This is a genomic window from Vallitalea maricola (assembly GCF_036985595.1).
Lineage (GTDB): Bacteria > Bacillota > Clostridia > Lachnospirales > Vallitaleaceae > Vallitalea > Vallitalea maricola.
The window spans coordinates 1-57,671 of the sequence record NZ_BTPU01000012.1; the positions used below are offsets into that span (position 1 = coordinate 1).

General features: G+C 29.1%; 54 protein-coding genes (1 of these 54 running past the window's edge). 42 read left to right on the forward strand and 12 right to left on the reverse strand.

The genetic code is table 11. From position 1 onward, the window contains the following. Positions 1–71: 71 nt before the first annotated feature. On the reverse strand, positions 72–1,019 hold the full coding sequence (locus tag AACQ14_RS04435) for a CAP domain-containing protein (RefSeq protein ID WP_339362368.1): 948 nt from the start codon (positions 1,017–1,019) through the stop codon (positions 72–74). 355 nt (positions 1,020–1,374) lie between these two features. Between AACQ14_RS04435 and AACQ14_RS04440 the strand changes: the two genes are divergently transcribed. The 16 genes from AACQ14_RS04440 (at position 1,375) to AACQ14_RS04515 (ending at position 18,226) form a co-directional block, all read left to right on the forward strand. Further along, complete coding sequence (locus AACQ14_RS04440; RefSeq protein WP_339362369.1) at positions 1,375–2,049, forward strand: FadR/GntR family transcriptional regulator; 675 nt, start codon at positions 1,375–1,377, stop codon at positions 2,047–2,049. A gap of 133 nt (positions 2,050–2,182) precedes the next feature. After that, complete coding sequence (locus AACQ14_RS04445; protein WP_339362370.1) at positions 2,183–3,154, forward strand: sugar kinase; 972 nt, start codon at positions 2,183–2,185, stop codon at positions 3,152–3,154. A 345-nt stretch (positions 3,155–3,499) separates the two neighbouring features. Continuing rightward, a complete protein-coding gene (locus AACQ14_RS04450; RefSeq protein ID WP_339362371.1) occupies positions 3,500–4,795 on the forward strand; it encodes a PQQ-binding-like beta-propeller repeat protein in 1,296 nt (431 codons plus the stop codon). A 99-nt stretch (positions 4,796–4,894) separates the two neighbouring features. Beyond that, complete coding sequence (locus AACQ14_RS04455; protein ID WP_339362372.1) at positions 4,895–5,260, forward strand: BlaI/MecI/CopY family transcriptional regulator; 366 nt, start codon at positions 4,895–4,897, stop codon at positions 5,258–5,260. Between the two features lie 12 nt (positions 5,261–5,272). Further along, the gene (locus AACQ14_RS04460; RefSeq protein ID WP_339362373.1) at positions 5,273–6,259 is read left to right on the forward strand and encodes a M56 family metallopeptidase; all 987 of its coding nucleotides are present in this window, start codon (positions 5,273–5,275) and stop codon (positions 6,257–6,259) included. A gap of 12 nt (positions 6,260–6,271) precedes the next feature. Next, positions 6,272–7,795 (forward strand): hypothetical protein, encoded by a 1,524-nt coding sequence (locus AACQ14_RS04465; protein ID WP_339362374.1) that lies wholly within the window; start codon positions 6,272–6,274, stop codon positions 7,793–7,795. 302 nt (positions 7,796–8,097) lie between these two features. Then, positions 8,098–8,682 (forward strand): RNA polymerase sigma factor, encoded by a 585-nt coding sequence (locus AACQ14_RS04470; RefSeq protein WP_339362375.1) that lies wholly within the window; start codon positions 8,098–8,100, stop codon positions 8,680–8,682. After that, complete coding sequence (locus AACQ14_RS04475) at positions 8,645–9,367, forward strand: DUF4367 domain-containing protein (protein WP_339362376.1); 723 nt, start codon at positions 8,645–8,647, stop codon at positions 9,365–9,367. The genes AACQ14_RS04470 and AACQ14_RS04475 overlap by 38 nt, the downstream gene beginning before the upstream one ends. 71 nt (positions 9,368–9,438) lie before the next feature. Further along, on the forward strand, positions 9,439–9,852 hold the full coding sequence (locus AACQ14_RS04480) for a hypothetical protein (protein WP_339362377.1): 414 nt from the start codon (positions 9,439–9,441) through the stop codon (positions 9,850–9,852). Positions 9,853–10,174: 322 nt separating this feature from the next. After that, positions 10,175–10,528 (forward strand): nuclear transport factor 2 family protein, encoded by a 354-nt coding sequence (locus AACQ14_RS04485; protein ID WP_339362378.1) that lies wholly within the window; start codon positions 10,175–10,177, stop codon positions 10,526–10,528. Positions 10,529–10,726: 198 nt separating this feature from the next. Next, positions 10,727–12,520, forward strand: a complete 1,794-nt coding sequence (locus AACQ14_RS04490; RefSeq protein WP_339362379.1) for a sensor histidine kinase — start codon at positions 10,727–10,729, stop codon at positions 12,518–12,520. Continuing rightward, positions 12,513–14,069, forward strand: a complete 1,557-nt coding sequence (locus AACQ14_RS04495) for a response regulator transcription factor (RefSeq protein WP_339362380.1) — start codon at positions 12,513–12,515, stop codon at positions 14,067–14,069. Before AACQ14_RS04490 ends, AACQ14_RS04495 begins: the two co-directional genes overlap by 8 nt. A gap of 261 nt (positions 14,070–14,330) precedes the next feature. Continuing rightward, positions 14,331–15,656 (forward strand): ABC transporter substrate-binding protein, encoded by a 1,326-nt coding sequence (locus AACQ14_RS04500; RefSeq protein ID WP_339362381.1) that lies wholly within the window; start codon positions 14,331–14,333, stop codon positions 15,654–15,656. Positions 15,657–15,740: 84 nt separating this feature from the next. After that, a complete protein-coding gene (locus AACQ14_RS04505) occupies positions 15,741–16,610 on the forward strand; it encodes a carbohydrate ABC transporter permease (RefSeq protein ID WP_113676034.1) in 870 nt (289 codons plus the stop codon). A gap of 13 nt (positions 16,611–16,623) precedes the next feature. Continuing rightward, the gene (locus AACQ14_RS04510) at positions 16,624–17,454 is read left to right on the forward strand and encodes a carbohydrate ABC transporter permease (RefSeq protein ID WP_339362382.1); all 831 of its coding nucleotides are present in this window, start codon (positions 16,624–16,626) and stop codon (positions 17,452–17,454) included. 235 nt (positions 17,455–17,689) lie between these two features. Further along, positions 17,690–18,226 (forward strand): hypothetical protein, encoded by a 537-nt coding sequence (locus AACQ14_RS04515; protein ID WP_339362383.1) that lies wholly within the window; start codon positions 17,690–17,692, stop codon positions 18,224–18,226. Between the two features lie 131 nt (positions 18,227–18,357). Here AACQ14_RS04515 and AACQ14_RS04520 read toward each other — a convergent pair whose 3' ends face one another. The 5 genes from AACQ14_RS04520 to AACQ14_RS04540 form a co-directional block, all read right to left on the reverse strand. After that, on the reverse strand, positions 18,358–18,726 hold the full coding sequence (locus AACQ14_RS04520; protein WP_339362384.1) for a hypothetical protein: 369 nt from the start codon (positions 18,724–18,726) through the stop codon (positions 18,358–18,360). Between the two features lie 11 nt (positions 18,727–18,737). Further along, a complete protein-coding gene (locus AACQ14_RS04525) occupies positions 18,738–20,096 on the reverse strand; it encodes a hypothetical protein (RefSeq protein ID WP_339362385.1) in 1,359 nt (452 codons plus the stop codon). A gap of 172 nt (positions 20,097–20,268) precedes the next feature. Continuing rightward, positions 20,269–20,997, reverse strand: a complete 729-nt coding sequence (locus tag AACQ14_RS04530) for a hypothetical protein (protein WP_339362386.1) — start codon at positions 20,995–20,997, stop codon at positions 20,269–20,271. 29 nt (positions 20,998–21,026) lie between these two features. Next, on the reverse strand, positions 21,027–22,175 hold the full coding sequence (locus AACQ14_RS04535; RefSeq protein ID WP_339362387.1) for a hypothetical protein: 1,149 nt from the start codon (positions 22,173–22,175) through the stop codon (positions 21,027–21,029). Between the two features lie 233 nt (positions 22,176–22,408). After that, complete coding sequence (locus AACQ14_RS04540; RefSeq protein ID WP_339362388.1) at positions 22,409–22,639, reverse strand: helix-turn-helix domain-containing protein; 231 nt, start codon at positions 22,637–22,639, stop codon at positions 22,409–22,411. A gap of 95 nt (positions 22,640–22,734) precedes the next feature. Here AACQ14_RS04540 and AACQ14_RS04545 point away from each other — a divergent pair, with 95 nt between their 5' ends. The 10 genes from AACQ14_RS04545 to AACQ14_RS04590 all read left to right on the forward strand — a co-directional run bounded on the left by AACQ14_RS04545 (position 22,735) and on the right by AACQ14_RS04590 (position 34,000). Further along, complete coding sequence (locus AACQ14_RS04545; RefSeq protein WP_339362389.1) at positions 22,735–23,025, forward strand: hypothetical protein; 291 nt, start codon at positions 22,735–22,737, stop codon at positions 23,023–23,025. A gap of 115 nt (positions 23,026–23,140) precedes the next feature. Continuing rightward, a complete protein-coding gene (locus AACQ14_RS04550; protein ID WP_339362390.1) occupies positions 23,141–23,818 on the forward strand; it encodes a DUF2284 domain-containing protein in 678 nt (225 codons plus the stop codon). Between the two features lie 337 nt (positions 23,819–24,155). Next, positions 24,156–25,847, forward strand: coding sequence for a hypothetical protein (locus AACQ14_RS04555; RefSeq protein WP_339362391.1), 1,692 nt, complete (start codon positions 24,156–24,158; stop codon positions 25,845–25,847). Further along, positions 25,840–26,580, forward strand: a complete 741-nt coding sequence (locus tag AACQ14_RS04560; protein ID WP_339362392.1) for an OmpA/MotB family protein — start codon at positions 25,840–25,842, stop codon at positions 26,578–26,580. The genes AACQ14_RS04555 and AACQ14_RS04560 overlap by 8 nt, the downstream gene beginning before the upstream one ends. Then, positions 26,570–27,754: a hypothetical protein gene (locus AACQ14_RS04565; protein WP_339362393.1), complete on the forward strand. Its 1,185-nt coding sequence runs from the start codon at positions 26,570–26,572 to the stop codon at positions 27,752–27,754. Before AACQ14_RS04560 ends, AACQ14_RS04565 begins: the two co-directional genes overlap by 11 nt. A gap of 2 nt (positions 27,755–27,756) precedes the next feature. After that, entirely contained in the window at positions 27,757–31,173 is a 3,417-nt protein-coding gene (locus AACQ14_RS04570) for a DEAD/DEAH box helicase (RefSeq protein WP_339362394.1), read from the forward strand. A gap of 262 nt (positions 31,174–31,435) precedes the next feature. Then, positions 31,436–31,732: a hypothetical protein gene (locus AACQ14_RS04575; protein ID WP_339362395.1), complete on the forward strand. Its 297-nt coding sequence runs from the start codon at positions 31,436–31,438 to the stop codon at positions 31,730–31,732. A 17-nt stretch (positions 31,733–31,749) separates the two neighbouring features. Beyond that, a complete protein-coding gene (locus AACQ14_RS04580; RefSeq protein ID WP_339362396.1) occupies positions 31,750–32,226 on the forward strand; it encodes a hypothetical protein in 477 nt (158 codons plus the stop codon). 424 nt (positions 32,227–32,650) lie between these two features. Next, positions 32,651–33,511 (forward strand): SagB/ThcOx family dehydrogenase, encoded by an 861-nt coding sequence (locus AACQ14_RS04585; RefSeq protein ID WP_339362397.1) that lies wholly within the window; start codon positions 32,651–32,653, stop codon positions 33,509–33,511. Positions 33,512–33,523: 12 nt separating this feature from the next. Beyond that, positions 33,524–34,000: a DUF2691 family protein gene (locus AACQ14_RS04590; RefSeq protein WP_339362398.1), complete on the forward strand. Its 477-nt coding sequence runs from the start codon at positions 33,524–33,526 to the stop codon at positions 33,998–34,000. An 80-nt stretch (positions 34,001–34,080) separates the two neighbouring features. Here AACQ14_RS04590 and AACQ14_RS04595 read toward each other — a convergent pair whose 3' ends face one another. Further along, positions 34,081–34,419: an arsenate reductase family protein gene (locus AACQ14_RS04595; RefSeq protein WP_339362399.1), complete on the reverse strand. Its 339-nt coding sequence runs from the start codon at positions 34,417–34,419 to the stop codon at positions 34,081–34,083. 242 nt (positions 34,420–34,661) lie between these two features. On the opposite strand from AACQ14_RS04595, the gene AACQ14_RS04600 reads away from it, so the two are divergent. Then, entirely contained in the window at positions 34,662–35,288 is a 627-nt protein-coding gene (locus AACQ14_RS04600) for a GNAT family N-acetyltransferase (RefSeq protein WP_339362400.1), read from the forward strand. A gap of 117 nt (positions 35,289–35,405) precedes the next feature. On the opposite strand, the gene AACQ14_RS04605 is transcribed toward AACQ14_RS04600, so the two are convergent. Continuing rightward, positions 35,406–35,771, reverse strand: a complete 366-nt coding sequence (locus AACQ14_RS04605) for a T9SS type A sorting domain-containing protein (protein ID WP_339362401.1) — start codon at positions 35,769–35,771, stop codon at positions 35,406–35,408. A 412-nt stretch (positions 35,772–36,183) separates the two neighbouring features. On the opposite strand from AACQ14_RS04605, the gene AACQ14_RS04610 reads away from it, so the two are divergent. From AACQ14_RS04610 to AACQ14_RS04620, 3 genes are read left to right on the forward strand one after another with little or no spacing between them, the layout of a single operon-like run. Then, a complete protein-coding gene (locus AACQ14_RS04610) occupies positions 36,184–36,861 on the forward strand; it encodes a Type 1 glutamine amidotransferase-like domain-containing protein (protein WP_339362402.1) in 678 nt (225 codons plus the stop codon). A gap of 11 nt (positions 36,862–36,872) precedes the next feature. Further along, entirely contained in the window at positions 36,873–37,790 is a 918-nt protein-coding gene (locus AACQ14_RS04615; protein WP_339362403.1) for a carbon-nitrogen hydrolase family protein, read from the forward strand. Positions 37,791–37,799: 9 nt separating this feature from the next. Then, positions 37,800–38,228 carry a hypothetical protein gene (locus AACQ14_RS04620; RefSeq protein WP_339362404.1) on the forward strand — a complete coding sequence of 143 codons (429 nt, stop codon included), beginning with the start codon at positions 37,800–37,802 and terminating at the stop codon, positions 38,226–38,228. 26 nt (positions 38,229–38,254) lie between these two features. On the opposite strand, the gene AACQ14_RS04625 is transcribed toward AACQ14_RS04620, so the two are convergent. Together AACQ14_RS04625 and AACQ14_RS04630 are read right to left on the reverse strand one after the other, a co-directional pair. After that, positions 38,255–39,499: a hypothetical protein gene (locus AACQ14_RS04625; protein ID WP_339362405.1), complete on the reverse strand. Its 1,245-nt coding sequence runs from the start codon at positions 39,497–39,499 to the stop codon at positions 38,255–38,257. 5 nt (positions 39,500–39,504) lie between these two features. After that, entirely contained in the window at positions 39,505–40,053 is a 549-nt protein-coding gene (locus tag AACQ14_RS04630) for a sigma-70 family RNA polymerase sigma factor (protein WP_339362406.1), read from the reverse strand. Positions 40,054–40,304: 251 nt separating this feature from the next. Here AACQ14_RS04630 and AACQ14_RS04635 point away from each other — a divergent pair, with 251 nt between their 5' ends. From AACQ14_RS04635 to AACQ14_RS04645, 3 genes are all read left to right on the forward strand, one after another. Next, a complete protein-coding gene (locus AACQ14_RS04635) occupies positions 40,305–42,668 on the forward strand; it encodes a hypothetical protein (protein ID WP_339362407.1) in 2,364 nt (787 codons plus the stop codon). A 2-nt stretch (positions 42,669–42,670) separates the two neighbouring features. Then, positions 42,671–43,654 carry a foldase protein PrsA gene (locus AACQ14_RS04640; protein WP_339362408.1) on the forward strand — a complete coding sequence of 328 codons (984 nt, stop codon included), beginning with the start codon at positions 42,671–42,673 and terminating at the stop codon, positions 43,652–43,654. 203 nt (positions 43,655–43,857) lie between these two features. After that, positions 43,858–44,631, forward strand: coding sequence for a hypothetical protein (locus AACQ14_RS04645; RefSeq protein WP_339362409.1), 774 nt, complete (start codon positions 43,858–43,860; stop codon positions 44,629–44,631). A gap of 127 nt (positions 44,632–44,758) precedes the next feature. On the opposite strand, the gene AACQ14_RS04650 is transcribed toward AACQ14_RS04645, so the two are convergent. Continuing rightward, positions 44,759–46,828, reverse strand: coding sequence for a hydantoinase/oxoprolinase family protein (locus AACQ14_RS04650; protein WP_339362410.1), 2,070 nt, complete (start codon positions 46,826–46,828; stop codon positions 44,759–44,761). A 316-nt stretch (positions 46,829–47,144) separates the two neighbouring features. On the opposite strand from AACQ14_RS04650, the gene AACQ14_RS04655 reads away from it, so the two are divergent. The 5 genes from AACQ14_RS04655 to AACQ14_RS04675 all read left to right on the forward strand — a co-directional run bounded on the left by AACQ14_RS04655 (position 47,145) and on the right by AACQ14_RS04675 (position 50,137). Then, positions 47,145–47,363 (forward strand): DUF3791 domain-containing protein, encoded by a 219-nt coding sequence (locus AACQ14_RS04655; RefSeq protein ID WP_212692032.1) that lies wholly within the window; start codon positions 47,145–47,147, stop codon positions 47,361–47,363. Further along, positions 47,360–47,839, forward strand: a complete 480-nt coding sequence (locus AACQ14_RS04660; RefSeq protein WP_339362411.1) for a DUF3990 domain-containing protein — start codon at positions 47,360–47,362, stop codon at positions 47,837–47,839. The genes AACQ14_RS04655 and AACQ14_RS04660 overlap by 4 nt, the downstream gene beginning before the upstream one ends. A 2-nt stretch (positions 47,840–47,841) precedes the next feature. After that, positions 47,842–48,084, forward strand: coding sequence for a hypothetical protein (locus tag AACQ14_RS04665; protein WP_339362412.1), 243 nt, complete (start codon positions 47,842–47,844; stop codon positions 48,082–48,084). 39 nt (positions 48,085–48,123) lie between these two features. Continuing rightward, entirely contained in the window at positions 48,124–48,990 is an 867-nt protein-coding gene (locus AACQ14_RS04670) for an NAD-dependent epimerase/dehydratase family protein (protein ID WP_339362413.1), read from the forward strand. 124 nt (positions 48,991–49,114) lie between these two features. Beyond that, positions 49,115–50,137: a DUF6709 family protein gene (locus tag AACQ14_RS04675; RefSeq protein ID WP_339362414.1), complete on the forward strand. Its 1,023-nt coding sequence runs from the start codon at positions 49,115–49,117 to the stop codon at positions 50,135–50,137. Here the strand turns inward: AACQ14_RS04675 and AACQ14_RS04680 are convergent. After that, positions 50,131–51,750 carry an extracellular solute-binding protein gene (locus AACQ14_RS04680; RefSeq protein ID WP_339362415.1) on the reverse strand — a complete coding sequence of 540 codons (1,620 nt, stop codon included), beginning with the start codon at positions 51,748–51,750 and terminating at the stop codon, positions 50,131–50,133. The genes AACQ14_RS04675 and AACQ14_RS04680 overlap by 7 nt on opposite strands. Positions 51,751–51,995: 245 nt before the next feature. Between AACQ14_RS04680 and AACQ14_RS04685 the strand changes: the two genes are divergently transcribed. The 4 genes from AACQ14_RS04685 to AACQ14_RS04700 all read left to right on the forward strand — a co-directional run. Next, a complete protein-coding gene (locus tag AACQ14_RS04685; RefSeq protein ID WP_339362416.1) occupies positions 51,996–53,762 on the forward strand; it encodes a sensor histidine kinase in 1,767 nt (588 codons plus the stop codon). Next, positions 53,762–55,183, forward strand: coding sequence for a response regulator transcription factor (locus tag AACQ14_RS04690; RefSeq protein ID WP_339362417.1), 1,422 nt, complete (start codon positions 53,762–53,764; stop codon positions 55,181–55,183). The genes AACQ14_RS04685 and AACQ14_RS04690 overlap by 1 nt, the downstream gene beginning before the upstream one ends. A gap of 229 nt (positions 55,184–55,412) precedes the next feature. Continuing rightward, positions 55,413–56,789: an ABC transporter substrate-binding protein gene (locus AACQ14_RS04695; protein WP_339362418.1), complete on the forward strand. Its 1,377-nt coding sequence runs from the start codon at positions 55,413–55,415 to the stop codon at positions 56,787–56,789. A gap of 77 nt (positions 56,790–56,866) precedes the next feature. Continuing rightward, positions 56,867–57,671: the 5' portion of a carbohydrate ABC transporter permease gene (locus AACQ14_RS04700; RefSeq protein WP_339362419.1), read on the forward strand. Its footprint extends 119 nt past the window's final position; 805 of the gene's 924 nt are visible here — the first part of the coding sequence; the start codon lies at positions 56,867–56,869; its stop codon lies off the right edge, out of view.

Here is a 57,671-nt window from a genome sequence, read left to right on the forward strand (position 1 = left end):
TTTACTAGCTTTGAGTAGGAAGGTGCTTGGTAAATTTTATTATCAATTATTGTAAATTAATTAGCGTAAAGTTATTTTTTGATAAATAATTCAGTAAACATATATCCGTATTTGCTTCCTTTTTGAATACCAACCCCAACATGTGTAAATTCAGGATTAAGAATATTTTTTCTATGTCCTGGTGAATTCATTAATGCTTCATGTGCTTCTTGAACTGACTTATTACCTGCAATGTTTTCTGCTGCACTTAGGTATTGAATACCAAAGTTCTTTAACATATCAAAAGGATTACCATAAGTAGGTGAGTTATGACTGAAATAATTGTTATCGATCATATCCTTTGATTTTATCCTTGCGATTTCTGATAGTTGATTGTCAGCTGTTAGGGCTTTCAGACCATTTTGTTTTCTGGATTCATTTATTAAGTTAATAAGTTGTTGTTCTTCATTAGAAATATTCTTATTGGTTGTTGTGTTTTCAACTTCTGCATTATCATCAGCTACAGTATTTTCATTATTACCTGTAGTATTTCCAGGTATTGGTTGGCGGTTGTTAATGCCTGTACCTGTTTGTGGGAGCTGCATTTGATTTGCTGCTCCAGGTGTTTGAGTTCCAGGAGTCTTTCCTGTAGTAGTACCTGGGGTAGGTGTTGTGCCAGTAGCTGGAATTTGACCAACGTTACCTTTGTTAATAGCGTTATTAGGTAATACAGGGGTACATTGTTGCTGAGGTACAAAACCTATTTGGTTATTAGGTAGTTTAACACAATACCAATCTTCGTTTACTTTATTAATTACATTAAGATTAGCATCTTTATTAACGGTTTGTAATACTTTTGAAGTGGCATCTACTCCCTGTGTTACATTACAATTATTAGCTGTTATCTTAACAGCTTTTACATCTCCTGTTTCATTAACTGAAGATTCTACACCTTTGACAGGTTCTTTATTAGTTGCACAAGATGTAAGAATCACAGTTGTCAACAATGTTAAAACTAATAGTGATTTTATTCTTTTCATAATATCCTCCTTATCTAAAATATTCTTTTATGAATTCTTAATGCTTATTATTCAGTTGTTAAAATAGAAAAATACATGAGTATATATTTAAAAAAACTTATACCATTATTATTGGAAATGACAGATTTTTTATTAAAATAAAAACAAGAAAATAAGTATTATTTTACCTATTTAGAATAAAATAGCCTATAATTTGTAAGGAGTTCAATATAATTACTGATTTTACATTTATTACCAAAAATAGTATTAGCTTTAAAAACATCAAAAAAAATTCATTTTATTTACTTTACCTAAAGATTTGCTTAACAACTTAAAATATGATAATCTATTAAAAAACAAAAGTAGAGGTAGTAAAATGTACGATAAAGGTATTCTTTCGGAAAAAGTTGCAAATACAATAAAAGAGATGATCATAAATAAGAAATTAAAACCAGGGGATAAGATAGCTAATGAAATAGAGTTGACAAGTGAGTTAAATGTTAGTCGTTCAACTGTCAGAGAGGCAATAAAAATCCTAGTTTCAACTAATGTAGTAGAAGTACGCAGGGGTAAAGGGACTTTTGTTTCAAGCAAACCTGGATTATCAAAGGATCCATTAGGGGTATGTTTTATGGATAAAAAAAATCTATTAAAAGACCTCTATGAGTCAAGATTAATAATTGAACCAGGCATATGTGCTCTAGCAGCTATAAGAGCAACTGAAGAAAATATAATTCAATTAGAAGCCAGTTTTGCCAAAATAGAAAAAGAAATTCTTAGTAACAAAGACCATACAGAAACTGATATACAGTTTCACAATATTATAGCAAAAAGCAGTCAGAACCCTATAATCAATCGTATATTACCTATTATCAATGAGGGTATTTCAGAAGGGTATAGGGAAACTAAAGATATATCAGAGAGTGGAGATACTGTATTGTATCATCATAAAAAAATCCTAGAAGCCATTAAAAAAGGGGATTCAGAATTAGCAAGAAAATGTATGACAGACCACCTAAGGTATGGAATGGAACAGATAATCAACAAATAGTATTAATAGTAAGTGAATGTAGTCAATGAACAATACTTAATTAGGTTAAATAACTTGCATTTGTACATGATTTTTAATATAATGTAATTAGAGACATCAGACATCGGACAATACAATTGAGGAGGTTATTAGAATGATAGATATGGTAGACAAAAAAATGGATGTAATTACTTTTGGTGAAAGTATGGTTTTATTTAATCCTGATGCAAAAGGTCCTCTTAGATATATACATACTTTTTCTAAGGCACTAGCTGGTGCTGAATCTAATGTTGCTATTGCTTTAGCTAGGTTAGAACATAATGTGGGTTGGTTTTCCAAATTAGGTGATGATGAATTTGGTAGATATATTGAGTGTTTTATCAGGGGTGAAGGAGTTGATATATCTAGAGTTATAAAAGATAATGCAAAAAGCACAGGTCTTCTTTTCAAAGAAAGATTTGCTCATGTTAATCCTAATGTTTATTACTATAGAAAAAATTCAGCAGCTAGTTATTTATCTTCTGATGACATAGATTATGAATATATTAAAAGTGCTAAGATACTTCACGTAACAGGTATAACTCCTGCTCTATCAGAAAGTGCAAAAGAGACTGTTATTAAGGTTGTGGATTATGCAAAAAAGAATGATGTGATTATATCTTTTGATCCTAATATCAGACTGAAACTATGGTCAATTGAAGAAGCGAAACCAGTAATACTGGAATTGTGTAAAAAAGCAGATATATTATTCCCTGGGATTGATGAGGCTGAGATGCTTTTAGGAATAAGTGAACCAAGAGAAATCATTAAGGCTTTTCATGAAATGGGAACTAAGATGGTGGCACTAAAATTAGGTAAAGAAGGATGCAGAGTATCTAACAAAAAAGAAGAATATTTTGTTAATGGATATACAGTTAAGACTATGGAAGACAGTGTTGGTGCCGGAGATGGATTTGCTGCAGGTTTTCTAAGTGGATTACTAAAAAATAGATCATTAAAAGAATGTGGAGAATATGCCAATGGAGTAGGGGCAATGGCTACTCTTGTAAAAGGAGATGTAGAAGGTTTACCAACATATGACCAACTTCTTACTTTTATTAATAAGAAAAAATATGTGGATAGATAACTTGTAATATTGTTTTTGGAATAAGTGAAATAGATGTTAGTTATGATAGGATTAAGGAAGCAGTGCCAGCAATTGCATCCTTAATCTTTTTTATTAATAATAGAACTAATCTAGCTCTAAATATATCTGTTAATATTATTGTAGTGAATAATAAGATATTATTGTATAAATATTGACAATTTAAGACTATTATTTTAGTATTAAAGAAAGTTGTTGAAATAGTCATCTGTAAGTTTATATTACAAGATTACTAGATAAAAATATATAACAATGTCGGGAAGGGTGTGTAAATAAAACTTGTTTATTTAAAGTAACAGTAAATTGTGTAGAAAGTAGGGGAATATAATGAAGAGACAAGGGATATTAATGATTCTGATTGTATTTATATTAACATCATGTAAATCTAAATCAGATGAATATGTCTATACGTATGTAAAATTAGAAGATATAAATTCAGAAGATATACAGGAGATAGAACTTGAATTTGAATTAGAAGGTAGTCCATTATTTATTGAAGAAATGTCAGACGGTTATATATGCGCAACCTATAAAAAATCCGAAAAACCTAATCAAGACCCTATAAAACTTAAACAGTATTATTATACACCTATAATACGAAAGCTAGATAAAAATTATAAAATAATATGGGAAAAGCAATTTGACGGTAAGGGACATGTAGAAGCTCTACAAGTTCGTGATGACGATAGCTTTATCTTGACCGTTGATTTACAGTGTAGAACTGTTATTGGATATGATAAAGATGGTAATAAGCTTTGGAGTAAGATATTTAATGATAAACCAGAGGTAATGCTTACTGATTCTGGAGATATAGCTGTTTGTGAAAATCGTTACGCATATAATGATACATTTATGACTAAGATAGATAAAAATGGTAATATTGTATATTCTAAGGCACTAGATGGTAGTGGTACTCATTGTATAGCAGAATACAATGGAGATATTGGCATTCTTGTACAAGGATACTCAAACTCTACAAAGAGTAATTTAGCAGGCGATAAAGGAGAAAATAATTTTTTTGTAGCATGTATTAATGAAAAAGATTTTGAAGTAAAATGGTTATATGATTCTAATAAAAGTTACGGAACAAAAAAATCAATATATATGTATGACGATAAAGTATATTTGACTTTACGTAAACAAGATAATTTTTTGAGTAAGGATGAATATTGGTTAGTAATACTTGATAACAATGGCAAAGAATGTGGTAGTATGAAATATGATCCTGATTCTGATTTCTTAGACTGGGGAAATTGTGTAACTATTTTAGATAACAAAGATATAATAGTGGGAAGCAGTGAGATAGTATATAACGGTTTCTTAATAATATTTGATCATAACGGCAAGAGGAAAAAAATTATTAAAGACCTGAAATATCCTCTTGATACAATTACACCAACTGATGATGGTGGATTTATAGTAAAGAGTCAAAGAACTATAGGCAATATACCAACTCCAGCAGTATTATCTACAATTTGGACTGATACGGAAGTTGTAATAGTAAAATATAATAGTGATTATGAAGTAGAATGGCGTAAGACATATGATAAATACAAAGATAGCAAATTAGTTGATTGCATTATACCATTAAGAGATGGAAGGGTTATTGTAGAAGCACAATAAAGTTTTTCTATAATAAAATATTATACTTAGTTATTGACAGCTTCAGACTATTGTAGTAGTATAAAAGTGGAAACTATTATAATAGTCTGGAGTGGTTTTATGGAACTGATTAAGTTATTTGACTCGGAATTAAGGCTTATGGAACTTATTTGGCAGCAGCAGGAAAGTACAACAGCTAAGGAATTAAGTCTTATTGCGGCTGAGGTTATAGGGTGGAATAAGAATACGACCTATACTATTTTGAAGAAGTTGATAGCAAAAGGAGCCATAGAGCGTATAGAACCAAACTTTGTATGCAAGCCTCTTATAACAAGAGAGAGAGTACAGCTAGACGAGACTAGGAAACTCATAGACAAATTATATGATGGTTCTATAAGGACTTTTTTTACTTCGTTTATTAAGAAAGAACATTTGTCCAAAGAAGAGATAGAAGAGCTCAAAGATATTATTAATAAGGAGCTGTAAAGGGTGATTACTATGATAAAAAATATATTTTACTACATTTTAAATATGAGTATAATAGCAGCTATCATAGTAGTTATACTTCTATTAATTAGAGCTGTTTTCGGGAAGTGGCTGCAAAAACCATTGATTTATGCTCTATGGGGTATTGTTTTATTTCGTTTGCTGATTCCAATATCCATATCAAGCGAACTCAGTCTAATAAATATGGTGAATCCTGATTTTGCTAAGGCTATTGTCGTATCTGATGCTAATAATGGTGTAACGGATATAACTTATAGTGTAACTAATGTGATGCAGCTTGCAGAAAAATATAATCCCATAGAATATAAGACCAATAGGATAGAAAAGATTTTTAATATTTTTGGTCTTATATGGTTGATTGGAGCTGTTTTATTTGTCTTAGTAGCTATTATAATCTACAGAATAACCATGAAACGTCTTAATCAGGCTGTAAAATTAGAATATGATATCAGAATCTTAGAAAAATACAAGGAACGATTAAATGTGAATAGTGAAATAGGGGTCTATGAATCAGGTTTTATAAATACTCCAATTGTAAGTGGAATATTGAAGACTAAAATTATTATACCTAAGAATATAAAACCAGATTTCTTGGAATACATATTGATTCATGAGTTATCCCATATAAAAAGGAAAGATAATATATGGAAGTTACTGACTATATTAGCAGTATGCATCCATTGGTTCAATCCTTTTGCATGGTTGTTTCTATGGATTTCAGAACGTGATATGGAAAATGCTTGTGACTATAAGGTATTGAGGAACATTCCAGACAATAAAAGAAAGAATTATGCATTATCATTAGTAGAGTTAGCGGATAGTCAAAGATTACCCTTTCCTGCATTAGGCAACACAGCAGTGAAACAAAGGTTAATCAATATTTCAACGTATAAGAGGATATCTACTATTATGCTGATAATTACTTCTATTCTATGTATGATAGTTACAATATTGTTAATAACGAATCCTATTACATAAGGGGTGTATATAATGAAAAGAAATAGGATATTAATGGCTGCAGTATTAATAGCGTTAGTACTGACATCATGTAAGCATAATATTATAGCTAAAGAAAATTCATTAATACTAGATAAAAAAGCTGAGCCAGAAATAGTACAAGAAGAAGTAAAAATTATTGATGATTTATTTGGGGATAAAAAGTATTGGAATAAGATAGGACAATATGATACTAATTATGTTAAATTGAAAGATATAAATAAAGAAGATATAGAAGAAATAGAAGTTTATTTTTCTATGTTAGGGGAGTCTTCTACCATAAAAGAATTATCTGATGGTTACATAACTGTTGGTCTAAAAAAATATGTAAAAAGCGAAAGATTAACAAAAAATAAAGCAGCTTTTTACTACAAACCTATATTTCAAAAACTTGATGAAACAGGTAAGATAGTATGGGAAAAAGAGTTAAATGAGAATATACCTTCTGGTTCTATAAAGCATCTACTAACTTTTGAAGATGACAGCTTTTTATTCGCAGTTGATTCTTATCCACAATGGATAAATGGAAAACTAACGAAGGAAAATAGTTATATAGTTAAGTTTGATAAAGAGGGTAATCAGCTATGGAAACAAGAATTTGATAATTTTTCTAGAGATATGTTTGTTGATATACTACTAACTGATTCCAAAGAAATATTTACTATTGGGGAATGGATGGCAAAAGATGGTAAGGCATCCATTAATGAAGAACAAATTGTTAATGGTGACGGTAGTAATGACATTGTTATAACTAAATTAGATTCAAAAGGCAATATTGTTGGTCAGAAGAGCTTTGGAGGTAGTGATTATGAGGACCTATATGTATCAAAATATGATAAAGATATGGGTATCATAATAAAAGGCCGTACTAGGTCAAAAGATGGAAGCCTTGCAATAAATGGTAAAGAAGATAGTAAGATTTTTGTTGCATGTATTGATGAAAAGGACCTAAAAATCAAATGGGTTCATCATTTAGAAGAAAATTATTCACCATATAACCAATTATATATTGATAATGGCCTGGTATATGTGGCTGTTGACGGGGGCTCAACTCATTCAAAAGAGAATAAGGGTCAGATAATAACTATTAATAATGAGGGAAAAGTAACTAATACCATAACAAATATTTATCCTGAACCTGAGAGATGGGCAGAATCTATGATTACACTAAATAATCATGATATAATTGTGGGATGTGGTAATCAAAACGTAGGTACATTAAGAATATTCAGTAATTCAGGGGAAGAAAAGAAAATAATCAAGAACCTGAACTTGTCGCCTAATGAAATTATACCTACAGATGATGGTGGATTCATAATTAAAAGTATAAGAGAAATAGAAACCATACCTCAACCACCATACATATCAAGTATATGGTTCGACCATGAAATTGTTATAATAAAATATGATAGTGATTATAGAGTTGAATGGCGTAAGACATATGACAAATATAAGGGAAGTATAGAAGTAGAAAAAGTGATACCATTAAAGAATAACAAAGTTATTGTTGAAAAATAAGTAGTTTGATGGGAGTAAAATATTTAATAAAGTTATATAGTATGTATGATTCTAGATATATTAGGGATAATTAAACATGAGGGATATAATATATAGCACCTTGATTGAGAAATTAATCAGGGTGCTAATTATTTATGAATTTTTATGAAAAGTAATATAATATGTAGATAAATATTAGATAAGATAGTATAATTAGGACAAAAGACATATATGAATGGTAATATAATGTAAATTATTGGATAAATTACAGTTTTTTAGTAATAATACTGTGAAAAAAATTATATTAGGAAAGAAGTGATTTTGTGGTAGGGTTTTTATTAGTTATTGAGGATGAAATTACTCGTAGTAAACTGGAAGAATTGTATTATCAATATCACAAAGAAATGTTCTATATCGCTTACAACATATTAAAAGACTATCATGAAGCACAAGATATTGTACAAACGGCAATTATAAAAATATCTTCATATATCGATAGAATTGAATCTATAAAGTGTAACAAAACAAGAGCCTTCCTTGTTATAATAGTTAGAAATATCTCTTACAATATATATAATCAAAGAAAGCGAAGAAACACAATGCCATTAGATAGTATAGAAGAAATAATACCTGAAGAGGATATTGGCCCAGAGTTACATATGATAAGATTGGATCAAGCAAAAGAAATGGCAAGATTACTTTCTAATATCAACAAAACATATGCTGATATATTAACATTGAAGTATTATTACGAGTATTCAAACTCAGAAATAGCTCAGCTGATTAATATGACAGAGGGAAATGTTAGAGTTAAAATCCATAGAGCAAAACAAGCATTGAAAAAAGAATGCCTAAAGGAAGGTGCTTTAAATGAAGCAAACAGATATGGATACAAGACAAAAAAATAAAATTCTTGAATCATACTATGGGTACATAGGTTCTTGTCATATAGAAAATATCATTACTGATCAGGATAATCAAAGAAACGAAATGAACGAACTAGAGTTTCCAAGAAGTATTGATGAATGGTTTGTAAAATTTTATAGGAAATATCGAAGAAAAGAAAGAGTGCAAAAGTTAAATAGAAAATTCAAAAAAGCAGGTTGCAAGGTAGCTGTATTACTATTATTAGTAATAGGTATAGGAACTGTTTTATCATGTACTGTTGAAGCTTTTAGAATTAAGATATTAAACTTTTTCATTGAAGAAAATAAAGAATACACTATTGTACAAGTAAAAGAAGATAAAGAACCCATACCAGACAGTTGGAGTAATTATTATTATCCAGAATATCTGCCACAAGATTTTATATTGGATAAATCAGAGATTATGAATGACAAGAAAATATTAAAATTTATTAATGAAGATAAGTTCATATTAATAACTCAATCTCCAAACGGAACTAACTATCAAATGGATACAGAAGATGCTGAAGCGGATAAAATTATAATCAATGATTATGAAGGATTATTGATTGAGAAACAAGAACATACTACGATTATTTGGCACAATGAAGAATTTAGTTTTAATATAATATCCAATATAATAAGTGATGAATTGATGAAAGTAGTAAAAAATTTAGAAAAAAGATAAAAAAAAATCATAAAAAGTGTAACGAAACACCTCTCTTTATTGTTAATAATATGAAGGGAGGTTTTTAATATATGAAAAAATATAAAAGGCTAGTATGCTTATGTCTTATACTTGCTTTTTTTAGCACTACTTCTTATGGACTTGAAATGGAAACAATGGACTGGCAGCCAAACTTTGTTTCCATAATTACCTTTGAAAATACTTTCGAGATATCAGACAGTGGACAAGCATCTGTTACCTGCTTTTTATTTGCTAGAAATGTCAATAAAGTTAAAATAACCGCTAATTTACAAAAGTATAAAGATGGGGAATGGAAAACAATTAAAAGCTGGTCAGGTAGTGAAGATGACACAAGTTGCTTAGTAGGGGGGAAATGGTACATAGCAAGTGGTAATACTTACAGAATGACTTCATATGGCTCTACTTATAAAGATGATGAATTTGTAGAAAGTACGACCTATATTAGTGAAAGCAAAGAATATTAAATAAGGGCAATAAATTTTTATTAGATTTTAAATATAGAGAGAAAAAGTAAAGGTGGATATATTATAATACTACCTTTACTTTTTTGATGAAAGACTCTAACCACTGGACCTGCTGTATTACCAGCACTCAAGATTTATAGATTGTTTGGATTACATAAAGATGTTATACTATAAGAAAATTAATGACATAAGGTAGATTTGTGAAATGAGATGAAGGCTAATTGAATATTTAATAATAGTAAAATAATATTTGTATAATATAAAAAATAACAATACAAAGCTTTCTGACTAAAAAGTTGGTAGCTGACTAGGAGGAAAATATATGAAGCCAAAAGAAATACTATGTCAATGGGTTGATGCATTCAATAATGGTGATGTAGAAACAATATCAGAATTATACGATGAAAATGCAATAAACCATCAGGTTGCCAATGAACCAGTAAAAGGTAAAGAGGCAATAAAGAAAATGTTCGAAGAAGAATTCTCCCAAGCAAAAATGGTTTGTATAGTTGAAAATATTTTTGAAGATGGGCAGTGGACAATTCTAGAATGGCGTGATCCATTAGGTTTGAGAGGTTGCGGTTTTTTTCAAGTAGTTAATGATAAAATTATATTTCAAAGAGGTTATTGGGATAAGTTATCTTTTTTAAAACAGCATAATTTACCTATCGAATAGATGTTATATAGCATTCTGACTAATATGTTGGTTAGGATGCTTAATTTTTAGGCTTTTTTAGGTAAATTATATAAAAATACTTATAGATATATCAATGAAGTACTATATTTTAACCCAATAATAAATTGAAGTATTTTACATAAAATAGTATAATTATAATACTATATAGGGAATTTTGTTAAAAAAGGTGCGAGAATTATGAAAAAAATACCAACCAAGAGGCTTTCTGTCAGAGGGCGTATAGTTACCATGTTTATTGCAATAATGCTGATTACAATATTAGTGTTCGGTATATATGCTACTTATAACATGTATAACAATATAATGAAGAATACATATAAAAACATGAATCTAATGATTGATGCCAATAATGAAAACCTAAACCAATCCTTTAGTATAATTGCCAATACATCAATTGCCCTATCTGCAAGTGATGCTGTACAAGAATGGATTAAAGATGATAATTATTTTAACAAAAACAACGAAAAATACTATCTCAATGTACAGAATCTCAATAAACAATTCCAGAATATATTAACATACAACAACGTATGGGAACTGAATTCCTTAACGTATGTTACTGTATATGAAAATAGAGAACTCCTTGGATACACTTACACAAAACAAGTAAGTACTAAGAAAATAACAGATGATTCCAAAAGAATAAATGAACTTGTGATAAATGATACTGAAAAATATATTAGTTACATACCACCTTCACAAAGTAACAATACCATATACTACACCAGAAAATTGAAATCTGACTTTACAACTAATGACAGCCTGATAATTATAGCAGCTATAGGTGAAGAATATATAAAAAACAAATATAACAGTCTTTTAAGCTATGATGGTTCATTAGTTTATTTAGTAGACGAAGAAGGGATTATATATTCATCCAATGATAACTCATTATTAGGGAATAAAATATCAGAGGATATAACTAACAACATTGATACCAACAAGATGAATGAAATCAATTATAATAATAAAAAATATGTAACTGTCTCTAGAGAAATAAAAGAAAATGGATTAAAACTAATATACATGTTGCCAAAATCAAATTTAATCAAAGAAACAGTCACTGGTATGAACTCTTTTATCCTTATATCAATAATATTATCAGTGGTATTCATTACATTCGTTGTTATCATATCCATGCGAACTACTGTATTCATCAAAGATTTTACTACTGCAATGAATAAGGTAAGGGAAAAAGACTATGATTACAGAATGATAAAATATGAGGATGTAACACTAGACACACTAGTTACAACCTTTAATTCTATGATATCAGAAATACAGACACTTTTAAAAACCACATACGAATCAAAGATTTTACTTAATGAAATGGAAATAAAATTTTTGCAGTATCAAATGAATCCACATTTTTTATTTAATATACTACTAACCATTCAGATCAAAGCAAAAATGTGCAAAGACGAAACAATATATCAAATGATAGCATCCTTATCAGCTCTATTAAGAGCAGGAATATACGGAGATAAACGCTCCATCATAACTATAGAAGAGGAACTGAAATATGTAGAATACTATTTGTCACTCCAAAAAATGAGATATGAAGACAGGTTGCATTATTCTATTGAACTAGATGATGAAGAGATAAGAATATGTGAGATACCAAGGCTTGTAATTGAACCTATAGTTGAAAATGCAATTGTTCACGGTGTCGAAGAAAGTGACAATGAAGCTATAGTTTCAGTAGAGATAAGTAACGATGACGAAAAGATATATATCAAAGTAGTTGATAACGGAATTGGGTTTGACGTTGAAAAAATAATGAATACTGAAAACAAAGATATAACAGATAGAAAAGTAGAACGTGAAAAGATGGGATTAAAAAACACAGATCAGAGATTAAAGCTTATTTATGGTTCCGATTATGGACTAAATATACAGAGTCAAAAAAATGTAGGTACGACTATTGAAATAATAATTTCAAAGAATAAAGGGAGAGCAGAAAATGTATAAAATAATGCTTGTTGATGATGAACGTAACATTAGAAATGGTATAAAACATCTTATAGATTGGGATGGATTAGACTGCGAAGTTGTATCAGATTGCAGAAACGGTAAGGAAGCTCTTGACTATATAGAAGATAATGAAGTTGACATTGTTGTAACAGATATAAAAATGCCTGTTATCGATGGTCTGGAACTATGTAAGAACATAAAAGAAAACAAATATGATGTAGAAGTAATTATTCTAACTGCGTATTCAGATTTTACATTTGCTCAAAAAGCCATTAAATACAATGTAGTCGATTTCGTAATAAAAAATGAGTTCATTGAAGAATTGCCAAGTGCAGTTGAAAAAGCAAAGGAAATCATTAATGAAAAAAGGAAAGAGAGCAAGAAGATACAATTATCCCTCAATGATTATAATGAATACCGTTTACATATATTAACAAGATTAGCACTGTCACAGAATGTAAGTATTGAAGACATAGAAAAATACAACATAGATAAATATAATTATTGCATTAGTGCCTGTGAGATAAACTATTATGATGGAGAAAAAGAAAATAACTCTTCCATAAAAATGATAAAAAACTTCCTTAACATAACTATGAAGGATTATGACTCGGAAGTAGTACCTATAAAAGATAATCATATCATGATTGTCATACTAATTGATAAGAACAAAGAGGTCACACTAAATAAGATAGTACAGCATTTTAATGAGATTCTACTGATGGTAGAAGAATTTATGCGTTTGGATATCAAGCTAGGAGTAAGTCAAATCATTAATGAAACTAGTGAAATAAATAATGGTTATAAAAAAGCAAATGAAGCATTATCTCGTATAACAACTAAAGGTAATACATTATACATCTACGACTCAGAGCCTGTGATAGATGAAAACGCTGTGAATATCAATATTGAACAATTTACAAAAGAGATATGTGATATAACATTAAAAGGTGATAAGGAAAATGCAGAAATCAAAATAAAAGACTTGGGTGAAGAGTTAGTCAAATCCAATAAAAGCTTTGAACAATGTAAAATGAATATTCTTATTATCTGTAGTTCAATAATACGAAATGTTGTTAAATATGATATAAGTCAAGACTTTAATCAAATAGAGAAGAAATTATACAAAAGCATCAATGATGCCAAGACCATGTTTAGCCTTATAGATATAAGCAAACACATAGTTGATATAGCAATAAGTATATGTATTGATAAAAAAGATATCAGAAACAAGCTGGTAACCAATGTAGATAATTTCATAAAACTCAATTATAAGAACAATATCTCCTTGCAAGATATAAGTAACGCAGTGTTTCTTAACAGCAGTTATCTAAGCAGAGCCTACAAAAAATCAACTGGCATCACAGTTACAGATGCAATAAACATGTATCGCATAACCAACGCAAAATCATTACTGAAAAACAGTGAGTTAAAGATATATGAGATAGGTCTAGAAGTTGGATTCAGTGATCCTGCATACTTTTCACATGTATTCGTGAAATACAACAATCAGAATCCAACAGAATATAGAAATAGTAATATGTAACAAAAAACTTGCTTTGATAAGATATTATAATCATTAGAAATTCTGATTAGAATATTAAAGCAAGTAATTTTTTTACCTTTTATAGAGATATTAGGTAAAAATAATACAAGGTCAAAAAATCCAGAATAATGCTTGGCTTTTTTGGTCAAAATTAAACAATCAAAAGGAAAAGTAGACCATTCTGTTAATGAGGATTTACATATATACTATGATTACAGAAAAAATAATAACTGATTAACAATTAAGGGAGGATATTTTTTTATGAAATCTATGTTAAAAAAAGTAATGGCTTTGATGGTAACTCTTACGATGGTTTTCACTCTAGCTGCTTGTGGTAGCAAAACTGAAAAATCAGATGATACGGTATCAAAGGATAAACCAGTTGAAATTACATATGCAACATTTATGGTAGGTTCACATGTATCAGCGGCTGCTGAAAAAGAAGTCTTAGATGCATTCAATGAAAAATATGAAGGTAAGATAAAAGTTAAAGTTGAAGAATTACCAAGTGATGACGCTTATGTAAATAAAATGAAAGCTCTTGCTGCTGCTGGAGCATTACCAGATGTTATTAATGGTAAAAATGGTCTTAGAGAACTAGCAATAAAAAATGGTCAAGCAGTAGATGTTATGCCTTTAGTTGAAGCTGATGCAGAATGGAACAAATATGTAGGTGAAGGTGCTATCAACTATAGTAAAACAGAAGATGGAAAACTATATTCAATAGCTAATCAAAAACAAATAGTAGGTTATTTCTATAACAAGGACATGTTTAAAACAACTGGTATCACACCAGCTAAGACATGGGAAGAATTCATGTCAAACAATGAAAAATTAAAAGAAGCTGGATTCACACCACTTGCTATGATGACAGGAGAGAATGCATGGACAACCAATCTTTGGCTTGCAGCTATGATCGGTACTAATGGTGACGAAGGTAATGAATTCATGAATACCAATTATCCGGATAGCTATGAAAATGATTTAGTAGTCAATGCTCTTACAATGGTTCAAAAATGTTTAAAAGATTATACAACACCTGATGCAATAGGAGCTATCTACGCTAACGCTGCTAATAACTTCTTACAAGAAAACACAGCTATGATCGCTAATGGTCCTTGGATGGTTCCAGATTTTACTGATACATCAAAAGCAAAAGAAGGATTAGTAGATAGAGTTGGAGTTTCATTATATCCTAATGATGGTGTGGTTGCACAATACGAAATCGGTTATGTATTATGTACTGCTAATAAATCAAAAGAAGAACAAGAAGCAGCTCTTGAGTTCTTAAAATTCAAGACAGGAAAAGAAGCACAAAAAATATTCTTAGAAAAATCAGGTGCTTTACCATTAACAGCAAATGTAGAGATCTCAGACGAGTACAAAGCGGCTAATCCACTTGTTGTTGACTTAATCAATCTTGCTGATGAAGCAAAATACGGATTTGAAAACATGGATAACACAGCTCATTCAAGTGTAATTGAAGAATTCTCATTAAACTACCCAGAATTAGTTTACGGTGGCATTACTCCAGAAGAAATGGCTTCAAAACTTACACAAGCTGCCAACAAGCATAAAGAACAATAATAAATAAGTTAATACAATTAAAACCTTGTCTTACTACTATGTAAGATGAGGTTTTTAAGAAAACAATTAGCAGTGGAGGACAATATGACTAAAAATAGAAAATGGATAATTTTATTTTTAACTCCTGGTATTATACTTTTTATTTTTGTGTTTCTTATCTCAATAGTTTTGCTGGTAGGCACATCATTCACTAACTGGTCAATCGGTTCAAGTATATCATTTTCAGGAATTAAGAATTACATATACCTATTTACTAAAGATAAAGATTTTATAACAAGCATTTTCAATACGATTAAATGGATTGCATTACAATCAACTATACATATACTTATCGGTGTTGGTTTAGCACTGATATTAGCCAAATCCAAATGGTATACCTCACTTGTAAGAACAGTATTTTTTATACCAAATATCATTTCTAGTGCTGCGCTTGGTTTATTGTTCTTATGTATTATGAATCCTCAATTTGGAATGGTGAACAATATCATTACTAAGATTATGGGAGAACAGTTTGTCCATAACTGGTTCATGAACCCTGATACTGCATTTTTCTCAGTAACTATGACTTGGTTGCCTTATGCAGGATTGGTTACTATTCTTGTCATGGCAGAGATGGCTTCCATATCCAAGGAAATATATGAAGCCGCATCAATAGACGGTGCTTCATCTTTTCAACAGGATATATATATTGTACTTCCTATGATGAGAAATATCATTGGTACAGCTACAATATTAGCTGCAACCAGTATGTTGCAAAAACTGGATATCATCATTATGACTACAGGAGGCGGACCTGGTGCTAGAACCATGAATATGCCAATGTATCTCTATAACACAGCTCTTGTAGATAATAACTATGGACTTGCAAACGCACAAGGTGTAATTTTAATAATATTAGGCCTTATTACACTTATTTCTGTTCGTAAGATTTATAGAATGGATAAAGAACATTAAGGAGGAACAAATAGTGAAAGCAATTACACCAATCAAAAAAACATTAACATTCATATTTATTTTATTTATTGTCATAATATCCGTAATTCCTTTTATCTGGGTGTTTGCATCTTCTTTTAGAGGTAATGCAGAGATAATGTCATCAGTATCAGGATTCCCTAGCGGATTGCATTTTGACAACTATGTGGCTGCATTCAAAATTGCACCATTATTGATTTTTTATAAAAACAGTGTGGTTGTATCTATTATAGCTACAGTGATTAATCTTATTATATTTTCAATGGCGGCTTATGTAATAGTTAGATGTAAGTTCAAGTTGAAAAAGACGATTATCATTGCGTTTTCACTTGCTCTTGTAATACCAGGGGCGGCACTTTTACAACCACTTTATAATACACTTTCGGCAACACATCTGTATGATACTCTGGCAGGACTTATTATTGTATATGCGGCACTTGGTATGCCTACGACTTTTTATATAATGATGAGTTATATTCAGACTATACCTTATACGTTGGAAGAAGCGGCTTATATTGATGGAGCAGGATTTTTCAGAACGTTTATGCAGATTATATTACCACTTACACGTCCTGCATTTGCAACAGCAGGGGTATTACAATTCTTATTCTGTTGGAATGAATTTCAGTTTGGACTTACTTTGACCGGGGATAAAATGAATAGAACAGTTCCTATAGCGCTATATTATTTCAAAAGTTCATTTGCCAGTGATTATGGTGCTATGTTCGCGGCAACAGTGTTAGTTACGATTCCAAGTATTATCATATATATGCTTATGCAGAAACAGATTATTTCAGGGCTTGTTTCTGGATCAGTAAAAGGTTAATCAGAGTAAAAGGGGATTTAGAGTTTAGAGTAGAGGATATTGTTTAAGGATATTATCAAATGAGATTTCTTGTTTTGGCTGGGTAGGTTGGATAAGAAATCTTTTTATTATGTCGTCTTTTAAGTAGTTTTATTGAATTTAATAATATATTAAGATAAATATGAGAGGTTTGTGTTATAATTGATATGTTGAAATAAATTGTATTTAGAAAATGTTATGATAGGGGTTAGGTAGTATGAAAAAGAATATTTTGGTGCTTGGAATTTTGCTATTGCTATTGCTGTTTTTTGAGACTCAGAGTAAGAATACTATAGAGGATGCGATGGAAAAGGCGAATATAAATGTTAGGCAGATATTGCATCAGGTTGATAGTGATAAGGGTGTTGTGGTTTTTTATGAGCCTATGGAATTTATCAATGGTTGTAATGTTGGGTTAGTAGAAAAACATTTTAATAAGTATAAATGGGTATTTGGTGGTGGAACTAGTTGCTTTTTGGATGAAGTTGGTTTGACATGGAACTATTGTAATGTTGGTAAATCATGTGAAAAAGGAAGTAAAGATTCTTTTCCTGTAGTATATGGAGCTATAACTCATTCTGATATAGTTGAAGTTACGGTAGCATTGAAGGGGGATGAAGCTAATAGTGCAACTATAGTTGAAACTGCTTTGGGTAGGATATGGTATTTGTTTTTGGATAAGCAGATAGGTTATACTCCTGAAATATTGGGGTTGGATAGTAATGGAGAGCTGATTTTTGGAATGGGTATGTAGGTATTTGCTTTTGCTAATTTTACTTATGTCTATTAATGTTAATTAAGATGAAATAAAAAACGTGTCTAACAGTGAAATGCTGTAATGACACATTTTTTATCTATGTCAATACTAATATATCAAATTAAGTGTTAATCGTAACATATCAATATTTTATCGTTTTTTTCTTTGGCATTTACTAAAAGAGTTAGAAGTTCAGTAAAAACGTCTTTTGTAACTAAATCAAAAGCTGTTGTATCAACACTCAATAGTTCATCAATTACTGGATTAAGATTAGGTATTTCCCATGGGCTTTCATCATACCAACCTTCATCTAAGTGGTAATAGTAGGATAATCCTGACCATACATTGTTTATGGGTTCTACGGCATTCATAATTGTATCAAAATATCCTATCCAGATTTTTAAGATTAAATTTTCATTATTAGGTTTTACCCAAATAAATTTAATTTCTGGTTCACCTTCAAATCCTGTATAATAATTATTAATTATTTTATCCATAATATTCCTTTCTATGGAGCTGGCCAGTGACCATGATCCAATAAAATTTGTTGTTCAGGTGTAGCTATACAATTTTGTCTAGCATTTACTGCGGATTGCCATTCGCTCATTGGTGTCCATTGATTATCGCCTGTTAAAATATGTTGCGTTTTTCGTTGACCTGTAGCAGTGCCAGGAGTAGTTCTAGTAATAACCCATGTATTTCCTTGGTTTTCAGGTGCACCGGGAGTTCTAGTATGCCAACGTGCTTCATATTTAATAATACCATCTGACCATTTGTATTTTATTTGTTGATAGCCAGTTTTATTTTGTACAATAATTTTTGAAGTATTAGGTATTTTAATGGGGCTTGATTTTGCAATTTGTGTTGTTTTGTTAATTTCCTTTGTGTCATCTAATTCATTTTTCTCTTGGTTGCTATCTGAAAAAACTATACCAGGAATACTAATCTCCGTTGGAATTGCTGTAGGTATAACTTCGCCAGTTGTAGTAGCAAAAGAAGGTGAAGGTGAAAAACGTTGACTACCAAAGAGTGGTATTATCCCTAAAATTTCACCTGCTGCATAGTAAGAACCAAACATTGTATCATGATTAACCAAGTATTGTGTAGCTTCATCTTCATAAATATTATCCATACCTAATTGTTTTTTTATCCAATTAGTACCTTTTCTAATCGTGCCGTTAAATACTGCATTATCAAATCCTATCGCTAATGGTAATACATAACTACCATTATAGGACCACGAATCATTGGTATCATAATCAGTATTATTATTTTTAGATTTATCACTGGTATTCCAAGTTGGCCAATTTTCTTTTGACTGTAGATATAATCTCGTATCATATGCGTAAAACATATACGGATTATAATTAATAAAATTATTAACGGTTGTAAAGTTAATGTCATCATTATCTTTAGGTATAGGTTTATTATTAACTTTTTCATTGGAATCAGTAAAAAAATCATGTAGATGTTTTAATCCGGATATTAATTTATTACCTATTCTTGTAAGAAAACTTTCTTCATTTTTATCAGTTAGTGGTAAACTTGATTTGCTAGAATTTTTATTAATTCGTACATTATCAAGTTTAGCAAATGCTAACTTAAGTTTTCTCTCAATTTCTGTATAAGATTTATATGTATCCCGAATGAAATTACCAGTTGCATATAGTTGTAGTTCTATTTTATCTAAATCATTATACAGTCTTTTTAAATCTAAGTTGATATTTTGGCTGTATTTTATGTCAGAATCTAGTGAATTAGTTATATTAGAAAGATTATCTTTGATACAATTAATTTTTAATGCTTTATTTTTAAATTGGCTTTCTTTTTTGCTTAATTCTTCATTGTTGATAGAAATTTCATGCATTACATCCCTCCATTATATTATCATAAGTATTTAATTAATTCTAGCGTTTATTATGACAGCAGATTAAGGTAAATAGGATATAAATATATGGTAACAGATTTATTAATAATTTCAACAAATCCTGACGAAATGCATGATTTATGGGATGAAATGCATAAATTAATATTTTTTATTACTTTTTGGTAATATTATAATGATAACTAGATAATTTTGTGATATGTATTTTGGTATAAGTGACTAATTGCAACTGAATGGAATCATTTTCAGCACCATATCCACTACGGTAGTTAGTGAGTCCTATATCTTTTTTCCATGTGAATGATTCGTAATATCCTGTAGAGACTTGATTATTATATGAATGAGATTCTCTTTCGTCTCCATTTACATCTAGATAGTGATGAAATCCTTGTTCGTTATCATCTAATGAATCTTCAATTTCGGTATCTTGACAAACGATTACACTATCTTTTGGTAATTCTTCATTTGCTTTTAGCATATCAAGGTTTTGCTCTGTTGGTGCTATTTTATATATCGTATCTTCTTGAACATAAAAATAACCTAAATTCAAGCGTTCAGCATTAATCCCTTCTATAGAGTCTAGTTTTAACTCATATAATTTTCCATATTTAAGATTAGCTAATTCATTAATATTCAAAGTTACATCTTGTTCAATAATATCATCAAATAAAAATTTACCTTTATAGCTTTGTTCAGAAATATTGTTGGTAAAAAAATAGGGATTAACTATTTCTTTTTCTGTAACTTTTGTATCAGTTTGTGATAATATTTTTGAATTATCATCATAGCTACTTTCACTCTTATTATTTGAGATATTATGAGCTATTATAAAAGAAGTTATTGCTAGACCGATTGCAAAGATTGTAATAAGTATTTTTTTCATAGTTATCCTCCTAGCACTTATTATCAAAATTATTCTTTTAGAGAATTTATAAGTAAATATACTCCAGGTTGTTTATCAACAGCTTCTGAACTGAATTTTCCATCTGCGACATATTTACCGCCTGTGTATACATTTGTTCCACTGTAAACATATGGACTAATTCTATCTTTGTTATAATATCCTAATCCATTATATCTTTCAGCAAAAGACATCATTGCGGACATGTCATTAGAATCAGAAGTCAACTTATATTGGTCCCTAATATGTTTTTTCTCAGATAAAGCATCTATTGCTGCATCTGTGAAATTATCAAAGTTTTTCCCGATAGGTACGTGTGTGGTTGGTTTTCCTAGAGGATCACCGTTATGTAAATAAGTATTAAAGTTACAACCAGATTCACGATAATGAATAGCTGCTATTAATTCAGGTGGTAAGCCAGTCTTACTAGATATATCTTCATATATTTTTTTATTATTATCATATATTTTGTTGAAATTATTAATGTCCCAATTAAAGCTAGTTGTGTCAATTGAATTTATCTGACTTATTAAATCAGTTTCGTGTTTATATAGTTTGCTAGTAGCATATAAATCGTTATCGTAAGTAGTTACAGTATCATTTGATTCAGTACTACTGTTATCAATTTCAGTAGTAATATCTGAGTCAATAATGTCTTTAGGTAAATCAGTAGAGTTATCAATGTTTTTATCATTATTATCAGTAGGTAAAGGCTTATTTTTTACTTTTTGAAAAGTATCTTTAAAAAAGTCTACTAAGTGTTTTATACTTGATTTTAATGTGTCAACTAATAGTGTTAAGAAACTTTTATCTTTTGGTACAACTGATTGAGTCATTGAGTTATTAGTGTAATGACAATTATTAATATCAAAAGATAACTTATGAAATTCTAATTTAAGCTGTAATTCATTTTCATGATAGGCTTTACTTGTGTCCCTTATAAAATCACCAGTATTATATAACTGTATTTGAATTTTATCCAGAGCTCTATCTAAGCTGTCAATTTCATAGTTAATATTTTGTCTGATTTTTATGTCTGTATCTAGAGAACTACTTATACTAGAAAAATACTGTTTAGTGCTTGCAATCTTTAATGCTAAATTTTTCAATTGGTTTTCTTTTTTGCATAGTTCTTCTGAATTAACAGATATGGTATACATAATATTCCTCCTTATATTATCATAAGTATTTAAGTAATACTAGTCTTTGAGAAGTTAAAAAAATATTATACATATGATATATAGATATACTATAACTATTATGAAAAAAATTCAATAAATCCTGACGAAATGCATGATTTATGGGATGAAATGCATAAATTAATACTTTTTATTACTTTTTTGTAATATTAATGATTGTTTTTTATTAGTAAAATCTATTCATTTCGTTAGCATTATTTTATTTTCTTAGATGAATAAGGTGTTTTTATATCTGTTCTGCCAGCTAAATAATCAAGGCTAGTCCCATAATAATCTGCTAATTTACATAAGGTTTCTACTGTTATGGAAATCTCCCCTCGTTCATATCTTGAATAAGTTCTTTGGTTAATGTTTAGAAATTCTGCTATTTGAGATTGAGTTAAATCATTATCTTCTCTAATATTTCTTATACGTTCAAATATCATTTTAATCACCTCTTGGTTGAATTATATCTTAGGCATATTAGTAGTATTGACAAATAGGCTCAACAAGCCTAAAATAATTTTGGAGGTGTTTTTTAATGAAAGTAGAATACGATAAAATTATTAATAAAATAATAGAAGATTTAATTGGGTATGCATATGAAGATATAATAAATAATGATGAAGAGTTTAGAGAAATGGAGAAAAAATTATGTGTTCACAGTAAAAAAATGCAAGATGTGTTAAATCATTTGGATAGTAGAGATAGAAAGGTTATAGAGGAATATATGGAACAAGTGCAGTGTATAAATGGAGAGTATAATAATAAGATTTATGTTCAAGGGGTTAAGGATTGTGTTCAGGCATTGAAGTTTTTTGAGGTTATTTGATATACGGATTTAGATGTTTAAATGAAATGTTTCTCAGTATATAGTATAATTTAAGTTAAAGGTGTAGGTGATGGTGTTATAAAATATAATATACTTATATGAGTGAGGTATGATGATGAAATTGACTGTAAAAGTAAGATTAAAGCAGCTGACAAAAGAAACATTATTTGAAGCATATAAAAGAGAGGAAGTCTTAGGGTATTGTAAGAGATGTGGCAATTATGGTAAGAACTATAGTTGTCCTGAGTTTGAATTTGAAACAATTAGGTATTTAGAACAGTATAATTACGCCACAATTATTATGACTGAAATAGATACAAAACCTATTAAAGAACAAATAAAGAAATTTGAAATAACTGACTTGGGGTCAGATGTTTATAAAAACTATATAAAAAACAAACCTGATAAAATTGTTGATATTAATAGTGTTATTTCAATGTATGCATTCAATAATATAAAAAATCAGATGGCAGATAAACTAATTGAGATTGAAAAAGATATGGATAACACAGTTGGATTACCACCAGGCTCATGTACAAGATGTAGTACTTGTCTTAAACAACAAGGGAAACCTTGTATTTACCCAGAGACACTAAGGTATTCTCTTGAAGCATTAGGTTTTATGGTGTCGGATATATATAAGAAGTTCTTCGACTTAGAACTAGGTTGGACAAAAGGTGAATTGCCTGTAGCTTTAAATAGTTGTAGTGCTTTGATGACAAAAGAAAAAATTAGTGAGGATGTTATTTTAGATAAATTAAATGGGATAGTATTAAATATTAATAAAAGCTAAGTAGATTATAGACAACAAGATAAAAATAAAATATATAAGCATGACTTTATTTCTCAATAAAGTTTTGCTTTTTTTATGGTTAAAGATTGTTTGTAAATTAAATCAAAAGATGCAGTAAAAAGCAAATATATAGAGAATTAGGGTTTCTTATAATAAAAAAAGTTTGAAAATAACGAATAAGGAGTATATAATAATTAATAGAATTGTATTAAAATGTAATATTAGTTCTAAATTAAGGTTATTAAATAATTGGTTATAGTAAAATATATATAAAACTAAATTAATATTTATTAAAGTAAGCTTAGGATAACGTAATAAGAAAAGAAAGGTGTATAAGATGAATAAAAAAAATATATTAGTGAAGAATAAATCTCTAAAAAAAATTATAAAAAGTGATTTTGTTAAGAGTATAAGATTACCTTTGTTATTATTCATTATTGCATTTATATGCATATTAGTGGTTGATGATTTATCGCCCTTTAGTAGAAATATAAAAGAAAGTGCAGCTATAATTAAAGTTATTTTTATAATTTGTTTTTTTGTGTTCTTATATTCAATGAAATTAGGACATGTTTCTTATAAAATAGCTAAAGCCAAACAAAAAATACTAAAAGAGTTAAATAGTGGTACTAATAATGTTGATTTAACTATAAAAGATTTTGATTCGATTTTTAAAGATAATTATTTTGAAAATGAGTGGAAAAATTATAGTAATTCCTTATTTGTGCATGATGAGGTTAATGAGGATAATATAAAGATTTCTAAAAGTTTTGCGACAAAAGATGCTAATGAATTTATCAATGGTTCAGTAGTAGGTTTGAGAGAGAGACTTTCTATTCATAATTATATTCCGCATATTTTTATATCTATCGGTATATTTGGAACTTTTTATGGGGTAGTAATGGGTTTATCTAACCTAAATCTAGAAGTTCAATCTGAGGAATTAAAATCAGGTATAAATTTTCTTTTACATAATATACAGTTTTCTTTTAGATCTAGTTTATATGGAATTATTTTTTCAGTAATATATGCGTTAGCGTATAAGTTTGTTATGGCACAGATTAAGGTTATGACATTTAATATAGCTTCTGAACTGAATACAAGATTAAGATTTGATGTGGAAATGAGATTATTAAAAGATATAAATGAAAATGTTGAGAAAGCAGAATATAATATGGAAAAAATAGCATCAGATATTGTAGATAAGATTGGAAGTATTATACAAAAATCAATGGAAACAATGATGAATTCTTATAACGACTCAATAGGGGCAATGTCCAATTCGTTGGAAGACAGTGTTTCTAATATTGGAAATGCTTCGGTAGCAAATATTATGAAGCCCCTGGAGAAATTGATTGATGATTTAAATGACCAATTTCAGATTAATAAAGAACTTATAAGTGCTATTGGAGAATACAACGTAGAGTTTAAAAAGAACATGACTGAGTATACTGATGTTAGTAAACAATTTAATCAGGGATTAATTGAGGCAAAAGATAATATAATTAATGTTTCTGAAATAATGACAGCCAGTGTAGAAGATGTAGAAGATTATTCAACAAGAATTAGAAAAGAAAATATGGAATTTGTTAATAGACTAGTTGATGGAATTAATGACTATCAATCCCAAACAGATGTGTATATTGATAATTTAAATGGAGCTGTTGAAAATGTGGGAATAATCAATTCAGATATGTTTAAGACTTTGGATGAAACTAAAATATTTGTATCTGATATAACTTCAAAACAAAAAGAATTAATAAATGTATTTATGGAGTACAAAAATTTAATCAATGATTTGTCCTCAAATATTAATGAAAGTGTTGTTACATATAATGAAAAAGTGAATACAGGTCTTACAACAATATTTGCTCAATATGATGATCATTCAAGTAAAGTATTAGGAAATTTAGATAGTTTAGTTAAAGAATTAAATGAATCAATTGTAGAGATTAATGAGCCAATAATAACTCTTACAGAATCAATTAATAAATTATCAGAACAAAGTGAGATGATAGAAAATGTATAAGTATGAACAAGAAGAAGAAATATCTTATTGGTTATCTTTTAGTGATTTAATGGCTGGATTACTTATCGTTTTTATATTAATTACAGTTATCATGGTATTTGATTTGAGTGAATCAACAGAGGCTTCAGATATAGCTAAAAAAGAATATGAAAATATGCACGAAGAATTGAAATCTACAAAAGATAGATTAGATAATATAACCTCAATTAATGATAAAATTATTGTTTTACTAAAAAAAGAACTTGGTGACACAGTAGAAATCAATGAGGACACAGGAGCAATATCACTTAAAAGTGATTTACTATTTGATTCGGGGAAAAGTACTCTTAAAAAAGCAGGTAGAGAGTTCATTAAAATTAATATGCCAGCATTTTTTAAAGTTTTACTTAGTGATAAAGATATAAAAGATAACATTAATGCGATAATTATTCATGGTTTTACAGATGATGCTGGGAATTATGACTCAGGATTAAAGCTGAGTCAAGATAGAGCGAGAACTGTTTTTCAATATATTCTTTATGAGCCAACTTTTGCTGAGTATGCAGAGGATTTGAAGGAATTAGTTGTACTATCTGGAGTGAGTGAGACAAGGCTACTTGAAAAAGAAGAAGAAGAATCTATGGAATCGTGGAGAGCGAGAAATAGAAGAGTTGAATTTCAATTTGAATTAAAGTTTAGAGAGATTTTTGAAACTATTAAGGAACAGCTTGAAGGTGATAATGATGAAAATTAATTTGAATATAATTGACTTTAGCATATTACAGCCTAATAAGTTAAAAATTCTTAGTGAAGAAATTGAAAAAAACCCCTATAAATTAGAGAATATTAATTATAGTATAGAAAAATTAATTGAAAAGATAAGAAAGAAAAGAAAACTGACTTACAGAGAACATTTAGTAGCTATACAAGCTATAGATCAAATAGTAGAAAACAATGTTATAAATGAATATAAAAAGATATTAAGTGATTATCAAAAATTACTTAATAATAGAAAATCAATAATTTTATTAAATACCGTAATGAAAACTTTATTTCCTAATTACTATAATAGATATTATTTAGAAATAATTAATATGGTAATAAATTCAAGTAGTAACGAAGGTAGATATACTAAATACAAAGAAAGATTTGATAATGGGTGGAGTAGGGCAATAGATAAAATGAATAGAGAACTTGAAAATAGTACATTCAAGAGAGTATATAATAATGTGTTTCCAAATATATCAATATCCAATAATAACAAGTTTGTTTGTGAATGGATATATAGATATGCAATTAAAAATAAATTTAATGAAAATGTATGTTTATTAATCATTGATTATTTTGATGAATTGAATGATTACATATCAATAGCTATTCTAGATGAATATCTATTATCGTTATATAGCCAAATTAATAATTTTGAATATCTAGAAAAATATCATCATAAATTACTTGGAAAGATGTATGTTAGATTCAAAGAGCCTGATAATACAGCTGTTTGGAGTAACTTTAATAGTAAGGCAATTGAGGTTTATAATAGATGGTTACTGTTAAATAAGTTGTTAAATTATTTTGAAAATCTATCAATAAAACGAGAAGAGCGTTTGGCTTTTTGGGAAGATTATTTTAGATATTTTACAAATATTGAATTTTATAATGAGTACGATTCAGCATTAATTATTGAAACTGAAAATCATACATTTGTTGAATTTGGTGGAGCAAATGGTGGTGCAACATTTTATTATGATAAATCAGTTCTAAATATTGAAATAATAAAAAATGAAAGAAAAAAATGGCATAGAACTTTAATGATTAGCAGAGTATTAAAGAATGTGGATATTGCAAACAATAGAATGATTCATAGTGGATATTGGCAGAACAAATATCATAATTATATGAAACAGATTGGTTATGTAAGGAGGTAATTATGTCTTTATTTTGGAAAAGTAAAAGCACAAAAGAGTTAATATATAGATTAGATGCTGAAGGTTTTATTTTATGCTATGATAATGGCGTTGGAATAAATAATGAAAGTGAATTATCTTATAAGATAAAGAGTATTCTAGCTAATAAGAATTATATATATTCCTCAGAAGGAGAATATCTTATTCCATATGATCAAATATATGATTTTTATTATCAAGATAGCAAAAATGATATTTTTGAAAATAATTTGATGGAACGAGAATTTATAGACGATTACAAAGCCTTCCAATTCCCAGAATTATTTAGAGGGTACATAAAGTTTGAAAATAGAGGAAATTATTCAATCGATAAGGAAGTTATTTATGATTATAGTTTTTGGAAAGATGGTAAACAATTAGAGTGGAATAAATTAAGTGGGAATGTTTTAACGTCAGGAAGGATTTCTTTTGTTTTACCTAAAGAAATTTATGAAATTGTTAAGATCGTAAAAAATTTTAATACTAATTCAGAGAAACGAATTTCTCTATATGAACAATATTCTTTATTGACTAAATTAAAGGAAGAATTAAATCATGTACCTATGACCTTAAATAGAAGATTGAGAACTATAGAACAACCATTATTAATTGATGAAATAAAATTAGGTATGAAAGAGATAGGTGATGGATTTTTTATTGCACCTAAAGTGTATGCTGATGAAGAGAGGCAAGAAGAATTTGAAAAAACATTTAGTTCACAAGGGGCAAATAACGCTTATATTATTAAAAATAAACGTGTTGTTTTTAAGAATGAAAATACATTAAATCAAATTCATGAAGATTGTAATGTAAGCATAGAAGATATGCATAAAATTCTAAACGAAGAGCACAAATTGAATTATGTTGAAGGAATTGATATGGAAGATATCTTCAGTCCGAGGGTTAAGGGTATTGGATATTTATCATTAGGAAAGCTAATTTCTTCGTCAAAGGGAGAAGAGAATTGGTTTGATTCAAATGATTATTTACCAATATATAGAGATGATGTAGGTGAAGAAATTCAATTTACACCGGATGATGTACAACATTTGGAAGAGGTGCTTACTCAAGAAGGTAATATTCTAAAGATCAAAAATAATTATACAGATAAAATAATTCTAGCAGGACGAGAGCAGATAGAAGATATTGTAGATAGAATAAAAAATGCAGAGGTTAAAGTACAAGATATTAAGTCTTTAACTCTATTAGAAGCTTTTGAAATAGAAGTAATTAATAATTCTACTAATAGTTATTTTGAAATTGCAGGTAAATATGTTAATAACTATGATGACATAATTAGTGAAATAAAAGAACAAAAACAACTGTTAGAAACAGATGATAAAGATAGTAAAGAGAACAAAAATAAAAAAATAGGGTTGTTAATTTACGATAATCAAGAAGTTAAAGAATATGAAGAAGTATCAGATGAGGATAAATACATAAAAGATTATAGACCATCAACATTTATAAAAAAGGAACTTTTTAAACATCAAAAAGCTGGAGTGGCAAAAATGATGTCATTATATAATAAGGATGAAAGGAATGGAATATTATTAGCTGACGATATGGGCTTGGGAAAAACATTACAAATTATAACTTTGATGGCATTAATAATAGAACATGATAAGTCGGCTAGATTTTTAATTGTTGCACCTAAGATGCTGTTGCAAAATTGGAAAGATGAGATTTCTAATTTTGTAGTTGAGGAAGTGTTTAAAGAAAAAGTTATACAAGGGCGAATTGCTAATACAATTGAAGAAGAAAGGATAAAATTAAAAGATATAGCTCAATATAATTTAGTTATAACTACTTATGAAAGTCTTTACATTAATCATATTTTATTTGGAAAAAATGAATGGGCTGTTATGGTGTGTGATGAAATCCAAAAAGCAAAAAATTCAAAAACTCAGATAGGGTATGCAATAAAGACTCAAAATGCTCTATTTAAGGTAGCATGTACTGCAACACCTATAGAAAACTCTACAGAAGATTTATGGAATATTTTAGATTTTTGTAAGCCAGGATTATTGGGAACGCAAAATGATTTTAAAAAGTCACTAAAAAATAACAGTACTAATGATGTACTAAACAAACAACAAATAGAATATGACATAGCAAATAAGTTAGATAATTATGTTATTAGGCGAAATAAAGATATTATAAAAAATAAACTGCCTAATAAAAAAATCATATTGCAGAAAATAAAGGCAAGTAATTTTGAAAGAAAATGTATAAAAGAGGTATTAGATAAAAGATTAGAAGGGGAGTCACCACTAGTATTGGTAAATCAGTTAATTAGCATATGTGCCCATCCACTTTTATATAAGAAAGAAATAGTATCATCAATAGATAAAATTATTAACAGTTCATCTAAAATGATATATTTAAAAGCTGTTTTAAATGAGATAAAAAATAAAGATGAAAAAGTATTAATATTTGCAGATTGGTATAAAATTCAAGAATTTATTATTAATGCTTGTCAAAAATGGTTTGGAATAACACCGTTAATTATTAATGGAAAAACTACTGAGGGGAAAAGACAAAGTTCATTAGATCTATTTAAAAAATCTATAGGATTTGATGTCATTATTCTATCTACTGAGGTTGCAGGTGTTGGATTAACAATTACAGAGGCTAATAATGTTATTCACTATTTAAGAAAATGGAACCCAGCTAAAGAAAATCAAGCAACTGATCGTGTGTATAGAATTGGTCAACTAAGAGATGTGAATGTGTATATTCCTGTGATTACATATAATGAAGAAGGTAAAGAAACATATTATGATATGGAATCTTATATAGAATCATATATTAATTTATCTACTAAAGGGTTAAGTCCGGATGAAAAATTAAATGCACTTTTAGTTAAAAAAAATAAACTACTGAAAGATTTTTTCTTTGCTGTAAGTAAAGATGATACAACTATTGATTTTAAAAATGAATGGGATTTTGATGAAGGCATAACAGATAAAGTAATTAACATATATAAATTTAATTCAATGCAACTAACTGACCAGAAAAAAGTTATTGGAACAATATTTAGTAGAAAGGGATATATAGTAAATGTTATTGAAAATATCAATGGTTATGATGTTGATATTATTTTATATAAAAATAATAAATATAAGTTGATATCATTACATGATAATGGCGTTGATGATTTAATAAATAGAAAAAAAATATTAACATCATTTTATAATGAAATCAATATAGAAGAATTAATTATAATTGAAAAAGAGTCACAAATAAATGATACACCAATTAATGTTTTAACTCAAAAGAAACTTGAAAAAGAATTGGAGAAATGGTGTTTGACATATAAAGATATTGAGTCAATAAAAATATATAATAAAACATCTGATGATATTATTAATAAAGATGATAAGATTCAAGTAATTTAATTAAATTATTAAGGAGCTCTTTATGGATGGTCAGTATATTGAAAAATTAAAAACAGGTGGAGAAATAATCATTAGTAATAAGGATTGGTATTAAAATATTATTTTCGAGGTAAAGATATAAGACTTTATGGATTATTTGTTAAGATACCCGGTAAGCAAATAGACTCATATATATCTGCTTGGAGAAATAATTTTGATAAATATATAGAGATGAAAAAGATTATGCTACAGGGAGAGAATTATCAAATAAATGGAGAAGGGTATGAAAATTCATTTCGGGGCTATTGAAGGAGTATGCTTGCGTTCATGTCATTTACCTATAAATACACAAGAACAATTAACGTGTTTACTAGAAGACTATGAAAATGCTAAAATTATTGCATATAAGATGAGTATGATATTAGATTCATTTACTAAAATAGATAAAGTATTAGATGAGAAAAATACTATAATAAAAGATAAAGACATAAAAACTAATGAGTCATGTAATAATAGAAATGAAATTTGTAATGTATATATATTGAAAGCACTGAAGTGCAAAAATACTTCGATAAATTAAAATTAGACTATATTAATATGAATTTATATACTAATGGATTAATAGATGAACCAGATATCATAAATAAAAGATTAACAGGTTTTTATCATATTAAAAATAAGGCTTATATAAGTATAAAGGATAATATACCAATTAAATCAACTTTTGAGCCTAAAGATATAACTAGAACTAAACCTTCGGATAATTTTAGAGATATTAAGCAATATTATTCAAAGATTTTTAAGTCCAATATGAGTGTGAGAGAATTAATTTATCTATATATCAGAAATACAAAAGTAGAAAATCTGTATAATAAAGTTAGACTCACATATTTAAGAATGTATATGTTTAATAAAAAGATTACAGAAAACAAATTGGAAATAGAGCAAATGGAACATTGTATTAATGAGTATTTAAGAGATAAAAACTTAAATAGACATGAACAATATGTTGATTTAGTAAATTGTTTGAAAAATAAGTTAGCTAATGACATGCATAATAAATCAATTAGTTAATTTATAAGTCAAGAACGTATAGAGAAAGGGAGTAACCAATGAACAATAATCTAGGAAAATTAAATTACATAGAAAATCTAAGAGGAATATGGAACAACGAAGCAAGTGATTTTACACCTTGATTTGCTGAAAATATAGACATTTTGGGCGAAGCATTAGGAATCAAGAAGTATTGTTATTAATGATATTACAGAAAGTAAAATTTTAGAATTAATGAATAAAATGTACAGAGATTCGTTACAAGATCTAGAGAAAATATTAGAAGCAGCTATGGAAACGTTAGAATGATCGTGGTTTGTATAATAGAGTAAAAAAACTATTCTATACTTATATTATATCATTAATACATAGGAAAAAACAGACTTACATAATTCATAATATTCTTATATAATAACCTTATTCTATATTTGAAGGGAGTAAGTACATGAATAGCTATGAATTAAATCGCAATTTTATGAAATCTTCGTTAGATGATTATGACTTATCAGCTACAGCTGATCTTGCAAAAGGGGAACCACAACCAGATATACAGAAACCTATTAATGAGAACTCAAAGGTTATAGAGTTACCTCAAATTACTTTAGAATCTGTACCAAAAGCAGATTATTATGAACTTATTGCAAGTAGACTAAGTAGGAGAGCATATTCAGAAATTCCAATCTCACTAAAAGATTTATCATTTTTACTATGGTGTACTCAAGGTGTTAAAAAAGTTATAGGTGGTTATAGGAGGCTTATTAAAGATGGTTCGGGAAGAAACTATCTTCGTTATGTTGCATCAGGAGGTTGTATTAATCCTTTTGATACATATTTAGTAGTGAATAATGTACAAGAAGTTGAACAAGGAGTATGGAAGTATTTACCTCTAACTCATCAGTTAGTATTTGAAAAGGAAATTGACAATATGTCAGAAAAAATATCAAAGGTTTTTACAAATAAAAGTCAAAATCAAAGTTATACATCTAAAGCAGGAGTAATATTTTTTTGGGTATGTGTTCCATATAGAGGTGAATGGAGATATAAAGAAACAGCACATAAAACAATGTTATTAGACCTTGGACATATATCACATCAGTTATATTTGGCTACAGAAGTAATAAACTGTGGTTGTTGTGCAATTGGAGGTTATTATCAAGATAAGGCTGATTCATTAATTGGAGTAGATGGAGAAAAAGAGTTTACATCTTTATGCGCAACGGTTGGACATATAATAGATTCAGAAAAAAATTGGATTGATAGATACCCAGATGCACGAATAAATCCAGATTATTATAAATTAAAGTGAAAGGAAATTACTATGGAAAAAAGAGGTGTAAGATTTTTAGTACCAAATGAATACGGACATCTTATACAAGATGTTCTGAATACTATAGATATTGAAAGGTATTTCTGGCATATAGATTCAGATGAAATATATATAAGCAATGATAATGAAGGAATAATAGATAATTTATTTTCTAGAGATAAGAAAAATAATATATTATCAGGAAAAAAATTTAAAAAGTTAATTAGTGAAAACATCTATTCTACTATATTTGGTGAATTCAAAGCTTTTACTAAGAGCTCAGAAGTAACAGAGATAGATACATTTGAAGATTTTATAAAAAGTAAATGTGAAATAGTATTATTAATAGTTGATTCAATTTATTATGATATATATTGTAAAGATGTTAATACCATACTGAGCATATATGAAAGTGCAGTGCAAAGTGGATATGATAATGTTGAATTTATTGATGAAAAAGATTCAAGAACAAGGTTATTAGTATGGTAATTTATTAATATTTAAGATTATGATAATACATCTTTAATAATATAATTTAGGAGAAGAAAAGAGGGAGCTAAATTAGTTTTTTACTCCCAAGATTTCCAAACATCAGGTTCATAACCAACACTTGCTTTTTTACCGTTTCTAACAATAGGTGTTTTTAGTAATTGTGGATTCTCTAAAAGAATTTCTTGCATGGTATCACGGTCTTGAGTATACGCTAGAACGCTTTCTTTATAATTAGGAGATTCTTTATTAATAAGGTTTTCAATGCTAACGCTCTGTGCAATTGATTTTAGTTCACCTGGACTGAGACCTTTTTGGAATAAATCAATTTTTTGGAATTTGATACGACGCTCTTTAAAATATCTTTCAGCTTTTTTAGTATCAAAACATTTTTTGCTTCCGAATATTTGAATGTTCATCATGTTTCTCCTTAACTGTTTTTACTACAATAATTATACTAGTAATACTAGAAAAAGACAACTTCCATATAGAAATTATACTTTGATATATACTGATGATTATAAGAACATATTGTAATGAGGATTAATAAAAATAATTATTTAGTAAAATAAATAATAACTTATAAATACCAGAATATAGTATAATATGGATTAAGACATAGAATCATTAATTCATATAAGTATATTGCTAGGAGTTGGATATGTATAATCTTAATGAGTTGAAAATAAGAAATTTTGAAACTGAAGATGAAAGTAATATTTCAGAAATATTTCTAGATGGGTTTTATAGTAAAGTGAAAAATTTAATAGATTTACCTGACGAACACAAAATTGACTTTTTAAGAGATTTTGGAATCTTAGGAACCGAATATAAGGAAGGTCATTTTATTGCTGAGGTTGATGGTGATATTATAGGATTGATGCTTCTTAGATGGGTGGGACAAAGAAAACAAAAGAGTAGACAGCTTAAGTTTTCTCAGTTAGTAAAGAAGTATGGATTTATACCAATTATAAAAACTATGGCTAAAATAATTATGATGAATCATGATCCTAAAAAAGGCGAGATTTATATAGAACATATAGCAGTATCAGAAAAAGCTAGAGGTCTTGGGATTGGTAGCATATTAATAGAAAAAGCATTTAATACAGCTAAGTCCATGAAGGATATACATAAAGTAGGTCTAGCAGTAATTGAAGATAATCATAGAGCTCATAAGTTATATAAGAGATTAGGATTTCAGGATGCACGTAAAATAACTACCAGTTTGGGGAAGTGGGCAGTTGGTGTTTATCAATATACTGAAATGGAAAAAGCAATTACAGATTAAACATATTAAGAGAATTGAAAAGGAGAAAGGTTATTGGGTTAAATGAATATTTATAACCTAATAACCTTTTGGTTTACAGCAATTATTTATATGTAAAGAATAAATAATTTTATTTGGCTAATATACACTACATTTGTTTAATTGTTGCCAACTTGAATTACTTCCAAAGCTAGTTTCCGCCCGGACTTGGATAAAGTATATACCTGGTGCAACGTTTGAAGTATCAAATACAACCATATCAAATTGTGGTGAAGAATCATGAACTTCTGTTTTGGTATATACTAGTTGACCACTAAGATTGTAAACTTTTGATCTAATTGTAGCTGGATGAAAATTGAAATCCTTATCGACTACACAGAGATTCATTCTTGCTTTTACAACAGAATTTCTTGATACAGGATTAGGAAAAGGATTTTTACTTACAAGATTAAATTTAAAATTCCATAACTCAGATGATGCTGAAATTGGTTGAATTAATGCCATAGTAAAGAGTAAAAAACAACATAATGATACGAGTAATTTTCTTTTTTTCATTATACTATTCTCCTTTCTTTTGTATTTCAAAATTTGTAATAATATTATATAAATATATTACAAATATAAATGATTATAACACATTACAGCATAAATGTATATTAAAAATTTATAATATTTAGCATTTTATATAATTATTTTTACTATTTAACATATAAAAATATAATTTGCATTATTCTAAAAATGTATTTATTTGTGTTTTTAGGCGGATTCATATATATTCATAATTTATCTAGTTGCCAAAAGGAATTTATTTAATATAATTATTAGAATTATGTTATAATATATTCGGTAAACTAATACATAATTATTAAAAATTTAAGTAGTTGATAGTAAAAAAAGCTAGTAGAGGTGGAATAATATGATATATTTACTAGGTGGAGGCTTTGGATTTAAAGAGGATTTACAGAATGAATTTAAATCAGTTTTAAAAAATAAAAATAGCATTACTTTTATACCAACATCTCCACAAGATAGAAGTAAGTGCGAGAAATATAAAAAAGTCAATTTATCGTGGTTTAGTGATATAGGAATCAATTTTGATAATGTTAGTATGATTAATCAAGAAGATGATGTTATCTCAGCACAAGATAAAATAATTAAAAGTAATATTATATTTTTAATGGGTGGTGACCCAATTACTCAATTAAAATTTATATCAGATAAAAAATTAGAAAATTGTTTATTAGAATATGAAGGAATAATAATAGGTATTAGCGCAGGAGCTTTATCAATATGCAAAAAATGTATTCTCACAAAAGATCAAGATTATCCTGAAAATATAGTTGTAGATGGGATAAATTTAACTAATGGCATTAATGTTGATGTGCATTATACTAACGAGCATGATGAAAATTTGTACCAAATAATTAAAGAGCATAAAATAGACAAAGTATATGCAATACCCGAAGATGGTGCTTTAAGAATAGATAATGATAGTATAAAGTTTGTAGGTGAAGATGAGTTTTATATTATTAAGCAAGGATTAAAAGAACAAGTAAATATAACAGAAATAGATTCCCCAATTGAGGGATTATAAGGAGGTAACTCATGAATCTAAAAATAGCACTACTACAACTAGAACCAAACAAAAATGATCAATTAGCTAATCATATAAAAGCTGATGCCTATTGTCGCAAAGCAGCTAAGTTAGGTGCTGATATCGCATTATTACCAGAGATGTGGAATATAGGATATACTCCATATCATCATGAAGTATGGGATTATAGTTACGACCCACGAAAACCTAAATATCCAGAACTACTGGAAAAATGGAAACACCAAAGTATTTCAACGGATAGTGATAATATAAAACATTTTCAATATTTAGCAAAAGAGCTTAATATGGCAATCGGTATAACATATCTAGAAACTTATAATAATGGAAATCCTAGAAATACTTTATCAATAATTGATCGCAATGGTAATATTGTTATGACATATGCGAAAGTACATACATGTGATTTTTCTTTAGAATATCATTGTACTTCTGGTGATGAATTCAAAGTTATTGAATTAGATACAGCAAAAGGTAATGTAAAAATAGGTGATATGATATGTTATGATAGAGAATTTCCAGAGAGTGCACGTGTATTAATGTTAAAAGGAGCAGAAATAATCTTAGTACCTAACGCTTGCGGATTAGAAATTAACAGAATGTCCCAGATTAGGACTAGGGCTTATGAAAACATGGTAGGTATAGCAGTATGCAATTATGCAGGTGAAGACTTCGGTCATTCGATAGCATTTGATGGAATGGGATTTGATAACAAAGGTAATTCTAGGGATATGAAATTAGTAGAAGCAGATGAAAGTGAAGGAATATTCATGGCTGAGTATGATCTTGATAATCTAAGAGACTATAGAAATAGAGAAACTTGGGGAAATGCATTCAGAAAGCCTGAAACGTATAGAGATATTGTTTCTACAGAGGTCAAAGCTCCCTTTATAAGGGAATTAAGGAGGTAAGATATAAAAATGACTTTTTTTGAATGTGAAACTCTAGGAGGAAAAGCTAAAAAATTCAAATGGAAGTATTGTGAAGATGAAGGATTAACAATCTACAGGGTATTTTCAAAAGGTTCTAAGCACATTTCAATTTTCTCAGATAATGATCTGGATAATATTATAGATTTTCTTAAAAATAAACAAGAATTACCATTAGCTAATAGTGTTGATAAAATGAAAAATGGTACTGAAAAAGAGGGTTTTGGTAGCTTTATCTACGACAAGATTAATGCTGATACTAAATTTGCCCAATCTGCCAGTCAGCTGGTCGCCATATTAATTTCAGCAGGTATTATTGGTTATAATGGAGCAAAAAGAAATATGATATTCTATTATAAGGATAGTAATTGGAAAATAAAATTAATTAAATACACAAATTTAAAAACCCATCATTCCTAGAATAATGGGTTTTTAAAATAGTATTATTACTCAACTACAATATACTTTCCTAGCTCCTCAAAGAAATCAGAATATACTCCAGTAATCATTATATTTTTATCATCTGACTTAATCTCCAAAACAAAAGAATTTTCTCCTGATGATTTTGTTAGCTGTATATTTTTATAGTCAAATTTTACTGTTTCTTTATCTTCATCATTATAGATACTAAGTCCATCGCTGAGAATTTCTACTTTTCCATAGTACTGATTACCATCTTCTGTAATAGATACTGAATATGATGCTGATTCATTAGAAGCATTAGTGTCTGATTCAGGGTTAGTGGTAGTTTCATTATTATCAGTTATTTCTGGTACAATACTTTGTGGATTTTCTATACCAGTTCTTTCTTCAACTAATAGTTCTGTATTTATTGATTTGGCTAACTCAGCTAATTGTTTTTCAGCTTCTTCCTTGGTTGCAAAAGAGCTAATTTCTACAAAGAATAATCCATTTTCATCTTTAAGGATTCTTGGTTCATAATCACCTATAAAGCCTTCTTCCAAGGAACCTAAAGCTGCACCATATTCATATGATTGAGTTCTTAATGAGTATGTTTTCTTTTCTTGATAATCCTTATCTTCTTTTAATCCAACAATTATACTTGCTGGAGATTTTCTTTCCTCAACCTTGTACTCAACAGGACCATTAAATTCAATAACAAATCGAATCATAGAATCGTCTAAAGTAATAATTTTATATACATCTTTCACATACTTATTTTCTAGCAGTTTTTCGAAGTTTTCTTCAGCAGAGAAAGCTCTAGCACCTCCTATTTCAAATGTCATTGTATATGGATTTTCATTATAACTCACTTTATAAGCTCCTACATTTTCTTGTAATCCATCATCTTGTGAGAAGTTTATAATAATATTTTCATATCCATCTTTTTCAAAGGAATCTATATCGCTTATATCGGTTCCATCTGTTATTGAACCTCCGCCTGATTTGCCATTATTGAATTGAAGAACTTTTACAAGATTTCCAACATAAGGTATATCCTGTAAAAATTTTGCAAAGGATGATGACATATTGATTCCTGCTGTAACCAATGTCAGAGCAACGGCAAAACTAGCACATATTTTAAGTAGTGTATTTTTAGTATTCTTATTATTTTTATTCATTTGTGAACGCCCTCTTTCTATACCCGCCTGTATATTATCGTTAAGTTCTGTAGGAATTTGGATTCCATCATAATCTTTTTTTAATTCAAACAAGCTGTTTTTATTCATATTTTCTACTCCTTCAAATCAATTTTCATTTCTTTTAGAGTTCTATAGAGTATTGTCTTTACAGTACTTGTTGGTAACTCTAAAATATTTGCGATTTCCTCAAGCTTCATATCCTCAAAAAACCTTAGAATGATAATGGTCTTTTGTTTTTCAGTAAGTTTATCCAGAGCTTCTCTGACAATAAGCTTTGCATGTAGATTTTCATTACTAGAATCACTCATATTTTCAATGTAACTCATATCTATTGATACTATTTTCCTGTTTTTATTAATAAAGTCAATAGAAGTGTTGATTAAAATCCTCGTTAACCAGGTTTTTTCATATTGCACTTTTTTTATTTTATGATATGAGATATAAGCTTTGTAAACTGATTCTTGTACGATATCTAAAGCATCCTCTTTATTTTTTACATAGCTATATGCAATTTTATATAATTTATCTTGATTTTGATTTATCAAAGATAGAAAATTATCCTCTCTCTCTTTGACGTAATTTTTCTTTTTAAGACCAAAGGTCATATCTTCACGTCCTTGTACATGTAATTGAAATTTCAATTTCACTAATTAGACTATTAAACATTCCAAAAAGTTTCAAATTTCTTTTAGCATTTTTTATATACTAATAATTATACCTTTAAAATCTAAGAATTATATATAAAATTATAATAATCGTCCATACTTATTTTGGGAATTTTATGATAATATGGTTAAAAGAATATATATTAATGCTATAATTGGGGATAATGACTTATAATTCGACTAAGCTTATATATTCTTTAAATATTACATGAAAGGAATTGTATTGTATGAGGAAAAAGGTATCTAAAACATTTCATTTTATTCTAGCTGTTAGTTTAATTTTAAGTATGATGATGGTTCGCCCATTATCGGTACAAGCAAGTGGAACAACATATTATATTGATTCTGTTAACGGAAATGATACCAATAATGGGATGAGTACTAATACTTCTTGGAAGTCTCTGGAGAAAATTAATTCTATGGTATTTTCACCAGGGGATAAGATATTGTTAAAAGCTGGTGGTGTATGGAATGGTCAGTTGAAACCTAGGGGTTCAGGTACAGAAGGTAATCCAATAATTATTGATATGTATGGAAGTGGAGATAAACCAATAATTAATGGACAGGGTCAGGTGTTGATTACGTTATATCTATATAATGAACAATACTGGGAAATCAATAACCTAGAGATAACTAATCAAGGTACGTCTGAATTAACTGGTAGAACAGGAGTGAAGGTAGAGGCTAATGACTATGGTGTAGCAAATCATATCTATCTAAAAAATCTAGATGTTCATAATGTTAATGGTGATAGTGTTAAAAAAGATACAGGCAATGGTGGAATATTTTTTGTTATAACAGGAAACTCCATAAAAACTAAGTTCAATGATGTATTGATAGAAGATTGCTCAGTTAAAAATGTTAATAGAACAGGTATTTCTGTTGGTTTTACTTCAGGGGCTTCCTTATATGATGGTTATGGGGGCAGATATCCTCATCATATAGTGGAAGACTATTCTTCTGAAAACGTAGTCATTAGAAACAATTATGTAGAAGCAGCAGGTGGAGATGCTATAGTTCTTATGTTCTGCGATTATCCTATTATTGAATATAATGTAGCTAATGGTTGTAATACAACATCAGCTAATGCTGGACAATATAGTGCAGGAATATGGCCATGGCGATGTGATGATGCTTTATTCCAATATAATGAGGTATATGGTACTAAGTATAATGGTGATGGTCAAGCTTATGACTGTGACTACAGCAATAGAACCGTATATCAGTATAATTACAGTCATGATAATGAAGGCGGATTCATGTTGATGTGCCAAGACGAATCTAATGATTCTGTTGTAAGGTATAATATAAGTCAAAATGACAGAGCAGGTATTTTATCTACTTCAGGCAAATCATCTGGACATATCTATAATAACGTATTTTATATAGGACAGGGGTTAAGTACTACTCCATGGAGATATACTGGTTCAGGTGATATGAAGGTGTCCAATAATATTTTTTACAATCTTGGTACTTCAAAATCAGTAACTTGGCCTTCCAATGTTACATATAGCCACAATAATTATTATGGTTTTAATAACCATCCAAATGACCCTAACAAGAATACAGATGATCCACAATTCATCAATGCTGGAAGTGGTGGATTAGGTATAGATACAGTAGATGGATACAAACTAAATCCTAATTCAAGTCTAATCAATTCAGGTACTCCTATTTTATATAGTGGAGGTAAGGATTACTGGGGAAATGAATTATATTATGATAAATCTGATATTGGAGCTTTTGAATATCCAGTAGGAGATATTACAGCTCCTGAATATATTAACAGGGTTATAAATGAAGGTTTTGAAACTGGACAAGGTTCACCTTTCTATTCTTGGAATTCATCAGTCTCCAATAGTAATCAGCGTACTGGTGATTATTGTGGAAAAGTGAATAAATATGGTTCATGGGAACAAGTTGTTAATGTACAACCTAATAAAACATATACTTTAACAGGCTGGATGGCAGTAGAGAATCAAGGCGATGAATTTTGGTTAGGTGTTAAAGATTATGGTGGAAATGAAATTCATACAACAGTTGATTCAACATCATATTCACAAGGTAGTATCCAGTTCACTACAGGACCATCTGCTAGTACAGCTATAATATATGCACATAGACCTAATACAGGATATGGAGCAGGATATGTTGATGATATGGCAGTGATAATGGATCAACAACAACCTGTTGTTAATCTTGTTAAAAATGAAGGACTTGAAACTGGAAACGGAGATTCTTGGAATGATTGGAATTCATCTATTTCCAGCAGTAATCAACGAACAGGTAGTTATTGTGGAAAGGTGAATAAATACGGTTCATGGGAGCAGGTTATTAATGTTGAGCCACAAAAAACTTACACTCTTACAGGATGGTTGAAAGTAGAGAATCAAGGAGATGATTTTAGGCTTGGAGTCAAGGAATATGGAGGTGACTCTGTTAGCGTTTCTATAAATTCTACATCCTATACTCAGGGAACGGTACAATTTACTACTGGAAGATTCAATACTAGCGCAATAATATACATGTATAGACCAGATACAGGAATAGGCGCAGGGTATGGAGACGATTTTCAGGTAATGAGTGAATAAGTATGAAAAAGAAAAAAAGAAATATTAATGTAAAGAAGCTAACCATTATTATTACTATCATCATGACTTTTCTAGTATTATATATCGTTATAATTGCTAAAGATAAAGTGGATGATGATGGAGATAAAACTGTAGCTTATATAAATGATGAACCTATATCTCTAAGAGAATTCAAGCAATGTTTTTCTTCTCAACAAGATTTGGATTATATGATAAGAATAAAGATTGAGCAACTATTATTCAGAGAGAAGAACATAGTGGAAGATATCTCTTATAAAACTTTTATCAAAAGCTTCATCAAAGAGAATGAAAGACGAAAAAAAGCTGTAGATAAAGGTGAAATCATCTATGGACCTAAGCAATTTCAAGAAGATGATTATTATAGTTATTTGCACAGTAAAAGAGTATTGCTGTTAAAAGAAATATTTGCAGAAGATGAATTTGCGATTGAAGATGAAAAACTAAAGCTATACTATGATAATAGTAAAGAGCTATATCCAGATTATAAGAAACAAGATTATATAGAAGCTAGATTAATAAAAATATCATCACTTGATAGACGAGATAAAAAATTGACAGCTTCAGATATAAAAGAGTTAATTGATACTCATGACAATATTTTTGATAATCAAATGGATTTTAAGGATACCATAGAGGAAAAGGGTTATAAAATGGATGTCATAGATAGAGTGTTTGATGAAACTACAGCAAGGAATGATATAAAAATTGAATATAGTATATATAATCCAATTTCTAGATTGAAAGTCAATGAGATAAGTGAGGTTATAGACTATAATGGGGCTTTTTATGTTATCAAATGTATCAGTAAAAAAGAGGGGAGTTATTATTCTTTTGAAGATAAGAAAGATATAATATGGACTAGATATAATGATGAAAAATATGAAGAGCTGATACAAAAACAAATGAATGAATCAGAAGTTAAGATTGTTGATGATAGTTTGGATGTAAATATTAAAGATAATTAGAATGATAATATATTTAACTCTTTGATTGTTGTTTGATATAAATAGCAATTAAAGAGTTTTATTTATGCGTAATTTGTAATATTAGTACTATTATACTAATGAAATGAGTGATAAACATATTTGATTTATGTAATTGAATTTGCTATAATTAAATAGGATATAATAAACAGGATGGTGTAAATTAATAAGGAAAGGATAGATAAATGAAAGTATTAACGTTTAAAGACATTAAGAGTGATATAAAGCATATAATCAGTAAATGTGGGGTAGAACTATATGTGATTCAATTCATTATGATTTTATTCAATGTGTATAGTACATACAAACAATATAGTGTTTATCCGAAGAAAGATACAGTACCAGCTCTATCGGATGCTTTGTTTACCATTATTGAAATGCTGGTAACAGCTATATTAACAATTATTATTGTTACAATAATAAATAAGGTTTATGAAGCAGAGGATTACAATAAAAAAGAAGTCATTGCTAATTCAATCAAGAAACTTCCTAGATTTATTCTTGGATATCTTATAATTGGTGGTTTAATGTTAGGAGCTCTGATAGCATATTCTTTCATACAGATTATTTTACGATCACCATTTTTTGCTTGGATTCTTGGTATAGTTCTTATAGGTGTGTATATTTATATATTAATTAGATTCTGTTTAGCGAAATACATTCTTGTTATAGAAAAAGATAGTGGATTAGTTTCAAGAAGCAAAGAATTCTATATGATGGATAAAGTTATCATGATAAAATATTTTATAGTTGCAATGCTCACTGGAATCATACCTATAACACTATTTATTTCATTACCTGGTTGGTTGGGTATGGAATTAAGCAAGACAGCATTTTTAGTAACAAGATTAATTATTAATGTAATTAATTTTATTTTAACTCCATTAATCAGTATAGCAGGATTATCTATATACAAATATTTTATTGGTAGAAATATCAAAAGAGGAGATACAGTATAGATTAGAATTAATAGTATTATACTAAAAAAATAAATAGTTAAAAGCTAATAAAAGCGGCGAATGACATAGTAATAAAATATGTTATCTGCCGCTTTAATTATATTTGAATAATAGGTATAGCTATTATTTATAAAGCTCTGATATTTGATAGATTACATTTGGTTTTACCAGTGAATATAACAGAAATAAGGAAGTTTTCTTTTACTGGAGTGGAAGACTCTATATTATCAGTGGAGATTTTAGCTCTTTTTTCATGTTTGGTCACTTCAATTACAGGATTAATAGCTCCTCGTCCAATAGCTGTTTTTTCAGTATATTCATATGTTTTTTTCATAGCAGCTTTTTCTGCATCTTCGTATTCATCATATCGTAGTATATTTCCAGGTACAATGACATTATAGTATAGTAGCATATTATTTTCATATACAGGATTTATTATAATATCAACACATACGGATATTTCACCGGCTGCTGCTCCCATTGCATTAGCTACATGAGCATATTTGGGAATAATGCATTTGGTACCTAATCTTTCTGCAACTCTTGGTAAAAATATTTTAGATGGAGCACCTATCCCGATTAGAGGTAGGTCTGTTCTGAAATCTATATTACAGTATTTTCCTTGACCTGTGAAAGCGTGTCTTAGAAGTTTTTGCTGAGTTGCGTATGTAATTATATCTTCATTCTTAGCTTTTTTATTAGCATGATTTGTTGAATGGACGATATTTTCATAGTCAATGAGTTTATCAGCAATCATTAGATAAATGTTTTCACATACTGTATCATAGATTTTTTTACATAATTGATTGACTTCAAAACCATATTGTAATGCAAACTGTTTAACTGCAAGGGTTGCGGCTTCTACATCCCATTGGTCGAATTCTCCATTAACATGCATTATATCTGTTGGAGTAAGAGAACTTTTCATTATGATACTGTTATTGATCAGTCCATCTAGTCTTAGATTATATATGGATATATCACAAATTTCACATAGAGTAGATATATCTACAGGACCATAACTTAATGCTTTTACTATATTCTTTTCATTATGGGTTAGACATTCATATGGAATTTCGTCTTTGTCTTTTATAAGATAGCAAAATACTCCTAAAGGTCTTGTATGGGTAGTTTTATTTTTAACTAATTCTTCTAGACAGGTTTTAATCTGTGGATATTTGCTAGCTAGGCTGCATATAGGTTGAACTCGCCTAGAACCAACAAGAATATTTTCATTTTTATCAATTATAATTTCGCTGTCTCCACCTAAACCGATTGTACTCATATCTATTGATGGTGTGGATGTTTTATATCCGTTGATATTAGCACCTGTTTCTTCCATAATGACTTGACTGTTTTCTACTATGGCAAGGTCACTAGTAGTTCCACCCATATCAAGTACAATACCATCATTGAGATTACTAAGTTTTAAAGCACCTGATACACTAGCGGCAGGTCCTGATAGTAGAGTATCCACTGGTTTTTCTCTTGCATATTCTTCAGTCATGATAGAGCCATCGCCTCGTACTATGACTATACGTACATTAATATTTCTTTTCATCAAATTATCTTTTATTGCATCTAAAAAATTATTGAATATTGGAACTATCCTACAATTAAGTAAGCTACTTACCGCTCTTCTCATGTAATTAAGTTTTGAAGATAGTTCATGTCCACATATTACTGATTTGTTGTTAATCTCTTTTATGAGTTTCTTAGCTTCTAATTCAAAAACAGGATTGATAACTCCAAAAACTTGTACAACTGCATACCCACTAACCATGTTTTGTTCTTTTACTATATCTTCTTTGAACTTGTCCCAGTCAGGTGTAGATATTATATTCCCCTGAGCATCAACCTCTCCATCAACAAATAATATATCATCTACAGATGGAAGACCATAGTCATGTCCATATTTTGATATTTCTTCTGGTTTAGACCCAATTAATATTAATTTCCCTCTTGTGCCTTTGCCTTCAATACAAGCATTAGTTACTAGCGTAGTTGACAGAGATACTGTGCTGATATCACTCATATGTTCTTCAGGTAATTTGTCTAATACGTTATTAATACATATTCTCAGATTTTCTACTGTAGTAGGGGTTTTACATGAAGCAAGAATCTTCATACTGTCATAATCGTAAATGACAGCATCAGTAAATGTTCCCCCTGTATCTATTCCTATTACTTTATTCAATTCTAAACACCATCCTTCAAAAAAATATAACCTTATTAAAATTGTATCTCACCATCTCTTTGTATTCTATTAATATTTTGCTAATATTTGGATTATCTTTACATATATACATAAATGATTTACATATGTGGAGATAATAACTATCCTATTGTAGAAATAGTATTCAAGTGCTAGAATTATATCAACAGATTTATTTAATATTAATAACTAAAATATATAGAAAAAGTTATTTTAATTATTGGTTAGATGATTTTAATTTGAAGTATATTAATAGTATAGTATAATTAAACTATACTATATTTTATGAGGTGAGTTTATGGATAAAAAAACATTAGAATTTACAATCTTCTGTATTGAAAGCTTAGCTGAACAATTAGGAATAAGTCCAAAAGTTGTTTATAAATTATTAAACAAGGATTCAAATATTATTAAAAATTATATTATACCTTGTTATGAACCTCTGCATTCTCAAAGTAAACATTATATAGTAGAAGATTTGATTGAAGTACTTAATGAGAGGGGAATATTAAAATGATAGTATATCATGGTTCTTATTGTCTAGTGCAAAACCCTAATATATCTTTTTCTAGAGAAGCTTTAGATTTTGGTAAAGGATTTTATGTGACAGGTATTAAAGAGCAAGCAGTAAATTGGACTACTAAATTTAAAAGAAGAGGTAAAAAAGGAATTCTGAATATATATTCATTATCTATTGATAAAATAAAACAAAAGTATATGGTAAAAGAATTTTTAAAATATGATAATGAATGGTTAGATTTTATACTACAGTGTAGAGGCAGAAGTACTTGTTATTTGGAATACGATATGATTATAGGTGGAATAGCTGATGATAGAGTATATAATACTATAGAACTTTACAAAGATAAATTAATAGATAAAACAGAAACTCTTAATAGATTACAATTTTATAAGCCTAATCATCAAATCTGTATAATAAATCAAGATATTATTAATAAGTATTTAGTCTATAAAAATAGTGAGGAAGTGTAGTTATGGAAGCGAACAAAACATTATTACAAGCTTTATACAAAAAAATAATCATTGAGTTTTCAAAAAAAACTGGAAAAGATTTAGATGAAAGTATGGATTATTTTTATACTTCTGAAACTTATGAATTAATCAGTGAAGGTGTCGGTGACCTACATTGTAAAGGAGTCAAATATTTAACTGATGAATTAATGCTTGAATATGGGTTTATGGAACATAAAAGTTACCCTAAAGATTTGGTACATTAGTAATAATATAAAAATAGCTGCTCAGACAGGAGGAATTTAATGAAAGTACTAGTATTAGGTGGAACACGTTTTTTTGGAGTACATCTAGTTAATGCATTAGTAGAAAATGGACATGATGTAACAATAGCTACAAGAGGATTAACAAAAGATAGTTTTGGTGAAAAAGTCAATAGAATCATTATTGAGCGTACAAGTCCAGATAGTTTAGCCAATGTACTTGGTGATAAATATTATGATGTTGTTTGTGATAACCTTGCTTATTGTTCCAATGATGTTAAATATCTTTTGGATAATATAAAATGTGGAAGATATGTTATGACATCAACGGCTTCAGTCTATGATAAATTGCATATGGGTATTGCAGAAAGTGAATTCAACCCTCATACTTATGAACTCAAATGGTGCTCACGTATGGATTATCCTTATCCTGAGATTAAAAGACAAGCAGAATGTGCACTATTTCAGGAATACTCTCATTTTGAAGCTGTTGCAGTCAGATTTCCTTACGTAGTGGGAGAAGATGATTATACTGAACGATTATATTTCTACGTTAAGAACATTTTAGAAGAGAATCCTATGCATATTGATTGCCTAGATGAACAAATACCATTTATAAAATCTACAGAAGGAGGACAGTTTATCGCATGGATAGTAGAGCAGGATTTCACTGGTCCTATAAATGGCAATAATACAGGTACTATTACATTAGACGAAATAATACATTATGTAGAAAAGAGAACAAGTAAAAAAGCTATATATTCAATGACAGGTGCAGAAGGACCATATAATGGTGTGGAATCCTTTAATCTTGATACGAAACATGCAAATGATTTAGGATATGATTTTCCAGAATTACATGAGTGGATCTATAATCTATTAGATTACTATATACAAGTAAATAAGTAGGATATTTTAAATATAGGTCTTATTCTACATATTAATATAATTAATTAGTCTAATTGACAAAATAATACCCTATATGCTAACATCCTATGGAGTGTTAATTACACAAAAATAGGAGGAAATATTAATGGAAACACCAGAGTTTATGAAGAAGTACAAGAAAAAGAAGTGTATAAGTCTATTAATTTTAGCAATATTATTAATCGGTGGGGGTTTAATAGTTTATAAGTGTTTGACTTCATATGAAAATAATACAAATAATCCAACTGTTATAAATAGCATCGAAGACTTTGAAAACGCAATGGCTAACAATGATTATATTGAGATGGAAATAAGTGATTATATTGATCTAGGTAGTGTTACAACTGAACGTAATGGTTCTAAGATTTCAGAAACTTATTATATCGGAATTAATATTAATGAAAAAATGCTTGTTGTGTCTATAAGAAATGATGAATATCATAGATTGGTTAATGAAACCAGCTCAACATATATACTCAGGGGTACACTTTCAAAAATCACTAATAACTTACGTGATACACTAGAAGAATTACTAGAAGATGCCATTTCTCCAGAAGAATTGGATGAACTTATGTATGAAGATTTCTTATCTTGGGAAACACCATTTGGTGCACTTACATCAAAAATAATAATATTATTTTTCTTATTCATACTAATTTGCGTGTGCATATATATATTATGTAAGAATACTAAGAGCATGAGAAAGTTGAAAAAACAGCACGGTAGTGATTTCCAGATGTTCTGCGAAAAAGTTGATACAGAGATGAAAGCTCCTACCGCATTAAGAAAAGGTGCTGTTACTGTAACACAGAATTACATTGTAGCTAATAGTCCTTGTACATTCTTTGTTATGCCTATTAACGAGTTAATGTGGGTATATAGAGGAGTAACTAGATATTATAGAATAATAGAAAAATCAAATATTACATTTATATCTTCTAATAAAGCAAAATATCAGATTACATCAATGAATAAAAGAAACATTAATGATCTAATTGAGTATTTTTCACAAGAGGGGCAAAAGTGTATCGTTGGTTATTCAGAAGAACTTAATAAAATGTTTAGAAAAAAACCAGATACTCTTGTTCAACAGTGGAAGAGTGATAACAACAATATTAATAATCAATAACCTAATTGGGCTGCCTTGGCTGTAACTTCATTTATAGCTTCTTGCAGTCCATTTTCATTTAATCTATCAATCATATCATTATAAGCTTCCTCAACACTTTTTTCACTTAAGATAATCTTAACAAATTCATCATTTATATTAACTCTAGATAATCTATCTTTAGCAGGGGTAGACATAAAAACGATATCATAGTTATAATTGATTATTTTTGTGTTATTATCATGCCATTTCATTTCTCTGATTGACATATCTACAACATCTTCACTGCATATAGAATAGTTTAGTACATTTTTTTCATACATTATATCCTGTTGCCATGCTGCCATATTGGACAGAACGTCAGAAGATGGGTAATATTCAAGCATATTAATATAATTACCATTCTTATCTTTAGGACGCGTTATTACTATTTCTCCGTCTTTTTCGTCCCAATCCTTACCTTTTATTCCTAATCTACAGGTTAATGTACCTTCTTCAGACAGCATCCAATCATAGATAGCTAATATCCTTTCCATTTTCTCATCACTGCATTTAGAACTGAAATAGCTTTCTGACCACCATGTAGCTTCTGTGTATTTATAGATATTACCATCAGATGCAGGCCACATATGTAAGTATTTCACAGTATCCAGAAAGTTTAGGTCAGGGTTATATCTATCCCAGATGTCAGGAATATAATTGTATGAATTACCACAGAAGAATACACCGGCTTTACCTTCAGCAAATTTATTTTTTGCGTCTTCTGTATTAGCTATAGCAAAATTCTTGTAAAGTAATCCTTCTTGGTAAAGCTCTTTTAACTGTCCAATGGCATCTATTGCTTTTCTATTAGCATAGGCAGGCATCCATTTTGAATCTTCTTTGACCCAGCATCTTGGAACATTACTTAATTCTGGGTAACTGCCTAGAAAAAGAAGTGCCGCAAAGTTCATATTATTAATTACTAGACCTATAGTATCATCTTTACCGTTATTGTCTGGATCGTCTTCAACAAATGCTTTTAGCATTGCTTTGAATTCCTCAAAATTCTGTGGGTCACTTATACCTAGATTCTCCATCCAATCTTTTCTAACCATGATTACTCTATCAAGTGCCCATCTATTAACTGACTTATATGTTTGTCTTGGAATCATATAATAATTACCATCGACATACTTTGTTTTTTTTGCATCTGCTTGATTAAATATTTTTTGAACGTTAGGGTATTCGCTAAGATCTTCTGGTATTGACCTTATAAGTCCTTCCTTAATCCAATTATGATATATAGAATTACCGATTATATCATGAGCAAAGACATCAGGTAATTCACCAGATGCAGCATAGGTAATATACTTTTCACTCCAATCAGACCAAGAGGTTGGTATGACCTTAAAGGTTACATTAAATTTTTCTTCTACTTCTTTTAATAGAGCATCGTCCATACCTTTTCTAAAAGAATTTTCAATATCCCAGAAGGAAATTGAAATCTCTAACTTTTCTTCATATGTATTAGGCATTTTTTCTGGGACATCTTTTTCTATATCAGTTTCTTTGCTTTGAGCACAACCTGTTAGTACAGTGGATATAATTATAAATGTTAGAACAACAGCAATTGATTGTTTTAAAAAATGCATTAGACTAAGACCCCCAGGAAATAAATTTTATGATATAAAAAGAATTATATTTTTTGAATAAATAAAGAATCACTCTATTGTGAATATATCACAGAAAAAGTACTTAGTCAATTATTGTTTAATTAAAATCTACTAAAAAACTTAATAAAAAAGCATTGGCGAAAAAAATAAAAAGTTTTCATATACTGTTATTTTATGGTATTCTTTATGTATATTTTTAAGATAACAGTAAGGATGGATAAATCATGAAATTCCTAGAAAAGGTCTCAATAAAAGTTCAACTATTCATTATTGCAATTACTACAATGTTGATTATATTTCTTATTATCTTATCAGTGTATACTCAGATAAATGATGTTTTCACAGAAAAAAATGATGAATATGCAAAGGAATTGATATACCAGATTGAGAAAAAAGTAGATAATAATTGCGATTTAGTCAACCACATAGTCAAGAATATTGCCTTTAATAAGATAGTTCAAGACTATCTATTAGAGGAAAAATTAGATGATAAATATGAGATATTCAAAGAAGTTGATAAATATGTAAATAATATGATGAACTTGAAGGAAGGCATAATTGATATAGCTATCAAAAGTTCTGATGGGAGTATATATTATAAAAAAGAAGGCTCTAATATCAGTGCCGACAGAGATTTTATATTAAAAGACAGAGTTTCTATTTATTATAGCGGTATGGAAGAATATAATGATAAGAAGGACTTAAAAAAATGTTTTGTAGTAGCTACAAATGTTTTTTCTATAGATCCTAATAGAAGATATAATGAAAATATCGGGACCATATATTTATTTTTGGATGTAAATAGCATTGTTGGTAATACAGAAAAAATATTATCCAAGCAGACTAATACCAATCTATATCTAATCGACCGTAACGGAAAAATATTTTTGAGTAATGATAATAGGGTAGATGAGAATGTTGAAGAACTGAATCTGGATGAAGAAGCTTTTCTTGATAAAGTTAATGATGAAAGATGTATAATAGGGATGGCAAAACTGCCTTATATTAATGGCAAAATCGTAAGTAGAATACCAAAAAATGAACTTTTGTATGATATTTCAGTGATTAAGAATAGACAGATAATGATAATAATCATTGCATTCTTGATTTTGGCAATACCTTTTTCCATTACCATAAGAAATATTATAAGACCTCTTAGGAAATTCAAGATATTCACAGCTAAGATTAATTCAGGTAATATGAAAGGACTAAAATCTAAAATCGAATTGGGTGGTTATAGTGAAATGGTATCTGTTTCCTATGAATTCAATTCCATGATGGAAGAGGTAAATAGCCTGACTCACAGGTTACTGAATACTAGTTCCAAACTATATGAAGCAGAGATTGAGACTAAACAGGCAGAATTAGCATACCTAAGAAGTCAGATTAATCCTCATTTCCTATATAACACTCTAGAGTCCATTAAGGGTATTGCGGCAGATAATGAAGTACCAGAGATAATAAATATGACAAAAGCGTTGGGGAAAGTTTTTAAGTATAGTGCTAAGGGATTGGACACGGTTTTATTAGAGGAAGAAGTAAAAGTTGTAAAATCTTATATTTACATACAACTCATACGTTTTGAGAACAGGTTTAGTGTTACATATAATATTAGTGATGAAGCCTTACTGTGTAATGTGCCGAAAATGATATTGCAGCCTATTGTAGAAAATTCTATATTTTATGGATTGGAGCCGTTGAGAGATAAAGGAGAGTTGACAATAGATGCAAAAATAGACTCAGAAGATAATCTGATAATTGTAGTAGAAGATAATGGAAAGGGTATGGATGATGTATCATTAGCCAATATCCGAAAACAATTAGATAATGATGATAGTTCTACATTGTGGGAGAATACAAGAAGTATAGGACTTAGTAATGTTAATAACCGTATAAGACTAAGATATGGAAAAGGTTATGGCTTAACTATAGACAGTGAAGATGACAAAGGGACAAAGGTTACTTACAAACTACCAGGGAAGGTGAAATAGTGTACAGAATATTAATTGTTGATGATGAAAGGTTAGTAATTAAAAGTCTAAAAGCTAGTATTGATTGGCAGGAATATGGTTACAGTGTAATTGGAGAAGCAACTTCGGGGAAAGATGCACTAGAGTTCATTAATAAGCAAAAACCAGACCTTGTTTTCACTGATATAAGAATGCCGGAGATCAATGGTCTTGAATTAATAAAACGAGGTAAACGTATATCAGGAAAAACCCAATTCATTGTAGTAAGTGGATATGCAGAATTCGCTTATGCTCAGAAGGCTATGCTCTATGGAGCCATGGGATATTGTCTGAAACCCTTTGACGATGATGAAATAATAAATATATTGAAAAAAGTTAAAGCAAAACTAGCAAAACTAAAAGTGACTACTATCACTAATGATTATTCACTGTTGGATACAACATCAGAAGATAATAGAGAAAGCCTTATTAAGTTATTAAAAGACAATAAAATAATAGATTCATACGCTGATAATAAAGTAATAATATTAGTGTCCATTGGAAAAAACGAACTGGAATTTTCTACGAGCATAAGTCATGTTGATTTCAGATTAGGACCTAATAAATACGTATATATCATTCCTGTTGACAAAAGAGATTATATATTAAGCACCTTAGATATATCAGAAGATATAAAATCAGTAGGTATCAGTTCAATAATATCTATAGATGAAAATTTGAATAAATACATAGAGAATACCACCATGGCAGCATACCAATTTTTCATTACTGGTAAAAGAGATTTATATAACACTAAAGATATAAATTATAAGGATATAGATAATCTAGTTAGAAAGCTTGAAGATAGTGCAGGAAAAAAAGATATAAATACTATTAATAAGACTCTGGATAAGATATCTCAGTTAATTAAAAAAGGAGATTATAATATAAAACTTCTATTTCGTATGTATAATGTGATAATGTCTTTGTTTTACAGGATTGACGGAGAATATTATGAGAGATATATCTATAACTATGAACAGCTAACAGGGATATTCACATCAGCTGATGATATGATTATATATCTTAGAGAGTTACTTAATAGTCAGCTGAAACTTAAGCCCAAGTACCAACCAGAGAAGATTAAAAATAAGACTTTTCGGGATGTACTGCAATATGTTAACAAAAATTATTGTAATGATATATCTATTCAAAGTGTATCCAAGAAATTTGTAATCAATCCAAGCTATTTAAGCCAGATGTTCAGAAAAGAGATAAAAAAGACTTTTACTCAATATTTGACAAGCCTTAGAATGTCTGACGCATGTGAATTGTTAAAGGAAACAGAATATACCATTAATGAGATTGCAGATAAAATAGGGTACAATGATTACTTTTACTTTGCTAAGACCTTTAAAAAATTTACTGGAAAGACTCCAGGTAATTATAGAGAAGAAAATTAATGAAATTATTGATTATGCCACCTTAGGGTGGCTTTTGTTATACATAAACTACTAAAAAAAGTACAAAAAATATCTAATTTATGTACAAAATACCTTATATAATATACAAAGAATATCTAACTATAGTTAATACAAAACAAACTCCCAAAACATTATAATGTAATCAGTCAGAAGAAATGAATTACTGATCAACAACTGACTAAATACAAAAAAAGGGAGAGCGGTATTTATGAATATTAAGAAATTAATGGCTTTGTTACTAACAACATTACTTGTAATGGGTACTTTTGTTGGTTGTGGTAATGATAAGCCAAAAGAAAGTAGTAAAACAGTTGACAAGAATGTTGAAAAAACTGAAGAAAATGATTCAGGTGAAGAAGAACAGGAAAAAGAAAATAGTTTAAGCGGTGAAGTTGTTTATTGGTCAATGTGGAGTGAAAATGAGCCACAAGCTAAGATATTAAAAGGTGCCATAGAACGATTTGAAAAAGCTAATCCTAATGTGAAAGTAGACGTTCAATGGCAGGGAAGAGGTGTAAGAGATTTAGTTATACCAGCTATCGAAGGTGGTCAAAAGCTGGATATATTTGATTCTGACCCAGTTGGAATGTATACATCTCTTGGAAAAAGCTTATTGAATCTAGATGAATTATACTCATCACCATCTATCAGTGACCCATCCAAAACATTAGCAGAAACTATTTTACCATCCTTAGTTAAATGGGATAAATCTTTAGCTGATGGGGTGGAGTTAAATGGTCATTTCTCAGTTCCATATGCACCATATGCAGTAACATGGTTCTATAACAAAGACCATTTTGAAAAAGCAGGTATAAAAAGTGTACCTAAGACTTGGGAAGAACTAGATGCTGCATGTGCAAGTCTAAAAGAAGCTGGATACAAACCAATTACAGTGGATGATGCATATTATTCTATGATGTTCTCATATTATCTTGATAGAGCTATAACAAATGATGAAGTAGCAAAATTGGTATCTGACAATACTGGTGAAAGCTGGGATAACCCTCTAGTGGTTCAAGCTATTGAAGCATTCGAAGATTTCCATAAAAAAGGATATTTTGCACCAGAGATTGAAACTAACAAATACCCTGCAGGACAGCAGCAAGTTGCACTTGATGAAGCTACAATGTATTTCAATGGAACATGGTTACCAGCAGAAGTATCTGCAACAACAGGTCCAGACTTTAACTGGGGTCAATTCACATTCCCAACTGTACCTAATGGAAAAGGTAAAATAACAGACCTTACATTTGGTGGTCAAGCATTCTTAGCCAATGCGGAGACCGATAATAAAGAAGCCACACTTGAATTATTAAAATATTTTGTTGATACAAAAACACAGGAAGCATTTGCTGAAGCTGGTTTGACAGCTTGTACTGTTGGTACAAAATGGCCTGACTCTATAGCAGATGCTCAAGCTATCGTTAGTGAAGCTGATAAAAACATTAACTGGGGTGCTAATTTGAGTGGAGATTTCGCAGAGGCTATAGTAGTTCCAGAGATGGTTAATGTTATGATTGGTAAATCAACAGCAAAAGAATTCATAGAGAAAATGAAAAAAGATGCAAAAACTTATGCAAAATAATATATAAATAATTTGGTTACTAATTTCATGGGGCTGTCCGACAGCCCCAACTTTACATAAAAATGGAGAATGATAATATGGGAAATATGAAAAAAAATGAAAGAAAAATGATTGTGTTGTTCATGGCTCCTGTGGTACTGATATATCTAATATTCTTTTTATATCCAACTATACGTACTGTTCATATGTCTTTTTTCAAAGTAAGGAATCTGGCAAGTCCAGCAAGTGAATGGAGCTTCGTAGGATTCAAGAATTATATGGACCTGACCAAGAATCCTTTGTTTGTTATATCTTATAAAAATATAATGGCAATACTTTTCATAGGCGGATTAGGAGTTTTTATTTTAGCATTTTTCTTTGCAGTAGTACTTCAGAAGATGAAAACCAAGAAATTCTTTAGAGCGGCTATATATCTGCCTAATGTTATAACACCAGTTGCATTGGTTGTAATGTGGACTCAATATGTATTCAATTCAAGATTTGGCTTCCTTAAAAGTTTTTTTGGAGCCCTTGGACTTGATAGGCTTGCATCTATACCTTGGACATCACCAGATTGGGCATTCACATCGATGATGATAGCTTTTTGTTTTGGTTCTGTAGGTTATTATATGGTTATAATTATGGCTGCCATGGATAAGATACCTAAAGATTTTTATGAATGTGCTGATCTTGAAGGGGCAGGAAGTTTTACCAAATTCTTTCGTATTACGCTGCCTCTAATGAAAGATATATTAAGAACTGCAATAACATTTTGGTGTCTAGGTGCAATTAACTTTTTTTTATGGTCTAGAGTTTTCAGTGGCTCAGGAATGGATCCAAAGACACTTAGTCCAGCGAACTTGATGTTCAATATGATATTCGGCGGCAGTAAGACCCAGCAGG

Bases quoted from the DNA above. Each gene is read 5' to 3' on its own strand.
- AACQ14_RS04435 (WP_339362368.1), bottom strand. From the start codon at position 1,019: ATGAAAAGAATAAAATCACTATTAGTTTTAACATTGTTGACAACTGTG.
- AACQ14_RS04440 (WP_339362369.1), top strand. From the start codon at position 1,375: ATGTACGATAAAGGTATTCTTTCGGAAAAAGTTGCAAATACAATAAAA.
- AACQ14_RS04445 (WP_339362370.1), top strand. From the start codon at position 2,183: ATGATAGATATGGTAGACAAAAAAATGGATGTAATTACTTTTGGTGAA.
- AACQ14_RS04450 (WP_339362371.1), top strand. From the start codon at position 3,500: ATGAAGAGACAAGGGATATTAATGATTCTGATTGTATTTATATTAACA.
- AACQ14_RS04455 (WP_339362372.1), top strand. From the start codon at position 4,895: ATGGAACTGATTAAGTTATTTGACTCGGAATTAAGGCTTATGGAACTT.
- AACQ14_RS04460 (WP_339362373.1), top strand. From the start codon at position 5,273: ATGATAAAAAATATATTTTACTACATTTTAAATATGAGTATAATAGCA.
- AACQ14_RS04465 (WP_339362374.1), top strand. From the start codon at position 6,272: ATGAAAAGAAATAGGATATTAATGGCTGCAGTATTAATAGCGTTAGTA.
- AACQ14_RS04475 (WP_339362376.1), top strand. From the start codon at position 8,645: ATGAAGCAAACAGATATGGATACAAGACAAAAAAATAAAATTCTTGAA.
- AACQ14_RS04480 (WP_339362377.1), top strand. From the start codon at position 9,439: ATGAAAAAATATAAAAGGCTAGTATGCTTATGTCTTATACTTGCTTTT.
- AACQ14_RS04485 (WP_339362378.1), top strand. From the start codon at position 10,175: ATGAAGCCAAAAGAAATACTATGTCAATGGGTTGATGCATTCAATAAT.
- AACQ14_RS04490 (WP_339362379.1), top strand. From the start codon at position 10,727: ATGAAAAAAATACCAACCAAGAGGCTTTCTGTCAGAGGGCGTATAGTT.
- AACQ14_RS04495 (WP_339362380.1), top strand. From the start codon at position 12,513: ATGTATAAAATAATGCTTGTTGATGATGAACGTAACATTAGAAATGGT.
- AACQ14_RS04500 (WP_339362381.1), top strand. From the start codon at position 14,331: ATGAAATCTATGTTAAAAAAAGTAATGGCTTTGATGGTAACTCTTACG.
- AACQ14_RS04505 (WP_113676034.1), top strand. From the start codon at position 15,741: ATGACTAAAAATAGAAAATGGATAATTTTATTTTTAACTCCTGGTATT.
- AACQ14_RS04515 (WP_339362383.1), top strand. From the start codon at position 17,690: ATGAAAAAGAATATTTTGGTGCTTGGAATTTTGCTATTGCTATTGCTG.
- AACQ14_RS04520 (WP_339362384.1), bottom strand. From the start codon at position 18,726: ATGGATAAAATAATTAATAATTATTATACAGGATTTGAAGGTGAACCA.
- AACQ14_RS04525 (WP_339362385.1), bottom strand. From the start codon at position 20,096: ATGCATGAAATTTCTATCAACAATGAAGAATTAAGCAAAAAAGAAAGC.
- AACQ14_RS04530 (WP_339362386.1), bottom strand. From the start codon at position 20,997: ATGAAAAAAATACTTATTACAATCTTTGCAATCGGTCTAGCAATAACT.
- AACQ14_RS04535 (WP_339362387.1), bottom strand. From the start codon at position 22,175: ATGTATACCATATCTGTTAATTCAGAAGAACTATGCAAAAAAGAAAAC.
- AACQ14_RS04540 (WP_339362388.1), bottom strand. From the start codon at position 22,639: ATGATATTTGAACGTATAAGAAATATTAGAGAAGATAATGATTTAACT.
- AACQ14_RS04545 (WP_339362389.1), top strand. From the start codon at position 22,735: ATGAAAGTAGAATACGATAAAATTATTAATAAAATAATAGAAGATTTA.
- AACQ14_RS04550 (WP_339362390.1), top strand. From the start codon at position 23,141: ATGAAATTGACTGTAAAAGTAAGATTAAAGCAGCTGACAAAAGAAACA.
- AACQ14_RS04555 (WP_339362391.1), top strand. From the start codon at position 24,156: ATGAATAAAAAAAATATATTAGTGAAGAATAAATCTCTAAAAAAAATT.
- AACQ14_RS04560 (WP_339362392.1), top strand. From the start codon at position 25,840: ATGTATAAGTATGAACAAGAAGAAGAAATATCTTATTGGTTATCTTTT.
- AACQ14_RS04565 (WP_339362393.1), top strand. From the start codon at position 26,570: ATGAAAATTAATTTGAATATAATTGACTTTAGCATATTACAGCCTAAT.
- AACQ14_RS04570 (WP_339362394.1), top strand. From the start codon at position 27,757: ATGTCTTTATTTTGGAAAAGTAAAAGCACAAAAGAGTTAATATATAGA.
- AACQ14_RS04575 (WP_339362395.1), top strand. From the start codon at position 31,436: ATGAAAATTCATTTCGGGGCTATTGAAGGAGTATGCTTGCGTTCATGT.
- AACQ14_RS04580 (WP_339362396.1), top strand. From the start codon at position 31,750: ATGAATTTATATACTAATGGATTAATAGATGAACCAGATATCATAAAT.
- AACQ14_RS04585 (WP_339362397.1), top strand. From the start codon at position 32,651: ATGAATAGCTATGAATTAAATCGCAATTTTATGAAATCTTCGTTAGAT.
- AACQ14_RS04590 (WP_339362398.1), top strand. From the start codon at position 33,524: ATGGAAAAAAGAGGTGTAAGATTTTTAGTACCAAATGAATACGGACAT.
- AACQ14_RS04595 (WP_339362399.1), bottom strand. From the start codon at position 34,419: ATGAACATTCAAATATTCGGAAGCAAAAAATGTTTTGATACTAAAAAA.
- AACQ14_RS04600 (WP_339362400.1), top strand. From the start codon at position 34,662: ATGTATAATCTTAATGAGTTGAAAATAAGAAATTTTGAAACTGAAGAT.
- AACQ14_RS04605 (WP_339362401.1), bottom strand. From the start codon at position 35,771: ATGGCATTAATTCAACCAATTTCAGCATCATCTGAGTTATGGAATTTT.
- AACQ14_RS04610 (WP_339362402.1), top strand. From the start codon at position 36,184: ATGATATATTTACTAGGTGGAGGCTTTGGATTTAAAGAGGATTTACAG.
- AACQ14_RS04615 (WP_339362403.1), top strand. From the start codon at position 36,873: ATGAATCTAAAAATAGCACTACTACAACTAGAACCAAACAAAAATGAT.
- AACQ14_RS04620 (WP_339362404.1), top strand. From the start codon at position 37,800: ATGACTTTTTTTGAATGTGAAACTCTAGGAGGAAAAGCTAAAAAATTC.
- AACQ14_RS04625 (WP_339362405.1), bottom strand. From the start codon at position 39,499: ATGAATAAAAACAGCTTGTTTGAATTAAAAAAAGATTATGATGGAATC.
- AACQ14_RS04635 (WP_339362407.1), top strand. From the start codon at position 40,305: ATGAGGAAAAAGGTATCTAAAACATTTCATTTTATTCTAGCTGTTAGT.
- AACQ14_RS04640 (WP_339362408.1), top strand. From the start codon at position 42,671: ATGAAAAAGAAAAAAAGAAATATTAATGTAAAGAAGCTAACCATTATT.
- AACQ14_RS04645 (WP_339362409.1), top strand. From the start codon at position 43,858: ATGAAAGTATTAACGTTTAAAGACATTAAGAGTGATATAAAGCATATA.
- AACQ14_RS04655 (WP_212692032.1), top strand. From the start codon at position 47,145: ATGGATAAAAAAACATTAGAATTTACAATCTTCTGTATTGAAAGCTTA.
- AACQ14_RS04660 (WP_339362411.1), top strand. From the start codon at position 47,360: ATGATAGTATATCATGGTTCTTATTGTCTAGTGCAAAACCCTAATATA.
- AACQ14_RS04665 (WP_339362412.1), top strand. From the start codon at position 47,842: ATGGAAGCGAACAAAACATTATTACAAGCTTTATACAAAAAAATAATC.
- AACQ14_RS04670 (WP_339362413.1), top strand. From the start codon at position 48,124: ATGAAAGTACTAGTATTAGGTGGAACACGTTTTTTTGGAGTACATCTA.
- AACQ14_RS04675 (WP_339362414.1), top strand. From the start codon at position 49,115: ATGGAAACACCAGAGTTTATGAAGAAGTACAAGAAAAAGAAGTGTATA.
- AACQ14_RS04680 (WP_339362415.1), bottom strand. From the start codon at position 51,750: ATGCATTTTTTAAAACAATCAATTGCTGTTGTTCTAACATTTATAATT.
- AACQ14_RS04685 (WP_339362416.1), top strand. From the start codon at position 51,996: ATGAAATTCCTAGAAAAGGTCTCAATAAAAGTTCAACTATTCATTATT.
- AACQ14_RS04695 (WP_339362418.1), top strand. From the start codon at position 55,413: ATGAATATTAAGAAATTAATGGCTTTGTTACTAACAACATTACTTGTA.